The organism is Athalassotoga sp., assembly GCF_049965695.1.
Taxonomy (GTDB): domain Bacteria; phylum Thermotogota; class Thermotogae; order Mesoaciditogales; family Mesoaciditogaceae; genus Athalassotoga.
This window is the reverse complement of record NZ_JBMFWB010000005.1, coordinates 1-57671: the sequence shown is the minus strand read 5'-3', so window position 1 is coordinate 57671 and position 57671 is coordinate 1. Positions and strand designations below refer to the sequence as shown.

General features: G+C 39.3%; 50 protein-coding genes. 1 reads left to right on the top strand and 49 read right to left on the bottom strand.

Going from position 1 to position 57671, the window contains the following annotated elements; translation table 11 throughout:
* Nucleotides 1-45 precede the first annotated feature (45 nt).
* The 15 genes from ACP5NR_RS02595 to ACP5NR_RS02525 form a co-directional block, all read right to left on the bottom strand.
* Nucleotides 46-1218 (bottom strand): iron-containing alcohol dehydrogenase, encoded by a 1173-nt coding sequence (locus tag ACP5NR_RS02595; RefSeq protein WP_428004561.1) that lies wholly within the window; start codon nt 1216-1218, stop codon nt 46-48.
* A 14-nt stretch (nt 1219-1232) separates the two neighbouring features.
* Nucleotides 1233-2327 carry an HD-GYP domain-containing protein gene (locus ACP5NR_RS02590; RefSeq protein WP_428004562.1) on the bottom strand — a complete coding sequence of 365 codons (1095 nt, stop codon included), beginning with the start codon at nt 2325-2327 and terminating at the stop codon, nt 1233-1235.
* On the bottom strand, nt 2317-3627 hold the full coding sequence (locus ACP5NR_RS02585) for a M16 family metallopeptidase (RefSeq protein ID WP_428004563.1): 1311 nt from the start codon (nt 3625-3627) through the stop codon (nt 2317-2319). The genes ACP5NR_RS02590 and ACP5NR_RS02585 overlap by 11 nt, the downstream gene beginning before the upstream one ends.
* Nucleotides 3569-5761, bottom strand: a complete 2193-nt coding sequence (locus ACP5NR_RS02580) for a polyribonucleotide nucleotidyltransferase (protein ID WP_428004564.1) — start codon at nt 5759-5761, stop codon at nt 3569-3571. Before ACP5NR_RS02580 ends, ACP5NR_RS02585 begins: the two co-directional genes overlap by 59 nt.
* Nucleotides 5762-5829: 68 nt before the next feature.
* Complete coding sequence (gene rpsO / locus ACP5NR_RS02575) at nt 5830-6093, bottom strand: 30S ribosomal protein S15 (RefSeq protein ID WP_428004565.1); 264 nt, start codon at nt 6091-6093, stop codon at nt 5830-5832.
* An 82-nt stretch (nt 6094-6175) separates the two neighbouring features.
* Nucleotides 6176-7513, bottom strand: coding sequence for an MATE family efflux transporter (locus tag ACP5NR_RS02570; protein WP_428004566.1), 1338 nt, complete (start codon nt 7511-7513; stop codon nt 6176-6178).
* On the bottom strand, nt 7506-8402 hold the full coding sequence (gene ribF, locus ACP5NR_RS02565) for a riboflavin biosynthesis protein RibF (protein WP_428004567.1): 897 nt from the start codon (nt 8400-8402) through the stop codon (nt 7506-7508). Before ribF ends, ACP5NR_RS02570 begins: the two co-directional genes overlap by 8 nt.
* Entirely contained in the window at nt 8399-9322 is a 924-nt protein-coding gene (truB, locus tag ACP5NR_RS02560; protein WP_428004568.1) for a tRNA pseudouridine(55) synthase TruB, read from the bottom strand. Before truB ends, ribF begins: the two co-directional genes overlap by 4 nt.
* The gene (rbfA, locus tag ACP5NR_RS02555) at nt 9300-9659 is read right to left on the bottom strand and encodes a 30S ribosome-binding factor RbfA (protein ID WP_428004569.1); all 360 of its coding nucleotides are present in this window, start codon (nt 9657-9659) and stop codon (nt 9300-9302) included. The genes truB and rbfA overlap by 23 nt, the downstream gene beginning before the upstream one ends.
* Nucleotides 9660-9725: 66 nt before the next feature.
* A complete protein-coding gene (locus tag ACP5NR_RS02550; protein ID WP_428004570.1) occupies nt 9726-10658 on the bottom strand; it encodes an ABC transporter permease in 933 nt (310 codons plus the stop codon).
* Complete coding sequence (locus ACP5NR_RS02545; protein ID WP_428004571.1) at nt 10655-11722, bottom strand: ABC transporter permease; 1068 nt, start codon at nt 11720-11722, stop codon at nt 10655-10657. Before ACP5NR_RS02545 ends, ACP5NR_RS02550 begins: the two co-directional genes overlap by 4 nt.
* Nucleotides 11719-13230, bottom strand: a complete 1512-nt coding sequence (locus ACP5NR_RS02540) for an ABC transporter ATP-binding protein (protein WP_428004572.1) — start codon at nt 13228-13230, stop codon at nt 11719-11721. Before ACP5NR_RS02540 ends, ACP5NR_RS02545 begins: the two co-directional genes overlap by 4 nt.
* Nucleotides 13231-13234: 4 nt before the next feature.
* Nucleotides 13235-14305, bottom strand: a complete 1071-nt coding sequence (locus ACP5NR_RS02535) for a BMP family ABC transporter substrate-binding protein (protein WP_428004573.1) — start codon at nt 14303-14305, stop codon at nt 13235-13237.
* A gap of 12 nt (nt 14306-14317) precedes the next feature.
* Nucleotides 14318-15373 carry a BMP family ABC transporter substrate-binding protein gene (locus ACP5NR_RS02530; RefSeq protein ID WP_428004574.1) on the bottom strand — a complete coding sequence of 352 codons (1056 nt, stop codon included), beginning with the start codon at nt 15371-15373 and terminating at the stop codon, nt 14318-14320.
* Nucleotides 15374-15504: 131 nt separating this feature from the next.
* On the bottom strand, nt 15505-16956 hold the full coding sequence (locus ACP5NR_RS02525) for a 1-acyl-sn-glycerol-3-phosphate acyltransferase (RefSeq protein WP_428004575.1): 1452 nt from the start codon (nt 16954-16956) through the stop codon (nt 15505-15507).
* A gap of 442 nt (nt 16957-17398) precedes the next feature.
* Here ACP5NR_RS02525 and ACP5NR_RS02520 point away from each other — a divergent pair, with 442 nt between their 5' ends.
* Nucleotides 17399-18586 carry a sodium ion-translocating decarboxylase subunit beta gene (locus tag ACP5NR_RS02520; RefSeq protein WP_428005893.1) on the top strand — a complete coding sequence of 396 codons (1188 nt, stop codon included), beginning with the start codon at nt 17399-17401 and terminating at the stop codon, nt 18584-18586.
* Here ACP5NR_RS02520 and ACP5NR_RS02515 read toward each other — a convergent pair.
* The 34 genes from ACP5NR_RS02515 to ACP5NR_RS02350 form a co-directional block, all read right to left on the bottom strand.
* Nucleotides 18583-18951 carry a ribonuclease III domain-containing protein gene (locus ACP5NR_RS02515; protein ID WP_428004577.1) on the bottom strand — a complete coding sequence of 123 codons (369 nt, stop codon included), beginning with the start codon at nt 18949-18951 and terminating at the stop codon, nt 18583-18585. The genes ACP5NR_RS02520 and ACP5NR_RS02515 overlap by 4 nt on opposite strands.
* A complete protein-coding gene (pth, locus tag ACP5NR_RS02510) occupies nt 18948-19505 on the bottom strand; it encodes an aminoacyl-tRNA hydrolase (protein WP_428004578.1) in 558 nt (185 codons plus the stop codon). Before pth ends, ACP5NR_RS02515 begins: the two co-directional genes overlap by 4 nt.
* The gene (locus ACP5NR_RS02505; RefSeq protein WP_428004579.1) at nt 19506-20159 is read right to left on the bottom strand and encodes a 50S ribosomal protein L25; all 654 of its coding nucleotides are present in this window, start codon (nt 20157-20159) and stop codon (nt 19506-19508) included. It abuts the gene before it with no gap.
* A gap of 12 nt (nt 20160-20171) precedes the next feature.
* A complete protein-coding gene (locus ACP5NR_RS02500; protein ID WP_428004580.1) occupies nt 20172-21113 on the bottom strand; it encodes a ribose-phosphate diphosphokinase in 942 nt (313 codons plus the stop codon).
* Complete coding sequence (gene glmU / locus ACP5NR_RS02495) at nt 21103-22458, bottom strand: bifunctional UDP-N-acetylglucosamine diphosphorylase/glucosamine-1-phosphate N-acetyltransferase GlmU (protein WP_428004581.1); 1356 nt, start codon at nt 22456-22458, stop codon at nt 21103-21105. The genes ACP5NR_RS02500 and glmU overlap by 11 nt, the downstream gene beginning before the upstream one ends.
* Nucleotides 22459-22515: 57 nt before the next feature.
* A complete protein-coding gene (ruvA, locus tag ACP5NR_RS02490; RefSeq protein WP_428004582.1) occupies nt 22516-23082 on the bottom strand; it encodes a Holliday junction branch migration protein RuvA in 567 nt (188 codons plus the stop codon).
* On the bottom strand, nt 23079-24392 hold the full coding sequence (locus ACP5NR_RS02485) for a bifunctional folylpolyglutamate synthase/dihydrofolate synthase (RefSeq protein ID WP_428004583.1): 1314 nt from the start codon (nt 24390-24392) through the stop codon (nt 23079-23081). The genes ruvA and ACP5NR_RS02485 overlap by 4 nt, the downstream gene beginning before the upstream one ends.
* Before the next feature lie 4 nt (nt 24393-24396).
* The gene (locus tag ACP5NR_RS02480; RefSeq protein WP_428004592.1) at nt 24397-26985 is read right to left on the bottom strand and encodes a valine--tRNA ligase; all 2589 of its coding nucleotides are present in this window, start codon (nt 26983-26985) and stop codon (nt 24397-24399) included.
* A 97-nt stretch (nt 26986-27082) separates the two neighbouring features.
* A complete protein-coding gene (locus ACP5NR_RS02475; protein WP_428005892.1) occupies nt 27083-28414 on the bottom strand; it encodes an MFS transporter in 1332 nt (443 codons plus the stop codon).
* A 603-nt stretch (nt 28415-29017) separates the two neighbouring features.
* A complete protein-coding gene (gene ltaE, locus ACP5NR_RS02470; protein ID WP_428004292.1) occupies nt 29018-30046 on the bottom strand; it encodes a low-specificity L-threonine aldolase in 1029 nt (342 codons plus the stop codon).
* Nucleotides 30047-30107: 61 nt separating this feature from the next.
* The gene (locus ACP5NR_RS02465) at nt 30108-30305 is read right to left on the bottom strand and encodes a cold-shock protein (protein ID WP_428004291.1); all 198 of its coding nucleotides are present in this window, start codon (nt 30303-30305) and stop codon (nt 30108-30110) included.
* A 127-nt stretch (nt 30306-30432) separates the two neighbouring features.
* The gene (locus tag ACP5NR_RS02460) at nt 30433-31980 is read right to left on the bottom strand and encodes a bifunctional metallophosphatase/5'-nucleotidase (RefSeq protein ID WP_428005891.1); all 1548 of its coding nucleotides are present in this window, start codon (nt 31978-31980) and stop codon (nt 30433-30435) included.
* 20 nt (nt 31981-32000) lie between these two features.
* Nucleotides 32001-33542 (bottom strand): VTT domain-containing protein, encoded by a 1542-nt coding sequence (locus ACP5NR_RS02455; protein WP_428004289.1) that lies wholly within the window; start codon nt 33540-33542, stop codon nt 32001-32003.
* Entirely contained in the window at nt 33539-34666 is a 1128-nt protein-coding gene (locus ACP5NR_RS02450; RefSeq protein ID WP_428004288.1) for a diphosphate--fructose-6-phosphate 1-phosphotransferase, read from the bottom strand. The genes ACP5NR_RS02455 and ACP5NR_RS02450 overlap by 4 nt, the downstream gene beginning before the upstream one ends.
* A complete protein-coding gene (locus ACP5NR_RS02445) occupies nt 34663-36429 on the bottom strand; it encodes a M3 family oligoendopeptidase (protein ID WP_428004287.1) in 1767 nt (588 codons plus the stop codon). Before ACP5NR_RS02445 ends, ACP5NR_RS02450 begins: the two co-directional genes overlap by 4 nt.
* Before the next feature lie 13 nt (nt 36430-36442).
* On the bottom strand, nt 36443-37858 hold the full coding sequence (gene pyk, locus ACP5NR_RS02440; RefSeq protein WP_428004286.1) for a pyruvate kinase: 1416 nt from the start codon (nt 37856-37858) through the stop codon (nt 36443-36445).
* Between the two features lie 13 nt (nt 37859-37871).
* The gene (pfkA, locus tag ACP5NR_RS02435) at nt 37872-38831 is read right to left on the bottom strand and encodes a 6-phosphofructokinase (protein WP_428004285.1); all 960 of its coding nucleotides are present in this window, start codon (nt 38829-38831) and stop codon (nt 37872-37874) included.
* Nucleotides 38828-41239: a DNA mismatch repair protein MutS gene (mutS, locus tag ACP5NR_RS02430; protein WP_428004284.1), complete on the bottom strand. Its 2412-nt coding sequence runs from the start codon at nt 41237-41239 to the stop codon at nt 38828-38830. The genes pfkA and mutS overlap by 4 nt, the downstream gene beginning before the upstream one ends.
* The gene (miaB, locus tag ACP5NR_RS02425; protein ID WP_428004283.1) at nt 41229-42509 is read right to left on the bottom strand and encodes a tRNA (N6-isopentenyl adenosine(37)-C2)-methylthiotransferase MiaB; all 1281 of its coding nucleotides are present in this window, start codon (nt 42507-42509) and stop codon (nt 41229-41231) included. The genes mutS and miaB overlap by 11 nt, the downstream gene beginning before the upstream one ends.
* Entirely contained in the window at nt 42506-42967 is a 462-nt protein-coding gene (locus ACP5NR_RS02420) for a universal stress protein (RefSeq protein WP_428004282.1), read from the bottom strand. Before ACP5NR_RS02420 ends, miaB begins: the two co-directional genes overlap by 4 nt.
* 4 nt (nt 42968-42971) lie before the next feature.
* Entirely contained in the window at nt 42972-45608 is a 2637-nt protein-coding gene (gene polA, locus ACP5NR_RS02415; protein WP_428004281.1) for a DNA polymerase I, read from the bottom strand.
* 1 nt (nt 45609) lies between these two features.
* Entirely contained in the window at nt 45610-46488 is an 879-nt protein-coding gene (gene lgt, locus ACP5NR_RS02410) for a prolipoprotein diacylglyceryl transferase (protein ID WP_428004280.1), read from the bottom strand.
* Entirely contained in the window at nt 46485-47780 is a 1296-nt protein-coding gene (locus ACP5NR_RS02405) for a replication-associated recombination protein A (RefSeq protein WP_428005890.1), read from the bottom strand. The genes lgt and ACP5NR_RS02405 overlap by 4 nt, the downstream gene beginning before the upstream one ends.
* Nucleotide 47781: 1 nt before the next feature.
* Entirely contained in the window at nt 47782-48714 is a 933-nt protein-coding gene (locus ACP5NR_RS02400; RefSeq protein WP_428004279.1) for an NAD-dependent epimerase/dehydratase family protein, read from the bottom strand.
* A 14-nt stretch (nt 48715-48728) separates the two neighbouring features.
* The gene (locus ACP5NR_RS02395; protein WP_428005889.1) at nt 48729-49790 is read right to left on the bottom strand and encodes a YqeG family HAD IIIA-type phosphatase; all 1062 of its coding nucleotides are present in this window, start codon (nt 49788-49790) and stop codon (nt 48729-48731) included.
* Nucleotides 49765-50007 (bottom strand): DUF4911 domain-containing protein, encoded by a 243-nt coding sequence (locus tag ACP5NR_RS02390; protein WP_428004277.1) that lies wholly within the window; start codon nt 50005-50007, stop codon nt 49765-49767. The genes ACP5NR_RS02395 and ACP5NR_RS02390 overlap by 26 nt, the downstream gene beginning before the upstream one ends.
* The gene (locus tag ACP5NR_RS02385; protein WP_428004276.1) at nt 50004-51062 is read right to left on the bottom strand and encodes a hypothetical protein; all 1059 of its coding nucleotides are present in this window, start codon (nt 51060-51062) and stop codon (nt 50004-50006) included. The genes ACP5NR_RS02390 and ACP5NR_RS02385 overlap by 4 nt, the downstream gene beginning before the upstream one ends.
* 5 nt (nt 51063-51067) lie before the next feature.
* On the bottom strand, nt 51068-53296 hold the full coding sequence (locus ACP5NR_RS02380) for a tetratricopeptide repeat protein (protein ID WP_428005888.1): 2229 nt from the start codon (nt 53294-53296) through the stop codon (nt 51068-51070).
* A gap of 108 nt (nt 53297-53404) precedes the next feature.
* Complete coding sequence (locus ACP5NR_RS02375; RefSeq protein ID WP_428004274.1) at nt 53405-54160, bottom strand: pseudouridine synthase; 756 nt, start codon at nt 54158-54160, stop codon at nt 53405-53407.
* Nucleotides 54105-54641, bottom strand: coding sequence for an SMC-Scp complex subunit ScpB (gene scpB / locus ACP5NR_RS02370; RefSeq protein WP_428004273.1), 537 nt, complete (start codon nt 54639-54641; stop codon nt 54105-54107). The genes ACP5NR_RS02375 and scpB overlap by 56 nt, the downstream gene beginning before the upstream one ends.
* On the bottom strand, nt 54634-55314 hold the full coding sequence (locus tag ACP5NR_RS02365) for a segregation and condensation protein A (RefSeq protein WP_428004272.1): 681 nt from the start codon (nt 55312-55314) through the stop codon (nt 54634-54636). The genes scpB and ACP5NR_RS02365 overlap by 8 nt, the downstream gene beginning before the upstream one ends.
* 8 nt (nt 55315-55322) lie before the next feature.
* A complete protein-coding gene (gene trpS / locus ACP5NR_RS02360) occupies nt 55323-56309 on the bottom strand; it encodes a tryptophan--tRNA ligase (protein ID WP_428004271.1) in 987 nt (328 codons plus the stop codon).
* A gap of 117 nt (nt 56310-56426) precedes the next feature.
* Complete coding sequence (locus tag ACP5NR_RS02355; protein WP_428004270.1) at nt 56427-56849, bottom strand: MaoC family dehydratase; 423 nt, start codon at nt 56847-56849, stop codon at nt 56427-56429.
* A 10-nt stretch (nt 56850-56859) separates the two neighbouring features.
* Nucleotides 56860-57453, bottom strand: a complete 594-nt coding sequence (locus ACP5NR_RS02350; protein ID WP_428004269.1) for an NUDIX domain-containing protein — start codon at nt 57451-57453, stop codon at nt 56860-56862.
* Nucleotides 57454-57671 lie beyond the last annotated feature (218 nt).

Sequence of the window (57671 nt, the reverse complement as noted above, 5' to 3'; positions counted from 1 at the left end):
TTGAAATTTGGAAAGGATAAAATTATATCACATTAATTTTAAATTTCAAAATGATTTTTCATATATCTTTTCAAGGTCTTCAACTTTAAGATTCCCCGGTGTTACCTCAACAAGTCCGCCCATCGTTCTCATCGCATCGGCGGCAAGAGATTTTATCTTCGATCTTTCAACACCTATCTTTGAAAGCGATACATCAAGATCGACAGATTTTTGGAGTCTTCTTAAAAGTTCTATCGACATTTTTGCGAGTGCTTCTGTGTCTGTTATGTCCTGTGGAGCACCCATCGTCAGAGCAACTTTTGCAAGTCTTTCTTTGACGTGCGGCAAAATGTACTCAAAAAGCGTAGGACCGGTCGCACAAAGTCCCACACCATGCGTTATGTTGTAATAACCGCTTATTGGGTGTTCGAGAGAGTGATTTGCTATGCATCCGGAAAGCGTTTCGCATATGCCAGCGGCAGTGCTTGCCCATGCAAGTGCCGTACGTGCTTCTATGTTTTTGCCATCTTTGTATGCCACTGGAAGGTACTGATTTATCAAAGATATAGCCTCAAGTGCCAAAAGATCCGATGCTGGTTGGTGATTAAGGTTTAAATATGATTCTATCGCATGATAGAAAGCATCCATTCCCGTTGATGCGGTTTGATTCGAAGGCAAAGAGACCATCAATTCCGGATCCACTATTGATAAGGTTGGAAAGGTTGCATCGAATCCAACACCGATTTTTTCTTTCGTTTTTGGGTTTGTCACGACTGCAAATGGATCTGCTTCTGTACCGGTTCCGTGCGTCGTTGGTATTGCAACTATGGGTAGGGCTGCTTTTGGAACTTTTCCGCCGCCAACATTTGTGTAGTCCCAGCAATTTCCGCCTGATCTTGCCACAACGGCGATCATCTTCGCAGAGTCTATTGGACTTCCTCCTCCAATGCCCATGACAAAGTTGCAATTTTCATCTTTGGCTATTTTGGCACCTTCATCAACAGTTGTGGCAAGTGGATTGGGGACTATTTTGTCAAAGTGGACATGTTCGATTCCCGCTTTGTCAAGTTGCTTTATCACTCTGTCGATCAAACCTGTTGACTTGGCGCTTTTTCCTCCCGTGACGATCAAAACTTTTTTCCCCATTCCTTTCACGAGATCACCCAGATCGTTTATTTTCCCCGATCCGAATACGATCTTGGTGGGAAGAAAATAGGTGAATTTTTCAACATCTTTCATAAAAATTCCTCCTTTCAATAAATGACAGTTTCTATCCAGATGCTTTTATCTTTTGAAAGATCGATCAAATTATCGTCAACCACGACAACGGGAATAAGTAATCCACTTTTACTTGATCTTAGCACCGTTCCTGATTTTCCGTTACTGAGTTTTACACGGGTGCCGGTTGGATACATACCGGTTACCTTTAAGAAAACATTCATGATCTGAGGATCGTAATCCTGACCTGCCCTTGCCAGTATCCATTTCATTGCCTGATAAGGGTTCATTTTCAACGCCTCAGGCGTCGTAGATACAAGAGAATCGTAAGCGTCGGAAATTTGAATTATCCTGGCGTACAAACTTATTTCATCTTTGGCTTTGCCAAGAGGCACACCGCTCCCGTCATATTTTTCGTGATGATCTAAAATTGCGTTTGTTACTTCTGAATTATCTATAAAATTCCATGAGTAAAGTATTTCACGTTCTACCTTTATATGTTGAATCACTTTTTCCCTTTCGGGTAATTTACCTATGTCAACGTAATTCGGATCATCCATGAATATGTAACCTATATCGTGCAGAATGGCACTTTTTGCAAGCAGAACGAGATTTTGCCTCTGCATCGAAAACGTTACACCTGTCATCAAAGAAAGAATAGCGGTATTTATTCCATGCTTGTAAGCATAACCGCTATGATATTTTCTAAACAAATTTATCACAAATGTTTTCTGATTTGAAATTTCATCAACAAGTATGTTTACGATTCGATCAAAAAGGGCAACCTTTGTCTTTCCAGCAAATCTTAAATTCTTCAGGATGTCTTCAAAAGTATCTATGAAATCGCGATAAATTTCTTCCTGAATCGCAAAATCAAACCAGCCTACCATCGGTTCTTCATTTTCGATCGATTCTTGATCTTTCACGAAATTTCTTCTCAATCTAAATTCATCAAACTTACCAACTTCCATGGGCAACCAGAAAACTGCTTTATCTTTGAGAAAAAGTATCTTCTCTTTAGTCATTACAGTGCCCTTTGAAAACAAAACATTCGAATTTTCATCAACCAGATCTTCGGCCAAAACTTCTCCGTCTTTTAATTTCTCTAATCGTTTCCACTCAACTGCCACCGTGATCCACCAGGAATTCGCAATCCTTAAGAATTTCCTTTAAACCAGATGGTCCAACAAAAGAAAGAATCCATTTTCTTTTCATGTATTTGTCGAAAATTTCGAAAACATCTGACTCTTTAACTTTTTCTATTTCATCGGTTATCTCATCTATTCCCCTTATCTTGCCTATCGTGAAGTAATCGTCTACCATCATGTACATCGTGGCAAGCGTTGATTCGGTGGACATCAAAAGTCTGCCTTGAACTTTCTTTTTACCGTATTCAAGTTGTTTTTCTATTTCTTCCGGCAGTTCATTTAAAACATTTTTCACTTCTTTTATGGCTTTCAACAAATTTTTCACAGATGTCGAAAAATTGATGGTAAATTCTCCACAAAAAGTATGAGACTGATTGGAAGATGAAATAGAATAGACAAGTCCTAATTTTTCTCTTAGACGATCAAATAAAATTGAACTCATGCCACTTCCGAGAATAGTCGATGTTATGCTTAGCGCATAATTAATTTTGTCAGATCTTTTGACCGTCGGAATTCCCATACTGACGTTTATTTGATTCAGATCCTTTTTTTCCACAATGGTTGTAGAGGGGTCAAGAGGTATCGGTTCAAGGTGCAAGGTTTCAACTCTTCCATCTTTTATTTCATTCATCTTTTTTGTGATGTAGTTCAAATCGACCGATGCAAGATTTCCTATGATGACGATCACGATGTTTCTCGCCAAATAATGCTTTTCAAAAAAATCCTTTATTTGTTCGGCATTTATGGCCATCACCGTTTCCGATTTTCCTGCTATTGGCCTTCCATAAGGAGAATCGCCCCATATCATTTTAAGCAAGTTTTCTTCAGATAAAGCAACAGGATCATCTTCATACATCGCTATTTCTTCCAACACGACTCGCTTTTCCGACTCTATCTCTTTTAACGGAAAAAGCGGTTTGGTCACAAGGTCAAAAAGCACGTTAAAAGCATCTTTGGTGGCAAAATCCGGTACTTTGGTTTCAAACAAGGTATATTCTTCAGATGTGAAAGCATTTATAATGCCACCGTAACGCTCCACAGATCTTTTCAAATCTGAGGCTGTGAAATTAACCGTTCCCTTAAAAACAGAATGTTCTATAAGGTGAGATATTCCAAATTCTCCATTTTTTTCGTTGATTGATCCAACTTTTACTCCCATTCCTATGGTTATGGTCCTTAAAGAGGGTATATCTTTAAAGACCATAAGAACGCCATTTTCAAGTTTATCGATCATGATCCTGTCTTTTGTCTTCTCCACCGTTATTCCATCTTCTCTTGTCATGATCTCTCACTTCATCTCCGCCTTCATTTGTTTGATCTTCTCCATCTTCAATTATTTGCCTTAACTGGAGTTTTCCCGAAGGATCAAAACCGGTTATTTCAACGTTGACTTTATCTCCAATGTGAACAACATCTGCAACGTTTTTGACGCGCCTGCCCATCTTTGATATATGAACAAGTCCGGTTCTGCCGGGAACGATTTCTGCAAAGAATCCATATTTTTCAACTCGACTTACGGTTGCCATGAAACGTTCGCCTTGTTTTATTTCTTTGCTCATATTCGCTATGTATAACATGGCCTTGTTGACATCTTCATCATTGTTTCCGACGATTTTGACGCTGCCATTTTCTTCTATTTGAATTTCAACGTTGTATTCTTCGGACAAAGCCTTGACGTTCTTTCCGCCCGGGCCTATCAATTCACCTATTTTATCAACGGGTACCGATGTGAGTTTTATCACAGGCGCATATTTTGAAAGATGTTCTCTCGGCTGTGGAATTGTATCGTACATTATGTCAAGGATTCTGTACCTCGCTTTTTTTGCCTTATCAAGTGCAACTTTGAGTATATCTGCAGAAACATGTCCAACTTTAACATCCATCTGAAATGCCGTTATGCCATCTCTCGTACCTGCAACTTTGAAATCCATGTCTCCAAGATGATCTTCCATTCCCGTTATGTCTGTTAAAACTAACCATCCATCTGGCTCAAATATCAAACCCATCGCAACGCCCGCCACATGTTTTTTAGCCGGAACTCCGGCATCCATCAAAGAAAGGGAACCAGAACATACCGTTGCCATGGAAGACGAACCATTTGATTCAAGAATTTCAGAAACAACACGGACAGTGTATGGAAATTCGCTTTCAGACGGAATCATACGTTTAAGTGCTCTTTCCGCGAGATGACCGTGTCCTATTTCACGTCTGCCCGGACTCCCGAATCTCCCAGTTTCGCCGACGCTGAAAGGTGGAAAGTTGTAATGAAGCATGAATCTTTTTTCTCCTTCTTCGAGCAAAGTGTCGATTATCTGGACATCCATCGATGCACCGAGAGTAACTATGCCGAGACTTTGCGTTTCTCCTCGTGTAAACAAAGCACTGCCATGTGTTCTCGGAAGCAAACCGAGTTCACATGTTATTGGCCTTATGGTATCGGGATCACGACCATCAACCCTAAGATGTTTTTCGAAGATCATCCTTCTCATGCTTTGCTTGACAAGCCCTTCGAATGTTTCTGAAAGGAGGTATTTGGTTTCATCCAGTACTTCCGGAGAGATTTCCGATTCTTCTAAGAGAGGATCGATAATCTCTTTTTTGTAGTCTTCTATTGCTTTATCTCTTTGATGTTTACCGGAGGTAAGCAACCTTTTTTCAATTTCTTCATTTGAAATGCGATTTAAAAACTTTTCTTTCAAATTCTGATCCAATTGATGCTTTTCATATTGAAATTTATCGAATTTGAACTCTGAAAGTATTTCTTCTTCGAAAGCGATAAGTTCTTTTATACCTTCATGGGCTTCCATCAAAGTTTGAACCATAAGTTCTTCGCTTACTTCATTTGCCTCGCCTTCTACCATCGTTATGGCATCTTTTGTACCGGCAACTATCAAATCTATTTCGGCATCCTTGGCTATTTCTTCAGAAGGAAAGAAAACGTATTTACCATCCACATATGCTATTCTGACACCCGCAACAATTCCGTTGAAAGGTATAACGGAAGCATTCAAAGCAAGAGATGCTCCGAGAATTCCCCAGGTGTTCGGCGGTGTTTGCGGATCAACGGAAAGAATAGTTGCAACGATTTGAACCGGCATTTTGAAATCCTCCGGGAAAAGAGGCCTTATAGGTCTGTCTATATCTCTTGCCGAAAGAATTCCGCTTTCAGATGGTTTCCCTTCGCGTTTTACAAATCCACCCGGTATCTTTCCCGCCGCGTAAAATTTTTCTTGAAATTCAACTGTAAGCGGGAAAAAATCCAATCCTTCTTTGGCATTCTTTTCCATGACGGCCGTAACAAGCACGGTTGATTCTCCGTAATTAACGACAAACGATCCGTCAGCCTGTTTAGCAATCTTCCCATTTTCTATGACAAGTTGTTTCCCTTTGAACTCTTTTTTCCAAACTTTGTACATTTCATCACCTCTTAAAAATTTTCAAAGAAGAAGCGGGTTACCCCCGCTTCCGGCCAAACACAAAAATGTCAGCGCCTCAGGTTCAATTTTGATATGAGTTCTTTGTAAACATCCGGTTTACGATTCATCAAGTATCGAAGCAATCTTCTTCTTTTCCCAACCATCTTAAGTAACCCTCTTCTTGAATGAAAATCTTTTGGATTTGAGTTCAAATGCTGAGTAAGATGGTTTATTCTTGATGTCAGCAAGGCAATCTGAACTTCGACAGAACCATTGTCTCTTTCATTGAGCCTAAAACTCTCAATGATGTTTTGCTTTTCTTCCCTTTCCATATGACACCTCCAAAGATATCGAACTAAGGAATGGAATTTTCCGAATCCTGAGTCCGGGCCTGATTATATTTTATCACAAAGTTTAAACTTTTTGTTCTATCCATTTTCCACGCTTTACCTCTCCCATTGCCAATCCTGACATGACGATGCTCTGGATCACAAAAGAAAGTATCATGAATTCCCATGTAAAATGCAATGAAGAAAAAATTAAAACCATTGGAGCCAGGACAGCCCAATCAGATATGATTCCTATCATCATGGTAGTCCTGGTTAGCCCACCGCCAATCAAGACTCCATAACCTATCATGGCAATTATGAAAAATATTTCGTTGATCGCAAAGAATTTCATCATCAATCCACCCATCGCGGCAACGTTACTATTGGGAGTAAAAAAGTAAGTTATCTGCGATCCAAAAAAGAATAAAGCGAAGACGTAACCGGCTATCAAAAGTTCTCCTATCCATATCGACGTTAAAATTATTTTTTTAAGTCTTTCACGTTTTTTGGCACCTATATTTTGTCCGATCATCGTTGAAGTGGACATATTCATAGAAGATCCAAGTGTAAAAGAGATACTTCTTACGTTGTTGACTATGCCAAGTGCCGCTATAAGATCTGCACCGTAAACGGAAGCGATTCTTAAGACGATGGAATAGACTAAATTGGCCGACAGATTGTCAAAAACACTTGGTATGCCAAGAGAAATCATCTTCTTTATGATGTCCTTTCTTGGTTTCATGTACTTAAAAGGATTCATCTTAACGTAACTGTTTTTTGAATTGAGCAGTATGATACCCATTGCTAACAGATATATTTCCGAAATATCAGAGGCTATTGCCGCACCACCGACGCCCATCTTAAGTGCGTATATGAAAACAGGATCGAGGACGATGTTCATCACGGCAGATACGCCCTGGACCCAAAAAAGTTTATATGTGTCTCCAGTTCCTTGAAATGTTGTCATCATCGTGTAGCCAGAAAAGGAAAGCGGTATGACCCATAACCTCCATTTAAGAAAATCAAGGCCGTAAGAGAGGGTTTTATCATTTGCACCTATCAAAACAAGCAATTGCGACATAAAAAAATACGCGAGGATCATGAAAACAGTTCCGACCAAAATTTTTGCAAGCATTGTCTGACCCACAACCCATCTAACTCCATCATGATCTCCTTCGCCGTACCTTCTTGAAATCAATATGACGGAAGGAGTTCCGAAAAGGTTGTTGAAGATTCCGCCGTAAAAGAAAACCATCATGGCAAGCGTAACACCCGCCACCTGATCTGCTCCAAGATGGCCTATCCAGAAAGTATCGATCAAGTTATAAATGGACGAGAAAAAAGACGCTCCCATCGAGGGTAGCGCAAGTCTCATCAAAGATTTTGGAATTGACGAATTGGTATAATCAAACTTTTCAGCCATAAAAATTTTTTTGATATATCATTTCTTTTGCCCTTTTGACATCTTCCGCTATCGCATCTTTGAGATCTTGGAGATTTGCAAACTTAATTTCAGGTCTCAAAAATTCCAACAATTCGACCCTTAAACGTTTTCCAACAAGTTGATATTCTCCATCAAGAAAGTGAACTTCATAAGTTACTTCTCCATCGCTATCAGTGGTTGGACGCACGCCTATTCCCATAACACCGTAAACGGTTGTGTCATCGATTACCGATCTTACGAGATAAACTCCATATTTGGGGATTACAAGGTTGATTCCTTCTCTTGAAATGTTGGCCGTTGGAAAGCCTATTTTGGATCCTATTCCACGTTCTTTGAAAACAATTCCAGATATTGTAAAAGGTCTTCCGATAAAATGGCGCGCCACATCAGGTCTACCTGCTTTAATTTCATGCCTTATCAAAGAACTGCTTATTCTCATATCTCCATCGAGAATTTTTGGAGTTATGTCAACGGTAAAACCTCTCGTTTTGCCCATTTCTTTCAGCAGTTCCACATCTCCTTGCGCATGTTTGCCAAACTTAAAATCGTAACCTACATAAATGCTTTTCATCTCGTACTCTTTTAAAAGTAGATCGACGTAATCTTTTTCTCTCATGTTCACAATTGATCTAAGGTCTTGAATTATGACATCCCTGACGCCTAAATTTTTAAGTAATTCGGATCTTTCATCGGGTGTTGTAAGCAAACCGTCGAAGTTTTGTGGACTGGTTATAGCCTCGTAAGGCATCTCAAAGACAATTGCCGTTGGAATCTGATCATGATCAATCGCATATTGAATCATTTTTCTTACCATATAAGTATGGCCTAAATGTACCCCGTCAAAAACTCCAATAGTTACAGATCTCAATTTTTGAACACCTTCTTCGGTCTTATAACGATATCTTTTCTTTCGGCTTTGTCGATGGTGGAAAAGAAATTTGATTTTCTCTCTGACAAAGATATAGATATCAGTTTTCCATTTTTATCCAAGATTCTTACCAATTCTCCTTTGTTAAAATCTTCGTAAGACATAACATCGTCTATTTCAATTGGCCTGCCATCTTCAATTTTTTTGGATCCAAGATCATTCACAACGACAGTCTTAAACATAAAACGTGTCACTTCTTCCAAAGAAATGACCTTTGACATATCGAAACTATCTGCACGCTGAATGTCAACACAACCAGAAAGATCGAATCGATCTACTTGAATCCTTCTTAGTTCCTGTGCAATCGCGCCACATCCAAGTTTGATGCCGAAATCTCTGCAAAGAGAACGAATGTAAGTTCCACCTGAAACGACAGTTTTGAATTTCACATAAGGTTTTTTTATGCTTTCGATTTCAATTGAATGTATTTTCACGCGTACGGGTGGCATCGTTATGATTTTACCTGATCTTGCAAGTTTGTAAAGCCGTACACCGGCATATTTTTTGGATGAATAAATCGGAGGAACCTGATCGTAATCACCAACGAAAGAAAGCAGCGCTTCACGTATTTCTTCTTCGCTTCTATCACATGGATTTTCCTCCACAAATTTACCGGTTTTATCGTATGTGTCTGTTGTAAGACCGATTCTTGCGATCACATCGTATGTTTTTTCGGCATGCAAAAAATATTCGAGAATTCTCGTCCCGTTCCCAATACCAACGATCAGAAGTCCGGTTGCAAATGGATCGAGTGTACCTGCATGTCCTACCTGTCTGACGGATGATATCTTTCTGACGATATTAACCACATCATGAGAGGTTATGCCTGATGGTTTATCAATTTTGATTATGCCGTTCATTTTCTATCTTTTTGAAGAGTTTATCAATCTCAAAAGATTTTTCTATACCTCTATCCCTTACAAACGTTAAATCGGGAGCCTTGAAGGTATGCAAACTTTGTGCAATTGCCGTTTTGAAATACCCTTTCGCTTTTTCTATAACTTCAAAAACTTCTTCATTTCGTTTATCGTCATTACCGTAAAGGCTTAAATAAACCTTTGCATATCTTTTATCGTTGGAAAGTTCAACTCTTGTTACCGAGATCATCCCTTCAATCCTCGGATCCTTCATGTTAAAGAAAGCCTGAGAAAGAATCTTCATCATCTCCGATTCCATCATTTCTTTTTTGTATCCCATGAGCATCACCACTTTTTAATTTTGTCAAAAAGATTATACCATAACGTGTCATCGTTCACTGAACGCTTAAGTTTTCTCCTCTCTTGAGTACGGAATTCCAAGAGCCGAAGGTGCACCAAAACGTTTCTTTATTTTGTTGCTTGACGCAAAAAGCATTACGAATATCGTGAAAAGGTATGGAAACATGTTCATTATATTCACGGGAATTGGAACTTGAATTATTTGAAAACTGAATTGTAACACGCTTATTCCTCCAAAAGCGTAAGCGCCTATCAACGCTATGACGGGATCCCATATCGCAAATATGACAAGTGCCACCGCAATCCATCCACGACCGGCCGTCATATCCTGGACCCACATCGGTGTGTACGCAAGGGAAATGTAAGCACCGGCAAGGCCGCTAAAAAAACCTCCAATTATCGTGTAAATGTATCTTGTCAGCACGACGTTTATACCTCTTGCATCTGCGGCATCCGGAGATTCTCCAACCGCTCTTAAATTCATACCGGCAGTTGTTTTGTAAAGAAACCACCAGATAACTGGTACGGCAATGTATCCAATGTAAACGAGAATATCTCTGTCGAAAACGATTGTTCCAACGTAAGGAATATCCCCGAGAAAAGGTATTTTGATGTTGTTAAAACTCTCTGCTTGCATTCCAACGAAACCATGACCCCAGAATCCACTCAATCCCTCTCCAAGAAAAACAAGTGCAAGGCCGCTTACGACCTGATTGACACGTAAAGTTATAGACATGAAAGCATGAAGGGAAGCCATAAGGCCTCCAACTAAAATTGCCGCCAAGACGGCGAGCCAGAGGTTGCCGGTTATGTAAGATATGCTAAAACCCGTAAAGGCACCCATAAGCATCATGCCTTCGAGACCAAGATTCAAAACGCCGGACCTTTCTGCCAAAATTTCGCCAAGCGTTGCAAAGAGCAATGGCGTACCGGCCCTTAACGCACCTGAAAGTGTAGACGTTATTATATCCTGATTCATGATCTCACCAACTTTATCTTGTAATGTAAAAGTATCTCCGAGGCCAGCAAAGAAAACAGCAATATGCCATTAAAAGCGTTAACGAGAGATGATGGTATTTGCATGAAAAGTTGAAGTTGCTGGCTTCCGACGAGCAGAACACCGAAGAAAAATGACACTATTATCGTCGCTATCGGATCAAGCCTGGCAAGCCATGCTATTATGACGGCCGTGTAGCCGTATCCGGGTGAAAAATTAGGTTGAAGTCTAAAAAGTACCCCGCTCATTTCTGCCATTCCGCCCAATCCTGAGATCGCACCTCCTATTACCATCACAAGAATTATCATTCTTTTGACATTTATGCCGGCATATTCTCCGACACGAAGGTTATCACCCGCTATATTCAGATGAAAACCGAATTTTGTATATCGAACAAGATAAAGTACAAAAAATGCCATACCAATGGAAATGAAAATTCCCAAATTCAATCCGCCAACACCATACTGGGGAAAAATGGCAGATTGCGGAAATTGAGCCGTAACAGGGAAATTGTAACTATGCGGTCCTTTCCAGGGGCCATAGGTAAGATAGTTAACCCAGTATATCGCGACGTAATTCAACATCAAAGTGCTTAAAATTTCATTGACGCCCAGATATGCGCGCATTACTCCGGGCAAAAAGCCCCAGAAAGCTCCTGCTGCCATACCAAGTATCATGAGTAACGGAATTAAAAGCCACGGATTGGTGAGATGGGGGAAAAGATAAAGCGCACCCCATGTCGCCGCAAAGGCGCCCATTTGAAATTGCCCTTCCGCGCCTATGTTCCAGAGTTTCATTTTAAATGCGATAAGCACACCTAAGGATGTGAAAAGCAAAGGCATCATTGAAACAAGACTTTGAATCAGTCCTGGAACGGTTCCAAGTCCCCATGAAACGAGTTGCCAGTATGCTGTTAAAGGATTATCGCCAAGAGACAGAATTATAAATCCAAGAAAAATAAGGGCGATCGAGATAGATAAAAGTGACGCCAAAAATATCAAAAGTTTTGAAGGCTTTTTCTCTCTCTTTTCAAAACGTATTTTCATTTTTTTACACCTGCCATCATAAGACCTATCTCTTCAAGGTGAGACTCGTCCGGTTGGCTGTATCCTATTATTTGTCCTTCGTAAAGTACCGCAACGCGATCCGAAAGGTTAAAAATCTCAAAAAGATCCCCGGCTATCAGGAGTATGGCTGCACCTCTTGCCTTTTGATCCATCAAAACATTGTAAACGAATTCCTCTGCTCCGACATCCAATCCTCTTGTCGGATGAACTGCTATTATGAGTTTTGGAGAATTATTTCCTATTTCTCGCGCAAGAACAACTTTTTGCATATTTCCACCCGAAAGAAATTTGACCTCAAGATCAACCGAAGATGCGGAGATCGAATAATCTTTTATGAATCTGAGAGACGGCGATCTCAATCTTTCCGGCACAAAAAAGTATGGATTAAAACTCATCGAAGGAGAAGAAAATGCTTTGATGAATAGATTTTGATAAATTGGAAGTCCCCCGCAGAGTGCATCTGCCTTTCTATCTTGCGGAATGTAAGCCACATGGTGCTTTATTCTATCCAAGACATTTCCCGGCTTCACCCTGATGCCCTCAACTGTCACAGTACCTCTGTAATTTCTCATGCCATACAAAGCCTCTGAAAGTTCTTTCTGCCCATTTCCTTCAACTCCTGCTATGCCGAGCACTTCACCGCTTCTTACATCAAAACTTACACCCTTAACGGCTTCCAGACCTTTATCGTTCATAACATGAAGGTCATCGACTTTCAAAATTTCTCCGGACACTTTTGAAGGCTTTTTTTCTATCTTTATGACGACTTCTCTTCCAACCATCATCTTCGCGAGTTCATTTTCATTGGTCTCATTTGTTTTAACGGATCCTATGACCTTCCCATGTCTCAAAACCGTTATTCTATCAGAGATTTCAAGCACCTCTTTGAGTTTGTGGCTTATGAAGATCACGGATGCTCCATTCTTCGTCATTTCACGAATTGTTTCAAACAGTCCGTTGGCTTCTTGTGGCGTCAATATTGCCGTCGGTTCGTCCAAAATCATTATCTGTGATTTGACGTAAAGCAATTTTATTATTTCGACCCTTTGCTGTTCACCGGCAGAAATTTGCCAGATCTTTGCATCCGGATCAACCGATATCTTGTATCTTTTTGATATTTCCATTATTTGCTTTTTTACTTTTGAAAGATCAGGAATTATACCGAGATCCTTCAAACCAAGAGCAACGTTTTGAGTTACATCGAATGAAGGAACAAGACTGAAATGCTGCTGGATCATGCCTATACCGTATTCTATCGCTTTGCGGGGAGAAGAGATTTCAACTTTTTTCCCGTTAATCTTTACATCTCCTGAATCTGCTTTGTATATTCCGTAAACGATGTTCATAAGTGTGGATTTTCCGGCGCCGTTTTCGCCAAGAAGGGCGTGGACCTCGCCCTTCTTAAGATCGAAGTCCACGTTATCGTTTGCGGTTAAACCGGGAAAGCGCTTGACTATTTTTGTGAGTTCGAGTACTGTCTCGTTCATATTTTCACTGATTTGATATTTTTCCAATTACACCTTGAACAAACCATTGAATGGAAAGTAATTGATCGAGTGTTGCAGATTGACCGGCGGGAATCATCAACTTTCCGGATTGATCGTATATAGGGCCTTCAAATGGATTAAATTTACCTAATTTTATCTCATTTTCCATGGCATTCACAAGTTTTTGTACCTGATCAGGAACAAGATTGCTCATAGGTGCAAGTTGTACAAGACCATCTGCCATGTTTCCATAATAAAAACTTGTTTTCCAAGTTCCGTTAAGTACCGATTGCACATTTGGAACGTAGAATGCGGCCCAGTTCCAAATAGGTGCCGTTAAATATGCGTTAGGTCCAAATTGACCCATATTTGGTGAATCATAACCTATCGCGTATATGCCTTTTTGTTGAGCGGCTTGAACTGCGGCAGGTGAATCCTGATGCTGGGCCAAAACGTCGCAACCGGAGTTTATAAGACTTAAAGCCGCTTCCTTTTCGGTAGGAGGATCGTACCACGTGTAAGTCCATACAACCTGAACAGTTGCTTTGGGATTTACCGATCTGACACCAAGCGTGAAAGCATCTATGCCTCTTACGACCTCAGGCGTCGGATAAGCCGCTACAAATCCTATCTTGTTCGTTTTTGTCATTGCACCTGCAACCAATCCGGAAAGATATCTTGCCTGTTCCATTGCACCAAAATATTCGCCGAGATTTGTTGAAGTAGCGTATCCGGAACACATTTCAAAGATCGTGTTCGGGAATTCCTTGGCCGCCTGAATGACCTGATCCATGTACCCGAAACTTGTGGCATATATCAATTTGTATCCTTGCGATGCAAGGGATCTCAAAACGTTAAGAGAAGCAGCACCTTCTGGCACGTTCTCGATGTATTTTATTTGGACCTGATTTCCGAAGGCCTTTTGAATTGCGACAACTCCACCGTCATACTGTGCTTGAGTCCATCCGTTATCATTTATGGGACCAACGAAAATGAAGCCTATCTTCAAAGGAGCAGCAAAAGACAGAATTGCAATGCCGGTTAAAATCATCAAAACCAAAAATTTGCTTTTCACTTTTATACCCCCTTATTTTGGAATATTTCCGATTACACCTTTTACAAACCAGTTCATAGAAAGCAAATCCTGATCAGAAACGCTTTGTCCGGCAGGGACTACGAGTTTTCCAGATTGATCGTAGATGGGTCCTGCGAAAGGATTGAAAGTGTGATCTTTCATTGCTTCTTCCATGGCATTGACCAATTTTTGTACCTGATCAGGGACAAGATTACTCATTGGAGCAAGCCCTACAACACCGGTGTCAAGTCCTCCCCAGAAATTTTGGGATTTCCATGTGTTATCAAGTACGTTTTGAATGTCATTTTTGTAGTAAATGCCCCAATTAAAAACGGAAGCGGTTAAAAAGGTTTTCGGAGCGTAAGAACTTTGATCCGTGTTGTATCCTATGCAATAAACGCCCTTACTTGCAGCGGCCTGAAGCGGAGCCGGAGAATCAGTTTCTGATTTTATCACATCACATCCAGCACCTATCAAAGATAAAGCGGCTTCTTTTTCGGTGGGCGGGTTGTACCAGTCGTTAACCCATACAACCTGAACAGTAGCGTGTGGATTTACCATCTGAACTCCAAGGGCAAAAGCGTTTATTCCCCTTACAACCTCCGGAGTCGGAAAAGCTGCAACGTAGCCAATTTTATTGGTTTTTGTCATCGCACCTGCGACAAGACCACTAAGAAATTCGGGTTCGTAAATTCTGCCAAAATAAGATGACATATTTTGACTGGTAAGATAACCCGAGCAATTTTCGAAGATGACGTCTGGAAAGAGTTTTGCAACTTGTGCGGTTTGCTCCATGTAATCAAAACTTGTCGTGTAGATAACCTTGTAACCGCTTTGAGCGAGTGTTTGCAAAACGTTAACGGCATCTGTCATGGAGACACTTTCAATGTAGGTTGTTTGAATCTTGTCACCGAAGTAATTTTGAACGTAGAGTCGCCCGAGATTTTGAGAATAGGTCCATCCATCATCTCCAACAGGGCCTACGTAAAGGAAGGCAACTTTGAGAGGGCCGGCGAATGCTAAAAAAGCAACCAAAAGCATACTTACCAATAGCAAATACTTTTTCATCCTACTTCCTCCTTTTTGAAAGTTGAAAATACCTGCCGATGGTAATTATTCTTTATATTTGTGAAAGATTAAAAAGATAACATCATTTATTTTCAAAAAGTTACATTTATCGAATAATTTTGAAAATTATATCATACTTTTCTTAGAAAGTCAAAATATTCTTTCCACATAAGAGATGATGTTTTTAAAGGATGAACTATAAAAAGTTCATTTGAAAAGATGTAAATAGATGTATTTGATTCAGTTAAAAAACTTTGAATTTCTGATAACAAAAGTGTCTTATCCCCTATCTCGATTTTAGATTCGTGAAGTGTCATCTTAGATTTTTTCCCGTTAACGATGACGCTATCAGATAAGGGAAGATCTTCAGGAGAGAACTCAATGGAATCATGCAAATTTCTAACCTTTTTAACTGTCGGCGTTAACCATTGGGTACCACATTTAGCACATTCAAAACCATTTTTAAAAGGCTTTACCGATCCAACGGTTTTGCACGAAGGACATTTCCAGATGTACTTTTCTATTCCACGATAATCGGCATATCTTTTATCTTCAAAAGTATCCAAAAAAATGTAATCGATGGCCTTTGAATAATCTTTTGAATCGACTGGTTTTCCTATCTCAACTTTAACTATACCCTTTTGAAGCCCTTTAGCCCACCTTGGCCAAAGCAAATGTGCATCATCTATACGCACAGGTAGAATTGGATTTGGCGACATTTTAAGAAGTCTTACAACACCTTCAGGGATTTCAAGGGGTCGCCCATCCCAATTTCTTTCGCCTTCCGGGAAAATTCCTATTATGCCTCCGCTTTTCATCGTTTTTGTGAATTTCATTATGGCAGGCACATCAACCGTGTATCTCTTTATGGGAAACATGCCAGCCATATCAAAAAACCATGAAAATTTCTCGTAATGAGCGGATGTTATAGGAAAACGTACATAACTGTTAAGTGCATCTATCACAAACAACGGATCCGGATATGATGTGTGATTTGAAATGACAACATAAGGCCCTTCGGGAATATTTTCTTTTCCAATTACTCTAACATCAAAAAAGAAAGGTACTATGAATTTACCCACCAAAAACATAAAAGCATAAAGAAATGGAGGCTCGGTGATGGGATTTACTTTCCATTTTCTCATTGGTAATAAAAAAGGAGTTGAACTTTCGTATGCTTTGGCATCCTGAAATCTATTTACGATATTTTTATCTTCGATTAAAGCATGAACAACGATTAAAATGACGATTGACGCCCATATCCATAATGAAAATAGGTTGAAATACAGAGAAAGACCTAACACGTAAAATATAAAACCTAAATATATCGGATGCCTTGTCATCGAGTAAGGACCGGATCTTACAAGTTTTTTGGGTGGCTTTTCGTTAAAGGGAGTTCCATGCCCGTCCAAAATCAAATATGCCGATGAAATGGCAGACCATAAAAGGCCGATAACGACAAATACCATTGCCCATTTAAAAGTTATCGTGGGAGTCACAAAAAAATCCGTAATTTTGATAAAAAAAATTGGCAAGACGATGATTAAGATGAATTTAAAAATGACCTTCAAATTGCCAATCATTTTGTTCTCCTTAAAATATACCAACAAAAATTCACATTCCGAATCATCGCTCCGACAGGTACCTGCACGGCACGTAGCGCGTGAATTTGACAATTTTCAATTTAGATCTATTCACTCTTCACCATTCACTGATCGAGGCATCCTGCCATCCGCTTCTGTAAATAAGCATTCGGCTTTTAAAGTGAATTCAGCATATAATTTTTTCCAATACTATAACACTTTACCTAATTGTACACCAAAATCGAACAGTGAATGGTATATACCACTTTAGATTTGGAATAATTTTTCATTACCGATTGAAAATGACAAATAAAGGCCAACAAATGAATTGACATTCAACGTTTAAAATGTTAGCATAATTGAGAAATATATTAAACTTTAAGTGTGAAGCATACAAATTAGCGGTAAAAGGCAGCCGGTATATCATAGGGGGATGATTTTAATGTGGGCATTTATGCTTATTCTTGGAATTGCGATTATATTTTTATCAGTGAAATTCAAACTTGAACCCTTGCTTCTCGTTCCAATAGGATTTTTCATCTTCTTTTCCAATATTCCTGGAAATCCTTTAGTCGGTCAAGGAGGACTTCTAACCAATCTTTTTAATCTTTTGATAGGATCTGAATTGCTTCCTTTGTTCATTTTTATATCCATAGGTGCAATGATGGATTTCAATCTGCTTATATCCAATCCGTTTTACACGGTCATAGGAGCCTTCTCGCAGGTAGGAATCTTCTTAACCTTTTTGATGGCAAGTTATTTTGGTTTTGACATAAGATCTGCTGCATCGATAGCTTCAATAGGAACAGCCGATGGGCCAACTTCCATATACGTTACATCTATGCTTAAGCCAGATCTCATAGCACCCGTTTCCCTTGCCGCTTATACTTACGTTTCAATCATACCACTTTTGATTCCGCTAATTTTGAAAATCTTTGTGACAAAAAATGAGATGGAGTCAAACACAAAGGTGAATCAAAATATATCCAAAAAAACTCTCATGATCTTTCCGTTTTTACTTATCTTGTTGGTGGGACTTGTAGCGCCAATGGCACTTCCTTTAATAGGTTTCCTCATGTTTGGCAATTTTTTGAGGATAAATGGACAAACGCAAAAACTCAAAGAAACTGCTGAAAAAGAATTGGCCATGATTTCAACGATTTTAATAGCAATGCTTATAGGTGCAAACATGTCTGCAGATCTTTTTTTCAGATTTGACACTTTGATGATCTTTTCACTTGGCATAGTGGCTTTCATACTTAACCTCGCGTTTGGAGTTTTGGCAGGGAAAATTTTTCATATCTTCGATAAATCTTTCAACCCATCAATAGGGGCATCTGGAAACAGTGCGTTTCCGATGGCATCGAGGGTAGTTCACACTTACGCTCAGCAAAAAAACCGCCATTCTTTTCTGCTACCAGCAGCCTTATCGGCAAATGCAGCAGGACAGATAGCCTCTGCAGTTGCAGGTACATTCTTGCTTCAATCTGTCTTAACCGGAGAACAAAATGTTTATAACGTTGCATTCAGTGCTTTTTGGAAATCTACACTTATAATGATCGCTTTCGGTTTTGCACTTTTCATTTTCGGAAAATTTATGAAAAACAAAACTCAAAAAAGTACGTTTTAATTTTTATCTGTTTTTGGAACAAATGAAAGTATTTTTTCAAGTCGATCCTCTTTGCCAGACAAAAAAAGGTAGCCGACAACACTTTCCAGTGCCGTTGCTTTTCTGTAAAGTGGATCTTTGCTGCGGTATCCTTTGAGATTTCTGCCACGCATCGCTACCGCTTTTTCGTCAATCTCAAGAAATGGTTCCACAAGATCGAACATTGATGCTTGAGATGCTGCGTTGACATGCGCCCGAACATTTTTACTGTCAAATGAAAATCTCAACCTGCAATAAAGTTCGAAAACCGCATCTCCCACGTATGCGAGATCTTTTGTAGAAACTTCTCTGAGATCCTGATTGAATTCAAATCCAAGTTTTTTCATGAAATGACCTTCGAATTGTATTTGTTCATTGCAGACTCAATTCCTTCTTTTAAAATCACAGGTACGGCCTCGACACATATATCGATTACCTGATCGATGATCAAAAATTCTGACGGCGTGAAATGGCCAAGCACATGGTCTACGGCATCTCCTTTTTTGGGACCTATTCCTATTCTAACTCTCGGAAAATTTTGTGTTCCAAGATGCTGAATTATAGATTTGATGCCATTATGTCCTCCGGCAGATCCCGACGGACGTATTCTCAACTTTCCGATTTCAAGATCGAGATCATCGTAAACTACAATCGGAGGATTCACTGGATACAGTGATTTAAAGACAAGTCCACTTTCGTTCATAAAAGTCATGGGCTTTACAACTGAAAGGTTTATTCCATCGATATTTACAGCATAAAGAACATAATCCACCTTTTCCGTAACGCTAAAAGGTGGATATTTCTTTAAGAATCTGTCCACGAAAATGAAACCCACGTTGTGTCTTGTCATGGCATATTTTCTGCCGGGATTTCCGAGACCAAGGACAAAAAAGTCTGACAATTATTTCTCCTCTTTTTCTTCTTCTTCCTCTTTCTTTCCCTTAGTCTTTATGGCTTCCGGTTCAGCAGTTTCTGTAACTTCCGCTGGAGCGGTTACTTCTTCGGCTCGTGGAGCTTTTATAACGGCTATGATGTCTTCGGCATTTTGCAGTATCTTTACGTTGTCAGGCACTTTCAGATCCTTAACTTTCAGGGATTCTCCAATTTTCATCGCAGAGATGTCGATTTTCATCTCTTCGATTATGTTAGACGGTAACGCTTCCCCTTCGATGTCTCTCAGAAGCACATCGAATATCCCGCCGGTTTTGATTCCTTCTGCTTCTCCAACAAACTCAACAGGTATTTTAAACCTCATATGTTTGTTTGGATCGGGTTCGTAAAGATCAACGTGTATTATCTTTCCACTTACCTTGTGAAATTGAACTGATTTTACGAAAACATTTCTTTCTTCAGCAGTTCCATTCAAATCGACGGTAACGTGAACTGGCGTTGTCTCCTTTGCTTTCGAGATCAAAGACTCAATCTCACCTTCCAACAATTGAACATTTAGATTGCCATGATTCGGTCCGTAGATAACGGCGGGTATTTTCCCATCTTTGATGAGATTTTTTGCCTTACCGTTTTCTCTAACTTTGGCTTTAAGTTGAACAGCCATTCAAATTCCTCCTTACTTAAACAATATGCTAATTGACAAACTTTTTCTTATTCTTATCATTGCTTCGCCGAAAAGGGAAGCAACGGAAACCACTTTTATTTTATCGGGTAATTCATCGTGCGCAATCGTGTCTGTGACGTAAATCCTGTCTATTTCAGATTTATCAAGCATCTCAAGTGAATTTTGAGAAAACAATCCGTGTGTTGCGCATGCAATTACCTTTGTTGAACCTTTTTGTTTTAAAAGTTTTGCACCTTCGATCAAAGTTCTTCCCGTATCTATCATATCATCAAACATCACGGAAGTCATTCCTTCCACATCACCGATGACATGAAGCACCTCTGCAACATTCTCCTTCGGTCTTCTTTTGTCAAGAATGGCAATCGGTAAACTCATCTTTTCGGCAAATTTTCTGGCACGCTTAACCGCTCCTATGTCCGGAGATACAACGACTGTTTTATCTTTATCGAGATTTTCATGTTTCTTTAAACTATCGACGAAAACCGGAAATGATTGAAGGTTGTCAACGGGTATATCGAAAAATCCTTGAATTTGTTCACTGTGGAGATCCATCGTGAGAATTCTCGTTGCTCCGGCAGTTGTCAAAAGATTTGCGACAAGTTTGGCGCTTATCGGATCTCTCCCGCGCGCTTTTCTGTCTTGCCTTGCATAGCCATAGTAAGGAATTACCACGGCTATCGTGTTTGCGGATGCACGTTTTAAAGCGTCTATTATTATCAAAAGTTCCATAAGGTTATCGTTAACGGGTGGAGAGGTTGATTGAAGGAGAAAAACATCATGACCTCTAACCGTCTCTTCTATCCTCATGTTTATTTCTCCATCGGCAAAATGTGTGATCTCAACGTGTATCGGATTGACATTGGTGTAAGCGCAAATTCTTTCAAGCAAAGGCTGATTCGAAGAGCCACCAAGAATCTTCATTTCATTTTTCATCGGACGAATCTCTCCTTTTTTTCAAGACCCATTCTTCTTTGTTTAACTGTTTTGCCCTTCCAAGGGCAAGGGCATATGCCGGCACATCATCGGTTATCGTAGATCCAGCACCTATCAAAGCCCCATCACCTACTTTCACAGGCGCAACAAGTGCCGTGTTAGATCCGACGAACACATTTTTGCCAATGAAAGTTTTATTTTTTCTGACACCATCGTAATTGCAGGTTATTGTTCCAGCCCCGATGTTTGTATCTTCCCCGATTGTGGCATCACCCAGATACGTAAGATGCTGAGATTTAACGCCTTTCGAAAGATGTGAATTTTTTACCTCAACGTAATTTCCAATTTTAACGTTATCTTCTATGAATGTTCCGGGTCTCAAACGGGAAAAAGGTCCTATTGAACAATTATTTCCTATGACGGATCCGCTACAATCAGATCTGATCACAAAAGTATTGTTGCCGACCGTACAATCAACTATCGTCGTCTCTGGGCCAATTGAGGCATTCGATGAAATTCTACTTTTGCCATAAATGAAAGTGAAAGGCTTCAAAACAGCACCGGATTCAACGATGACGTCTGGTCCCACAAAAGTTGTTTGCGGATCTTCTATCGTAACACCCGCATCCATTAAGGCATCGTTTATATCGTCCTTAACATTTTTTATAAGCGTCGCAAGTTCTTTCTGTGTATTCACACCCAAAACGCTATTTGAATTCTTAACCTGAACTGTCTCTACAGCATATCCTCCTGCCAAAAGAATTTCAACAGCGTCGGTAAGGTAATATTCTCCTTTTTTGTTGTTGTTTTTTATTCTGTCAAGAGCGTAAACCAAAGATTCAGAATCAAAAGCATATATTCCGCTGTTTATCTCTTTTATCTTTCTAATATCATCCGTGGCGTCATTTTCCTCCACGATCTTGATCACTTTTCCATCTTCTCTGACTATTCTTCCATACCCAAAAGGCGTTTCCAAGATGGCCGTTAAAATCGTCATATTCGCTTTTGATTCGAACAGAGAACTTACCACTTCACCTGAAATTAAAGGTACATCACCGTAAAGTATTACCACCTTGCCGTTTAAAAAATTTTTTGCCGCTTTTACAGCATCGGCCGTACCGAGTTGCGATTCTTGAATAAAAACCTTTACATCGCTTGGAATCAGGGGATAAACCAATTCGGCACCATGTCCCAGAACAACTCCGATTTCGTCAGCCTTAGCCTCTTTTGCCACGTCTATCGTCCAGTTTAAAAGGGGTTTGCCAAGCACCTCATGAACAACTTTTGGCCTTGGTGAATTCATTCGCTTTCCAAGTCCAGCGGCAAGTATCAAAACCTTTTTCAATTCGATCACCCTTCGAGATTATACAACTTTTTTTCAAAAACTTACAAAATTTACAAATCAGACCTTTCTTACAGTTGAAAGTGCGATTTTAACTATATCTTCAAGTTCCCGCGCCCCTGAATCGATTGCCCTTTTAACGGCGACAAAGGCTTCGTTACGGGAAAAGCCTAACGCTATCAAAGTTTCAACCGCTTCCCCAAGTTTTAAATCCGATCTGCCTATTTCTTTTATCTTTCCAGATAATTCCAATATGATCCGCTCGGCCGTTTTTTGTCCTATGCCGGGAAGTGAACTCAAAAATTTAACGTCTTTTGATTCCACAGAAGTTGAAAGTGTTTCAAGATCGATAAAATCCATGATCTTGAGTGCGTTTTTCGATCCTATTCCATTTACGCTTACCAACATATCATAAAGATATCTGCGCTCTTCACTTAAAAAGCCTATGAGTTCAATGGGTTCAGCCTCTTTTGCGTTTTCACGTATGTAAACCAAGATATCCTGACCTTCTTTTAAATTTTCGATCTCTTTCAACGCAAAAAAGACTTCGTAGACGACATTCCCAGTATCAATCGCGATGGAATTGGTGCTTTTTCTTGTTATCGATCCGCGAAGTGCCCAGATCATTTTTCCGACCTCACACCTCTAAGAAAACTCCTTGCAAAACCAACTGTGTAAAAGGATCCTGTCACAACGGCAATTGAATTTTCCTGTTTTGAAACGTTCATGCAAATTTCTGTCGCATCTTCTATATCTCTTATAAAGCCAACGTTATCGTAATTCTTAACAGCCCAGTTGTAAATTGAAAACGGATCGAAGGCCCTTTCGTTCTTGGGAGATGTTATGTAAATACGCTTAAAAATGGGATCCACTATATCGATCATACGTTTGTAATCTTTATCGTTCAAAATGCCAATTACAGCGTTGATTTCACGGTTTGGAAAATAAAGTTTTAAATTTTTCCTAAGCATTTCCATTGCTGGGGCATTATGAGCGACATCCAAAATAACCGTTAAATCTGATGGAAACCACTCAAATCTGCCTTCCCACGGAATCGTGAAGATCGTTTTGTAAATTTTTTCTTCGTTCATTTTTACAAATCCGATTTCGTCAAGATATTCAAAAACTGCCAAAGATATCGCCATGTTGTTGATGGCTGCGAGACCGTTCATCCTCGTTTCAAGTGACAAATTCCATCTTTTGCCAACGAAATCAAAAGCATTTCTTGCAAATTCTATTCTTTTGACGATGTATCTGAAATCTCTCCCGATTCTTCTAACTTCAGCGTTCATTTCTCGGGCTTTTGCTTCTATTATCTTAAGCGGTTCATCCTTGAATTCACCTGTTATAACCGGCGAGTTTTCCTTTATTATGCCGGATTTTTCAAAGGCTATTTGAGACAGGGTATTACCGAGCACGTTCATGTGATCGTAATCCACAATCGTTATAACCGAGCACAGCGGATCATCGACGACGTTTGTAGCATCAAATCGACCACCCATTCCAACTTCGGAAACAACCACATCGACTTTTTGCAATTTGAAATACAAAAAAGCCATAGCAGTTACAATCTCAAAAAAAGTAGGTTTCATGCCAGGCACTTTCGACATTTCCTCTGCTTCCTTTGAAACTATCTCATACATAGAGACGCTATTTTCTTCAGATATGAAAAGGTCATCTATTCTTATCCTTTCTCTGAAAGATTCGAGATGCGGAGAAAAATAAGTACCCACTTTAAGACCATGAACGGTCAACAGTTTACCTATCGTCCTTGTTACGGTCCCCTTCCCGTTCGTGCCTGTAACATGAATGTATTTAAATTCTTTTTGAGGATTCCCAAGTCTTTCCAACAATTTTTCTATTCTGTCAAGGCCCAGTCTTATCTTATTTTCCGGGTGAAAGGAAAATAATTTTTCTACCATTTCTTCGTATTTCATCAAATCATTCCTTTAACTTTCTGAGTGTGTTATCAAGTCTCTTAAGGGTTTTTTCGATCTCAGATTTTTCATTTTTGGCCTTTTCAACAATCTCCGGAGAAGCCTTTTTCAAAAATTCATCATTTGAAAGGCGAGAATCGAGTTTCCTAAATTCTTCAGCGGCTTTGACTATTTTGGAATTCAACCGAACTATTTCGCCGTTGAAATCAAAGTGTTCGTCCATAACCACAAATATTTCCATATCCGAATTCATGGCCGCCGTCATACCTTTTTTTGGCTTTATTCTCGCAGTCTCGACGCTGTAAGCATTCACAAGCCTTGATATGTAAAGTTCAAATGGAGAGTCTTTTGGCCAGTTTGACTTGCCAACCATCACGACATTTATCTTGGAAGCAGGAGGCAAATCAAGATCGGATCTTACATTCCTTATGCCTCTTACTGTTTCCATAAGGAAATCAAAGCCATCGTCTTCAAAATAAAACTCTGGTTTTTCGATCGGCCAACTGGCGTTTATCAAAAAGCCATCAAAGAAATTTGACCAGATTTCTTCTGAAATGAAAGGCATAAAGGGATGAAGCAACTTCAAACTTTGTTGCAAAACGTGGAGCAGTACCTGCTGGGTATTTTCTTTGAGTTTTGGATCTTCAAGTTGTACCTTTGAAAGTTCTATATACCAATCACAGAAATCGCCCCAGAAGAAATCGTAAATTCCATGGGCTGCTATGTTGTAGTCATAGGATTCAAGGGCAGTTGTGACGTCTTTTATGACCATGTTAAGTCTTGATAAAATCCATCTATCAGCCATCGTTAAACCCTGAAAATGCTCAATTTTTACATTTTGTGTGTTCATCTCAACGAAATGACTTGCATTCCATATTTTATTGGCAAAATGCATGTAAGATTCAAAGGCACGTTCGTCAAGATTTATATCTCTGCCCTGAGCCGCAAGCATTGCAAGTGTCATTCTCATCGCATCTGCGCCGTATTTCTGTATAACTTCATTTGGATCTATTCCATTTCCGAGAGATTTTGACATCTTCTTTCCAAATTTGTCACGAACAAGTTGGTGAATGTAAACATCGTGAAATGGAACTTCATCCATGAATTCAATTCCCATGACTATCATTCTTGCAACCCAGAAAAAGATTATGTCAAAACCCGTTACAAGTAAATCGGTGGGATAAAATTTTTTGAGATCCTCTGTTTCTTCGGGCCAGCCAAGAGTCGAAAATGGCCATAGTGCCGAAGAAAACCATGTGTCAAGCACATCGGTATCTTGATGTATATGGGTAGAACCGCAAAATTCGCATTTTTCAGGATCAGTTTCGGATACGGTAAGATGACCGCAATCATCGCAATACCAAACAGGAATTCTGTGTCCCCACCAAAGTTGCCTCGATATGCACCAATCGTGAATATCTTCCATCCAGTTCAAATAGACCTTTTCCCACCGTTCAGGGTGAAATTTAACCTTTTCTTCTTTAACCGCACGTATTGCGGGTTCGGCAAGAGATTTCATGCTGACAAACCACTGATCGGATATTTTAGGTTCAACCGAAGTATGGCATCTGTAACAATGTCCGACGGAATGATCGTATTTTTCAACTTTAACGAGATATCCGCCGTTTTTAAGATCGGAAACAATTGCTTTTCTGGCTTTTTCTCTACTCAATCCTTTGTATGGTCCGTCAAAAGATATTTTTGCCTCGTCATCAAGTATCTCTATTGCTTCAAGTTTATGTTTTTTACCAATTTCGAAATCATTTGGATCATGTGCCGGAGTAACTTTCAAAGCACCTGTACCGAAGGTCATATCCACGTAATCGTCCGATATCACGGGAATAACACGACCGACAAGCGGAAGAACAGCATTTTTTCCGATGATATCTTTATACCTTTCATCTTTTGGATTAACAGCGATTGCCGTGTCACCCAGCATCGTCTCCGGTCTTGTCGTTGCAATAACAACGTTCCCACCAGATTCGAGTGGATAATTTATATAATAAATTTCCGAATGTTCGTTTTCATATTCTATTTCTTCGTTAGACAGAACGGTGCCGCAACTCGGGCACCAATTTATCATGTATTTACCTTTATATATAAGCCCTTTTTTGTAAAGAGAGACGAACACTTTTCTTACGGCCTTGCTCAGTCCTTCGTCAAGCGTAAATCTTTCTCTCGACCAGTCACAGGAAGCACCCATTGATTTAACCTGATTTTTTATCTTATCTTTATATTCTCGGGCCCATTCCCACGTTGTTTCAAGAAATTCATCGTAACCCATTTCTTCTTTTGTTTTTCCCTCCGAGGCAAGTTTTTTTACGATTATATTCTGAGTTGCAATACCCGCATGATCTTCTCCCGGCACCCACAAGGTTTCCTTGCCTTTCATTCTTTGATATCTTGTCACAACGTCTTGGAGTACTATGTTAAGTGCATGACCGACATGAAGTACATTGGTTATGTTCGGTGGCGGGATGACCATGGAAAATTTTCCGTTCCCCGGATGCGGAGCAAAAAATCCATTTTCTTCCCATTTTTTGTACCATTTTTTCTCGCTTTCTTGAGGCAAATAAAACTTATCCAAAAAAATCGTGGCCGTTAGACCACTCCCTCCCTTCAAAACAGAACCATCACAAATGATCTTTCAATGTATACTATACTTACTCATGTAAATTTGATCAAGTATATCATAATTTTTCTTGAGCGGCCAAATTGCTTTGCGATTTATCGCCCTTTCCATCGTTCGACATCTCTTCGATTTTTTCTTTTGAAATAGGCATTGCCGTGTTCAATCTATGTATAAATCTTTCTCCCAAAAATAGAACTATTATTCCAACCACAAAAGAGGTTACATATCCAAATTCAAGCGCTATGTATCCGGAAATGAAAGAAGCCACTATTACAGCAAAATTTATGACAACGTTGAATAGTCCTATTATGCGGCCGCGATCTGTTGGAAGTGCAAGATTTGTAACGTGCACCGTGGTAGGTATGTAAAAGAAAGGCCATGTAAATCCAATTATCAAGAACGCAACGATCGTGATCCAAATTCCGATTGGGATAATGTATCCGGAAATCGCTATTGAAGAAAACAAGACAACCCTTGTCCAAAGTGCAGTCCTTACAAGAATTGAGTCTTTGACTTTGTTTGCAATTTTGTTTGTCAAAAAATATGCCGTATTGGTGAGAATGTTGTTTAAACCGTATATCATGAAAATCGTGCCGCTGCTTATCCTTAAAACCTCATTTAAGTATATCGAGAATATCGAAAAAATCATATTTGCACCGAAAAAGATCATGAATATACTTATCATGTATCTTCCCGTTTCAACCTTAAACCCCCTTAAGTTAAAGGAAAAAAAGACGTTATGGGGTATCGCGGCGAGGTGATCGGCAAGAGAATGCATGTTTGGGAAAAATTTCTTGGTTTTGAAAGTTCTCAAAAACTCTTGCTTTTTTATATATCCCGAAGATAGAATGGTCGATACGATTAACAACAAAGATGATATTATGAATACAAATCTCATCTTTTGGGCACTTTGCGTTATAAACGGAAAGTAAGAAAGCCAAAAACCTCCTATGAACGTACCTATCGTAACGCCAACGCTGTTAAAAAGGTTCATGGTATTTATTCTTTTTCGGTAAAGGTTTTCATCGAATTTTTTGTTCAAATATACCGTTATGGCAGGGCCCATCATAGCGGCAAAGATACCAAGTACCAATGCAAAAACGTAATAAAAATATATATTCGCAACTATTGCCATCAACACCGTCACAACTGCATCCGCAAGTGCACTTACGAAAACGACTTCAAAAAAGCGTTGGTACTTGTCGAGGATAACACCGATCATCATGGAACCGAACAAATTTCCGAGAGCGTAAAATGCAGAAGCGACACTTCCGCTGGCGACATTTCCTCCCAACCCTATCACGACAAAAAGGCTTATAATAACGCCTATTGCTCCGAAAGCTGCTCCTTGAAAGCCAAAAGATACAAAAAGTCTTCTTAACTCATTCAAAATTCTATCCCCTTGAAACTTGATTGAATTTATACTGAGCCAACTTTAAATTCCGAATCATCGCTGCGGCAGGTACCTACAACGGCAGATAGCATGTGGCTCGTAGCACGTAGAAAAGAGATTAGAGTTTAGACATTAGAGATGGTTCGTAACGCGTGACGCGTAATCTGCGATTGAAAGAGTCTTTTACTGTTCACTCTTCACACGTCACTTCTCACCAATTGAGGCATCCTGCCCTCCGCTACGGTAAATAAACATTCGGCTTTTAAAGTGAACTAAATATACAATTGTATTATATCCTAAACTACTTTTAAATTCCGAATCTAAACTCAGGCAGGTGCCTACAACGGCAGATAGCATGTGGCTCGTAGCACGTAGAAAAGAGATTAGAGTTTAGACATTAGAGATGGTTCGTAACGCGTGACGCGTAATCTCCGATTGACAGAGTCTTTTACTGTTCACTCTTCACACATCACTTCTCACCAATTGAGGCATCCTGCCTTCCGCTAAGATGAGTAGAAATTCGATTTTTAAACTGAAGTACCCTTACACCGAAGCAATCAGATTCTGAAAAAGTATGACATTTTATGTTATCGTGTCGGATCAAATTTGGTTGAAATATGTTTTCACCCGTTCGATGACGTACATGACATCTGATCTTGATACATCTTTGTTCGTGACAAATCTGTATTCACCGTTTTCAACTGAATTTATCTTGATACTCTGTTTCAACATGTAAGAAACAAAATCACCGTCGTTTAAATGATTTTTGAATCTGAAAAACACCATGTTTATATCAAGCCTGTTTTTAAAAACTTCTATTTCGTTCAAAGATTCAAGACCTTCAGCGAGCAAACGCGCATTTTCATGATCTTCGCACAACCTGGGTATCATATCTTTAAGCGCAACTATACCTGCAGCGGCGATTATTCCAGCCTGCCTCATGCCGCCACCCATCAATTTTCTTCCCTTCCTTGCTTTTTCAACGAATTCCTTTGTTCCTGCAAGCATAGATCCTATTGGCGCGGCAAGCCCTTTCGAAAGACAAAACATGACGCTATCTGTGTTTTTTGCAATTTCTTTCGCGTCAACACCAAGCGCACACGCCGCGTTGAAAATTCGCGCCCCATCGAGGTGAACCGGTATTCCGTGAGAATTGGCTATTTCATGAATTCGCATCATCGTTTCAACATCTGTTACCGTTCCCATACCATGGGCATTTTCCAAACAAATAAGTCCTGTCCTTGGGAAATGAATGTTCTTTTCTCTTATAAGACTTTCTATCTCGTCAGGATCGGGATGACCGTTTGTAGATCTGAATGTTCTAAGTTGAACTCCGGCTATGACGGCCGATGCGCCTGCTTCATGGATCATTATGTGCGAATAATCGTCGACTATTACCTCGTCTCCGCGCAAGGTGTGAGTAAGAAGGGCAAGTTCATTTCCAAAAGTTCCAGATGGAACGAAAATGGCCGCTTCTTTTCCCACCTTTTCGGCTGCCAATCTTTCAAGTTCAATTACAGTCGGATCATCTCCGTAAACATCATCTCCGACCTCGGCCTTGAACATGGCTTCTCTCATTTTAGGGGTTGGTAATGTAACGGTATCACTTCTTATGTCTATTATTTTCATACCTTCTCCTTTCATCAAAAAAGCCCGATCTTTAATCGGGCTTCAGATAATTTTGTTGGATTCAAGCCGATCTTACATTCGATGCCTGTTTACCTTTTGGCCCTTCTGTGATGTCAAAGACGACTGCTTGATTTTCTTTTAGACTCTTGTAACCATCCATTTTGATAGCCGAGTAGTGCACGAAGATGTCATTTCCATCTTCCATCGTTATGAAACCATAGCCTTTCTTGGCATCGAACCACTTAACAGTACCTTTCATTTACCTTGCCTCCCAAATGAAATTGGTTCTCTCAAACCACGATCATATTTTAACACCAAAGCGATAAAAATCAACGTACCTTTAATCCCTTTTATAATTAACTCATTTACTTTAAGCGGGGTATAAATCAGTATACTACATTCCAACTGCCCTCGATTTTGGGTTCGATTATTCTCATGTTTTGTATATATTCGACGATAAGATCGGCAATCTGAACCTTGATCTCTTTTATAGGCTTTTTGTCAAGAAACATAGTGTATCCCCCGTTTCCTCCGGCCTGATAACTGTTTACGGCTATTGTGTATTCTGCATTTTCATCGAGAGTACTTCCATTTATTTCGAGTTTTACAACTCTTTTGCCTTTTTCCTTTGTCAAATCCATCGTGTAAGAAATTCCTTTAAATATGTTGTATTTGTATCCTGCAAGGTCTCCTGAAGAAACGACTCTTCCGTCTTTAAGATCAAAATAAGAGGCCGAATGTTCGATCATATTTTTTATATCAACACCTTTTAGGCTAAACACTTTAAGGGTATTTGAAAAGATATACACTCCCATAACATCTCTTCTTCTTATCGTTCCTTTTTCCCAGCCGCGAATTTCGGAAGAAAAAATTGCGGTTGCGGATATTTGGGCACCCGAATAATGAAGTTGAACATCGTTTATAAGATTCAAAAGTGCGGTTTCATGGGTTCGTGCGTACATCACATCAGGTATACAAAAATCTCCTGCCGCCTCTCCGATTGGTTCATCAAGCCATTTTTGGACGGTAATTTGATACGGTTTTTCCATTTTAATCATTTCTTTGTCAGATAAAAGATCTGGCTTTAAAAGTTTAACTTCGCTCGATTGCACGGTCCATTTATCATCGAATGATAATTTCAAATCTATCTTTCCCAAAGCCTTTCCCCAAGATGAAGCCATTATGACAGGGATATCTTTTATTTTTGTGGCAAAAGACTTATGTTGATGTCCGAAGATGTAAGCGGAGACTCCTTCCAAAGTATTCGCCATCTCGTATCCTTGGTTTTCACCGGTCGGTTCTGATATGATCTCTCCACTGTCAGGATCTTTTTCAAATCCTCCGTGATATCCCACTATTATCACGTCTATCCCCAAATTTTTCAAATCACGGATGTAAACTTCGGCAGTTTCAATGGGGTCTAAAAAATCTATATCTTCTATGTATTCTGGATCCTCCCAAAATGGTATGTATTTCGTTGTAAGGCACAAATAGGCCACTTTAGGACCTTCATCAAAATCGAAAATCACGTAACCTTTTCCAAATGCCGGTTTTCCGGTTGCCCTGTAAACTATATTTGCAGAGGTGATTGGAAATGCCGCTTCAGAAATGGCTTTTTCAAGTACTTTCCTTCCAAAATTGAATTCGTGATTTCCTATGGTCATGGCATCGCACTTGAGATAATTAAGCGCTTTTATCGTCGGATCTGATTTTGAGTTATCTACATTTCCATGATAGTATTCCAAAGGAGATCCCTGAATAGAATCTCCGTCATCAAGGTAAAGTACGTGATTTTCCGTCATTCTGACATTTCTTATCACGGTGGAAATCCTTGCCAATCCATAATCAATGGGACGTTTTGTCGCATAGTCTATTGGAAATATGTAGCCGTGGATATCAGTCGTGGTAAGAATTGTCAAGTCAAAATTTTTCACAAAAACACCTCGACACTTTTTTATTTTTTCTCAATTTTAACGGTTATTTTGTATTTCTTCCACAAAAACCAGAAAATAAGAATTGCTATGGCTATTATGCCGATGATTGGCCATTCCATAACCAAAAAAGTGTAAATGTAAGCGGACAGATTCTGCATGGCTTGATTGAAATTGGATTTCAAAGATGGCAATTCATCCTGAATTACCGAAATTGAACTGCCATTTACACTTATCATCGCGTATCTTCTGCCACCAATCTCAATATTTGGAATCGGAGAATTGAAATATCCTTTCGTTCTCCCAGTCGATACGACAAGATCGACTTTGTTGTTTTTCAGTATTTGTTCGAAATTTTGCGAGGTCTTCTCGTCTAATCTTGTACCGCTTTTCCCCATCCAAGAAGATGGGAAATGCATGAAAACTATTTTGTGAACGTATGTTGATGCCTTCGATAATCTGTCTGACAACCAATCGAGTTGCGATTGATTTAATTTATCGTCTGCAACATTCAAAGTTACAAAAAATGTGTTTCCAACATGAAATGTGTATTCATAACTTCCGAATATCGAATAAAAATTGGCATAACCGCCATCTGAAAATTCTTTTGGCCCCGGTACGGCCAAAAATGGCATCTTTATTTTTTTAAGATCGTTAAGTAATATTTTATATTTCGAAAGATCTCCGGAGTAAACCATATTTCCAAGGTCAACGATAAAACTTTTTGAGTTTGACGTTGCCATTGCAGATGCAAACGCATCGAAGAATTCAACGTTGTAAAACGTGTTTCCGACAGCGTAAAATGAAAAATCACCTTTTATTTGCTGAACTTTGGTGATATTCGTGTAGTTAAGATCGTGAACTTTCACAGGGAAATAAGCCTCGTAAAGTGCAAAAAAAACGAAAAAGGCTAAAAATGACCATAAAACAAAGTTCACAAATATCGTGAAAAGCCTTACGTGTTTTTTCAAAAACTTGTAACCAAAATAAATCCCAAAGGTAACCCCAACGAGGATAAAGACAACGATCCATATTATATCCATGCTAACGCCAGAGAGTCCAAGTTGAAAACCGAAATAGGTCAGGATGAGTGACCATACAAGGCTTCCCAAAAAAGTGTAAAGGGTGTAACTCCAGATGTTCATTTTTGCAATCCCTGCAGGAATCGCGACAAGACCTCTTACAACCGGAAGCAATCTTGTTGTGAAAACTGTAAAATTACCGTACTTGTTAAACCAATCTCCCATAGCATCAAGATGTTTTTCGGAGATCAAAACATACTTTCCCCACCGTTTTATGAAGTTTCTTCCGAAAATCATCGAAACATAATACAACGCAATCGATCCGATTGTGCCTCCGATTGATCCCATCATCACGACACCGAGCACGTTGAGAGTTCCTTTGGAAGCGATATACCCGCCAAGAGGAAGTATTATTTCACTTGGTATGGGAATGGAAAAGCCTTCCAAGATCATCGTGAACAATATACCGAAATATCCGGCTGAATTTATTGCCCATATTGAAAAATTACTTAAGGAATTTAAAAAGAAGTGTATGATGCTCAAATTTTTCTCCTTGCGTATTTTGGCATCTTTCCAATTAAAGGTCTTACATATGCTTTTAACTTTAGATCGTCAAAATCTGCCGGCATGGTTTTTATCTTATTTCCGATTCCTTCGATCGAAATGATCCTGGTCTTCGAAGAATAAGCATTTCCATCATTTCTTTCGATTGACACGAAAAATGCATTTTTACCCTTCTCAAGAGCATCGACAGCATCCATTCCTACCATTACAGCCTCTTTGACATCAACTTCGGAAACGAGATGAGATGCCGATCTTTGAAGAAAAGATGGATTCACAAATTTGACTTTACCTATTTTTTCGATTATGTTGGCAACTCTTTCGCCTGCCCCGCCCAATTTTGGGTGGCCGAAGGCATCTTTGATTTCGATGCTCGAAAAATATTTTCCGTCCGTGTTTTTTATGCCTTCAGAAACGGCAACAAGCACCATACCTTTTTTTGTTGAAACCTCATCAAGGATTTGTTTTTCGGTCACTGCTTTTTCTGGTATATAAGTTATCACATTCAAACCATCGACGATCTCTTCAGAAAGTTTAACAGATGCAGTAAGCCATCCAGAATCTCTTCCCATTATCTCCATAACGCATATGGATACCTTTGAATACGAATTTGAATCTATAACAAATTCAGATGCAATGACGTTTAAAAATTTCGCCGCACTCGGAAAACCAGGACAGTGATCCGTTTGAACGAGATCGTTATCTATGGTTTTGGGTATGCCGCCTGTAAGAAGCGGCAATTTTCTTCTTTTTGCCTCCATGGATATCTTTGCAACGGAATCCATGGAATCATTGCCACCTATGTAAAGAAAGGCATCTATTTTGTTGGCATTGATGACATCGAAAAAACGATCGTAGATCTGATTTGGTGGTTCTGGAAGATTATATCTGCACGATCCAAGGTACGATCCGGGAGTTTTTCCCAAAAGACGCATCTCTTCATTTCGCATTTTAAGGTCAATCAACCTTGATTCCAAAATTCCTTCTATGCCGTAAAGGCCTCCGATTATCTCATGTTTGTGCATTTTAGCCCTTTTAATCACGCCTGAAAGTGAGGCGTTTATCACGGCCGTCGGCCCGCCGGACTGGGCGACAAGGATTTTCATTTTACTTCACTTTCCAATCTTTTAACAAGATTTTCCTCGATGTAATCGAAGCCGCTTTGCCAGAATTTCGGATCTGAAAGTTTTACTCCGAAAGGTGCTAAAAGTTTTTCCGGACTATCAGAACCTCCTGCCGAAAGCAGGTCGATATATCTTTTTTTAAAATCAGTCATACCCGCCTTGTATCTGGCATACAAAGATATGACAAGCAACTGGGCAAAATCGTAAGCATAGCAATAAAAAGGCGTATGAAAGAAATGAGGAACCGAAGACCATTCCCATCTGAATTCTGGATTGTATTCAACAGCATCCCCAAACATGGTATGAAGTTCTTCATCATAAATATTCGAAAGTTCATCGAAGGTGGATCCGTCTTTAGATATTTTTTCATGCGCGCGTCTTTCAAATCTGGTAAACATGTTTTGTCTGTTCATGGTTGCAAACAGATCCTCAAGTTTGGATGCAACAAATGGTACTGTTTCTTTTTGGGGAAGTGTCTCAAGAAAATAATCCATCAAAAGCATTTCGGCAAAAGTAGAAGATGTTTCTGCCATCGTAAGAGGTGTATGATATTGAAGAATATTTTGTTTTGAAGAAAGCACACCATGAACGCCATGACCGAGTTCGTGACCGAGCGTTATGACATCTTTTATTTGGCCGGTAAAGGTTAAAAGCACGTAAGGATGGACAGATGGTGTCGAATAAGCGCAAAATGCTCCACCTTCTTTGGCAGGCAGAGGAGCAGCATGAATCCAGTTTTTATCGAAAAAATCATCGGCTATCCTTCCGAATTTATCGTCGAAACCGTAAAAAGCCTTTCTTACGATCTCTTTTGCCTCTTTCCATGAAAAAGTTTTTTGAACATTTCCCACCGGTGCATATATATCGCTTAGTTTCATTTTGAATCCCATCAACTTGTTTTTCACTTTGTAGTACCTATTAACGAGAATGTTGTTATCTGTCGTTACATCTACAAGCGTGTCAACGACTGAATCATTAACCTCGTTATCAAGATTTCTCATGCTGTTCGGAGTAGAATATCCTCTTAAAAATGCCTCTGTATCGTAATCTTTTGCCACAGCGTTGTAAGCACTTTCTATTTCAAGCGCATTTTTTTTATATCTTTTAAACAATTTTACGCTTGCCATTTCTCTTACCTTTGAATCAGGATGCATTCGAAGCGATCGAAGTTGACTGCCATTCAAAGTTTGTGCTTTTCCGTCTGTCTTGACTTTGAATTTGTAAGTTGATACGAGTTGAGTGTAAAATTTGATAAACGCATCGCTGCCCGTTACATTTTTATGCACTATGATTTGTTCTTCTTTTTCCGAAAAAACATGATCTTTGAATCTTCGGGAAGATTCGATGAAATGTCTGTATTTTTCAACTGACGGAATGATCCGGTTGAAAACATCATCGGGCATCTTCGATATCGCTATGCCAAAAAAGACGAGGTTAGACTGAAATTCTGTTTCAACGTTCTCGAACCATGACATGAGTTTTTTCACTTCATCGGAAATGGTATTTTCTGCAAATTTAAGTTGAACATATTCGGAAATCTTTCCAAAGCGATCGTAAAGATCAGAAAATGCTTCGATGGAAGCCTTCGCTGAATTTGAATCGTGAAAAATCTGATCTGTATTTGAATACCTTTCGTGAAATTGCCTGCTTTCTTCAAGCAGTTTCTCGGCATCTTTTTTAACTTCTTCCGACGATTTGTAAATATCTCCAAGATTCCATAATATTTTTTCAGCACCAGTTTCCATCGATGACACCTCCTTAAATTTTGTGAATTTGAATAAGGTTTGTCGTCCCGGAAAAACCCCAAGGAATTCCGGCCGTTATGATCACATTTTCACCGGGATTGGCAAGACCCATTCCAAGAAGTTCTTTTATAGAATTTTCTATCATCTCATCCGTGGATTCAACCCTATCTATGACAGTTGGGACAACACCCCACACGAGCGCCATTTGATGGTACGAAGTTTCCTTCGGGGTAGGGGCAAAGATAACTGCTGACGGTCGAAACTTTGACACATGTCTTGCCGTATATCCTGAAAATGTCGATGCTATTATGATAGAAGTACCCACCTCTATGCTCAAATGCCAGGCCGAATAGGCTATCGCATCGCTTACATTTTGACTTTTCTTAATGGCTGATGCCCTTATGTTTTCAGATATATCAAGATATTTTTCGGCCTTTCTCGTTATCTTATCCATGAACTGTACCGCTTGAATCGGATAACTTCCTATCGTTGTTTCCTCTGAAAGCATAACCGCGTCTGTTCCGTCTAAAACGGCATTTGCTATATCCGTGATCTCGGCACGAGTAGGTCTTGGATTTGTGACCATCGATTCGAGCATCTGAGTTGCGGTTATAACCGGTATGGCACGTTCGTTACAAAGTCTTATGATGCTTTTTTGTGCTATCGGTAGGTCTTCCGAGGCTATTTCGGCACCGAGATCGCCTCTGGCAACCATTGCACCATCCGAAACATCTAAAATTGATTCAAGATTATCGAGAGCCTGTTTGGTTTCTATTTTTGAAATTATACGTGCATCTTCGAATCCTTTTTCTTTAAAGATTTGGCGTAAATCCGACACATCCTTTGGCTTTCTGACAAAGGACAAAGCAACGTATTCGGGTTTTAACTGTGATATAAGTTCTATATCGTTTAAATCTTTTTCGGTAAGCGTTGGTACTCCAAGATCGACTCCCGGCACGTTTATTCCCCTGTTGTGGGTTATTTTTCCACCGTTTACAACTTCTGTGACGATTTCTTTGTCTGTTGAAGATAAGACTTTTAGATTTATGAGTCCATCGTTTAAAAAGATCGTATCGCCAGATTTTACATCTTTCGGAAGTCCGAGATAACTTACGGAAATTTTGTTCTCATCGCCGAGCACATCATCGACGGTTAAAACGAGTTTAGAACCTTTTTTGAGATCAACGTATTCTGTCTTTAATTTTCCAGTTCTCAACTTTGGCCCTTCTATATCCATAAGAATTGCAACAGGAAGGCCAAGTCTTTTTCTTATTTCTCTTATGTCTTGAACGGTTTGCGCTTTCTCTTCGTGCGTTCCGTGAGACATATTCAGTCTTGCCACATTCATCCCCGTTCTCACAAGAGATTCCAACATTTCTTTTTTTAAAGTCACAGGTCCTATGGTACAAACTATTTTTGTTTTCCTCATTTTAAAGATCTCCTTAGGATAAAGTGTTCGCAAGATCGTAAAGACTCAAATCAAGTTCTTTTTTCTTTTGGAGCGCCCTGTTGAGATCGACAGAAACGATGTTGTTCCCTTGAATTCCTATCATGACATTTGATTGGCCATCTATGAAGGCTTGAACTGCGGCCGATCCCATGCGGGAGGCCAGTAGTCTGTCTGCAACGGAAGGAGAACCTCCTCTTTGAATATGACCGAGAATGGTCACACGCGTTTCGTATCCGGTTCTGTTTTCGAGATGACGAGCGACGGTGTAAGCACTTGCCGCTCCTTCCGCAACAACGACGATGGAATTTATCTTTCCGCGTTTTCTTCCGGCAAGCAATTTATCCCCAAGCGCTTGATAATCAACCTTAACTTCTGGTATGAGTATTGCCTCGGCTCCGGTTGTCAAACCCGAAATAAGGGCTATGTATCCACAATCTCTTCCCATCGTTTCGACTATGAACGCCCTTTCATGAGAAGAAGCCGTATCTTTGAGTTTTTGAATGTTTTCGACGACCGTGTTCAAACACGTGTCAACCCCTATGCACATGTCAGTCTCGGATATATCGTTGTCTATGCTGCCCGGTAATCCAATGACTTTGATATCACTTTCAGCCGCAACAAGCGCGGCACCATTTAAACTTCCATCGCCACCTATCACGATAAGTCCTTTTATTTCATGATCTTTAAGAATCTTGTAGGCTTCCTGGCGTCCTTTGTCAACCTTGAATTCCTGGCATCTTGCGGTTCTGAGGATGGTGCCTCCTCTTTCCATTATTCCTCCAACATCTGAAAAATTAAGCACTTTCATGTCGTCCTCGAGAAGGCCTGCGTATCCTCTCATTATCCCGTAAACCTCAAGTCCTTTGCTTACACCATACCTAACAACTGCTCTGATGGCTGCATTCATTCCCGGTGCATCTCCACCACTTGTCATAACTGCTATCCTTTTCATTTTAATCCTCCTCTATTTTCGAAAAGACCTATTTGATCTTCATTCACGCTTTTGATCTTTTTTTTGATACTTTCAACTTCTCCCGATGTCAAAAATCTTACACCTTTTTCTATATGGCTCGCCGATGATATTGCCTCTGCAACTTGATACGCCCTTTCGACAATCTCAGCCGGAATTCCGGCAATTTTTGCAACTTCTATTCCGTAACTTTTATCAGCCGTCCCATATATCACTTTGTGCAGGAAAAGCACATTTTTATCTTTTTCTAAGACCTTTATCGTTAAATTGTAAATATTTGAATATATCTTTTCGAGTTCTGAAAGTTCGTTGTAATGAGTTGCGAAAATGGTAAAAGCACCTACTTTCTGAGAAATATATTCTGAAACGGCCCACGCTATGCTTAAACCATCGAAGGTGCTCGTCCCGCGACCTATTTCGTCCAAAATCACCAAAGAATCTTTTGTCGCAAAGTTCAATATGGTAGAAACTTCTGACATTTCAACTAAAAAAGTGCTTTTGTTTGACGTGATATCATCTCTTGCACCTATTCTCGTGAAAATCCTATCAAAAATCTTCAATTGAGCGCTTCGCGCAGGCACAAAAGCACCCATTTGCCCCATGATCGCGATAAGCGCTATCTGACGGATAAAGGTCGATTTTCCAGACATGTTAGGACCTGTTAGGACAACAAAATGTTTTTCTTCATCCATATCAAGATCATTTGAAATGAATTCATTTACCATTTTCTCGACGATTGGATGACGTCCATCTTTTATTTTAACACTTGAACCAAATGAAGGCCTAACGTAATTCTCCTGAACGGCCATCCATGCAAAGGCAGAGATCATATCAATGAATGCTATCTTAGAGGCATTTTCAAGGATTTTATCTTTATCTTTGAGTACCGCGTTACGTATCTTTTCAAAGCATTCTATTTCGAGACTTGTCACATCTTCATTTGCTTGAAGAACATGTTTTTCCATCTCGCTGAGTTCAGGCGTCGTATAACGCTCGGCATTGACAAGTGTTTGTTTTCTGACATATTCCGGAGGAATTTCTCCTTTGTATCCTTTCGAAATTTCTATGTAATAGCCAAAAACAGAACTGTAGCCAATTTTAACCTTATTTCCTATCTTTTTTCTTTCTTTTTCTTCATATTTCTTTATGTATCCGTCGATATCGTAAAGGATAGACCTTGCCTCGTCAAGGGCTTTCGAAAATCCATCGGCTATAACTTTACCACTTCCAACATCGCCTTGAGGATCTTCTGCAATTGCGCTTTTCAAAAGAGAGAAAAGATCATCGACAGGATCGAGAAAATAATCCGAGAAGATCGAATTTCCCTTTATCCATTTATCGATATCATGAAAAGATTCGATGCTTTCTCTTAAGGCTACCGCATCAGATGGAGTGGCAGCAGCGTAAGTCATCCTTGAAATTATCCTTTCAATGTCCCGTATTCTCGATAGAGTCTTTCTCAAAGATTCGAGTTCGGTAAGATGAAGCGTTAGGAATTCAACAAGATCAAGCCTTTTTTCTATCTGCATCTGATCCGCAAGAGGGGAGATGATCTCCCGTCTTAAAATTCTTTGACCCATACTCGTAACGGTTCTATTCATATGAGAGTAAAGCGATAAACCTGTGGATTTTGTTATTTCAAGATTTGAGATGGTAAGAGTATCGAGAAAAATTCTGTCTTTTCTTCTCAACTTAACGGGCCTTTTCACGTTGTCAAGCGATCTTTTTTGAGTTATTTGAAGATACTTGAGAATGGCTGCCGCGACAGTTTTTTCTTCTTTTGTAAGTTCAAGAAAAGAAATATCTTCGACACCGAATTGATCTTTAAGCACGTTATCGGCATTTTTAGAGTCAAAGTACCAATCTTCAACTCTTTCAGTGAAAATACCGTTGATCGTCTTCAGATCTCCTTGATGTATGATATGTTTGGGATTGTACTTTTCTATCGCTTCTTCAGAAGGATCAACGAAGAAATCACCCGTGGATATATCGATAAGCGCAGTTACGCCTTTGTGATAGGAAGCGATGTAGTTGTTTGCCACCGTAAGTACATCGTCTTCTATTATTGTACCAGGCGTTACAACTCTCGTAACGTCTCTTTTGACAATTCCTTTAGCCAGTGCCGGATCCTCTAATTGATCGCAAATTGCAACTTTGTTACCATTTTCTATGAGTTTTTTCAGATATAGATTAAGCGCATGATAAGGAATACCGGCCATTGGATGATCGCTCCGATGCGTCAAAACAAGCCCCAGCACTTTTGACACGTATCGGGCATCATCGTCAAAAGTCTCATAAAAATCGCCGAGCCTGAAAAGTAACACACAGTCCGGATATTGTGCTTTAAGGTTAGTATATTGTACCATCATTGGAGTTAGATCATTTGGCAAAGACCGACACCTTCCCGATCTGGCCGTAAAGTGTACCGGATTTAAAAGCGGTTAACCTAACTTTTAAAATTTCACCTTCGGGTATTTTATCGTCTACAAAGACCATTCTGTTGTCGATCGTTCTTCCGTAAGATCTGTCGGCAGAATTACCTTCTATCATGATTTCAACTTCCTGCCCTATGATCTTTTCGTTAAGTGATTTTTCTATATCATGTTGAAGCGATGTTAACTTTGCAATTCTGATTTTTTTCACCTCATAAGGCACATCGTCAGGATAAAATTTTGAAGCGACGGTTCCAAACCTCGGCGAATACGGAGCCACATTCAATCGAATGTATCTTGCGGCCTTAACAAGAGATAAAGTTTCTTCAAAATCTTCATCTGTTTCTGTCGGAAAGCCGACTATTATGTCACCGCCTATTGTGGAGTTCTCGACTTTTGATCTTATTTCATTTACAAGTTCCAAGTATTCAGATTGGCTGTATCTTCTGTTCATTTTTTTAAGTATTCTATCGCTGCCGGATTGAGCGGGAATGTGGAAATTTTTTGAAAGTTTGGGATATTTTGCCACGGTATCGATCAATTCGGTGGTTATATCTGAAGGATACGAGGTTAAAAACCAAAATCTTTCCATACCTTCTATTCGCTGAGAAATTTCAAGCAATTTGGCAAGAGACATGTTATCCATATCTTTTCCATAAGAATCAACGTTCTGGCCTAAAAATGTCACTTGGTTGTATCCTTGCAACGCAAGTAACTTAACTTCATCAACTATATCTTCGAGAGGCCTTGAAAGTTCTCTCCCTCTTGTGTAAGGAACGATGCAATAAGTGCAAAATTTGTCGCATCCGGCTATTATATTTACCCATGCATGTTTTTTCTGGCTTCTCAAAGCCGGTGTCGCGGCATTTACTTCGCATATATGATCTTCGAGGTCAATTTTTTTTGTTCCCTCAACCGCTTCAGTTATAGATGTTATTGCCCTTGTCCCTATTATAAATTCAACATCGTAATTTTTCAATTTATCGGACATGGCCTGTGCGACACATCCGGTTATTCCAACTTTGTATCCACCTTTTTTAAGCCTTCCTATCAAACTGTAAACTTTGTTTTCGGATTTTTCTCTTACGGCACAGGTGTTAATCACGACAAGATCTGCCGTTTTTAGTTCCGTGACAATCGTATGGCCTGAATTTACAAGCAATCCTTTCATTACTTCGGTATCGTGAACGTTCATCTGACATCCATACGTTTTGAAAAAAATTTTCATTCCTTTTCTCCCTTGCATTTTACGACGAGTACATCTGTTTTTGCAGTCCTTATAAGTTTTTCTGCCGTCGTTCCAAAAAGAAATTCAGAGACCCATCCGCCCTTTCCGTAACTTCCCACAACAAGTAAATCTGCTTTCCATTTTTCGGCGTAAGCGATTATTTCTTTGTTTGGAATTCCCGTCCTTACCTCTTCTTCAAATCCATAATCGCAATATTCTTTTAAACTTGATATGAACTTTCTCATGGCCATTTCCTGATCTCTTAAAACTTGCGCTTGAACGTTCAAAAATGACGGATTCATCTCACTCGCAGCGGCGAAATTGTACATAGTCGTGGTATCCACAACCGCTATGACGGCCGCCTGCGAACCTTCTCTTTTGGATATCTCGATTCCCCTTTCAAAAACAACTTTTGAAATTTCCGATCCGTCAACGGCAATTAAAATCTTCTTGTACATTTTATCACCAACTTTCCCCAACCTCAATTTCCACCTTAAGTGGCACCTTCATGTTAAAAGCATTTTCCATCGATTCTTTGATGATTTGCTCTATCGCATCGATCTCTGCCTGCGGAACCTCAAAAACGAGTTCATCATGCACCTGAAGGATCATCATCGATCTCATTTTCTCTATCTTTTTGTCTATGTTTATCATCGCAAGTTTTATTATGTCCGCGGCACTTCCCTGAATGGGCGCATTTATCGCCATTCTTTTTCCTTCCTCAACGATGTTCCTGTTGGAACTTTTCAATTCCGGAATGTCTCTTTTTCTTCCAAAGATCGTTTCGACATATCCGTTTTTCATGGCAAAATCGATGGTGTTATCAAGGTACGCTTTAACCTGCGGGTAGTTTGCGAAATAATGTTTTATGATTTCATCGGCACTCTGTGTGGGTATTTCAAGTCTTCTGGCAAGTCCATAAGCACTTATCCCGTAAGTTATGGCAAAATTGACCATCTTACCGATTCTGCGCATGTCCGAAGTTATCTGGTTTTGATCCACACCATATATTTTTGAGGCCGTAGTGGCATGAATGTCTTGATCATCTTTAAAAGCCTCTATAAGTGCCGGATCTTCGCTCACGTGCGCGAGCACTCTCAATTCTATTTGAGAATAGTCAGCACTTACTATTTTCCAGCCATTTTCTTGGGCACGTATGGCTTTTCTTATTTCAAGTCCTGCTTCATTTCTCGCCGGAATGTTTTGCAAATTAGGTTCGCTACTTGAAAGTCTACCCGTCGATGTACCTGTTTGATTAAAAGAAGTATGAAGCCGTCCTGTTTTTGAGTTTATCAATTTCGGAAGCGCATCTATATATGTCGATTTCAATTTGAAATATTTTCTATAATCAAGCAGCATCGAAATAATCGGATGTTCATCTTTCATATCTTCAAGCACTTCGGCATCGGTTGAAAAAGCCTTTGTTGAAGTTTTTTTCCGTGGTTTAAGTCCGAGTCTCGAAAAGAGTACCTCCGAAAGTTGTTTTGGTGAGTTTATGTTGAATGGCATGCCTCCTGCAAGATCGTAAATCTTTTCTTCTATCTTTTTCAACTTCGAATCGTACTCTTGAGAAAGAGTTTGAAGGAATTCCCTGTCCACATAAACACCGTTCATTTCCATTTTCGCAAGTACTTTGACAAGTGGCATTTCTATTTTGTAAAAAAGATCTATAAGATCCCGATCGTAAAGTTTTTTATTCAAAACATCGTAAAGCCTGTAAGTCATATCCGCGTCTTCAGCGGAATATCTTGTTGCATCCTCTATCGAGACATTTTCAAAATTTTTCCCCTTTGTGACTTCATCGTAAGAGATGCCCGCATAATTAAGGTATCTCATGCCGAGATCTTCAAGAGAGAATCTTCTTTCGTTTGGATTCAGTAGGTAAGCCGCTATCATCGTGTCAAAGTGCGGGTCAAATTTTATTCCGTGGTTGATCATGACTTCGAGATCGTACTTTAAATTTTGTCCTATTATCTTCAGATTTTGATTTTCAAGTAAAGATTTTAAAATTTCGAGTGATCCTTGACCTACATTTTGCCCGTTCTTGTGGCCAATCGGAACGTAATAACTGTTTGATCCATCCGAGAGAGAAACGCCAACGAGTTTTGCCGAAAAAGGATCCAGCGATGTTGTTTCGGTATCAAAGGCAAAGATGCCTTTTTTCGAAAAAACTTCTGAAATTTTTTTGAATGTCTCGATTGAATTGACGGTGATGTAATTGGAATCTGAACCCTGCCTTTCATAGAGATCGAATTCTGCTTTAAGAGTGTTAAACTGAAGTTCGTCGAAAAGTTCGGAAAGTTTTCTCTTATCCGGTCCGCTGTAAGGCATGAGATCGACAGATATCGGTACATCTGAAGACAAAGTTACAAGTTCTTTTGAGAGTTTCATGTTAGATTCTCCATCTATAAGTAACTTTGAATATCTCTTTGGCAGTTCATCAAGATGGGCGTACAAATTTTCGACGGTGCCATAGGTACTCAGCAATTCCACCGCACTTTTGTCACCTATGCCTTTGACTCCGGGAATGTTATCGGATACATCTCCAACAAGAGAAAGATAATCTCCGATTTGTGATGGTTTAAGTCCATATTTTTTAACCACCATTTGTTCGTCGTACTCAAGAAGGTCTGAGATGCCAAGAGAAGCAAATCTCAACACTCTTACGTTACCTCCGACAAGTTGAAGCAGGTCTTTGTCCCCCGTCACAACGTATATTTGGTCAAGAGTGGGAGAAAATTTTTTAACGATTGTCGCTATAACATCATCAGCCTCATATCCTGTTCCCTTTAAAAGAGGTATTTTAAGGCCTTCTATCAATCTTTCTATGTAAGGCAATTGATCCACCATCATTTCAGGAGTTGGAGCCCTGTTAGCCTTGTAAGCCTCAAAAAGTACGTGCCTAAAAGTGTGAACCTTTGAATCCATCACAAATACAAGGCTATCATTTTGCTTTACACGCTCTCGTATGAATTTCAAAAGCATTTTTGCCACACCAAGCACTGCCCCCGTTGGTTTACCATCAGAGGTTGAAAGCGGTGGAAGCGCGTAATAGGCTCTGTAGACAAGAGCGGTGCCATCAAAAATGTAAAGTGACAAATTAAGCCTCCTTGATCATCAAACCGTTATGTTTAATCCATGCGAATAAAAGTCCGCCAGATATTATGAAGATCACAGGTACAACTTGATCTATTCTAAGAGAGTAAAACCAAAGGCTGTCAAGCCTTAAAGATTCAACGAAAATTCTCAAAGTCGGATAAAGCAAAAGATACAAAGCAAAAGTTTGACCATATTTCATTCTGTATTTTTTCGTGAATTCGTAAAGAATGTAAAAGATCAAGAAATCTCCGATTCCTTCATATATGAAAGTCGGGGTAAAAAAAGCGAAATTCCCGTATCCCGGCATTCTATACATAGGTGGAACAAACATCTTCCACGGAAGATTTGTCGGCACACCGTACGCTTCATGGTTGAAAAAATTTCCCCATCTGCCCATACCTTGCGCGAATGGAAGCACCATGCCAAGCGCATCCATTGCCTGAAGATACTTAAAAGATGCATTCTTATTAAGCCTGAGGTAAAGCCATCCTCCAAAAAACATTCCAATCAAGGCTCCAAAGATTGCCATCCCACCAGTCCATGGTTCCAAAATTTGGTTTATATGATATTTGAAATATTCATTCCATGTAAAAGCAACGTAAAATAACCTTCCTCCTATAACGGCAAATGGAATTGCCACGACCATCGCTATTATAAATTCGTCCTCTTTTACACCTTCCCTAAGCAGTTGATTTCTTACAAGCAAATATGCCACCACAACAGATGAACCTATGATAACACCATACCATTTAACATGTAAAAATGAATTATTTATAAGATAAGGATCAAGTACAAGACTTCCTGAAAAGGTGACTTTTAAAAAGAAGTAAATAGCCACGATAACTGCCGTCACTATGGACCAAAAAAGTATTTTTTTCAATTTTTTGCCTCCCATTTTTTAAAACCTTTCCATAAAGTTTCAAGTTTCTCTTTAATTTTAGACTCAAGACCTCTATTCGATGGCGTGTAAAACACATGTCCTTTCAGTCTTTCGGGAAGATAATTTTCTATCAAGAACGCACCTTCAACATCGTGCGGATACACGTACCCTTGGGCATATCCCATTTCCTTCATGAGGTTGGTAGGCGCATTTCTTATTTTCAAAGGAACCTCTTCAAATGGATTATCACGCGCTTCTTTGGCAGCGCTTAAATAAGCCAGATACGTGGAATTACTTTTAGGAGCCACGGCACAATATATAACCGCCTCTGCAAGAGCGGTCGTACATTCAGGCATCCCTATGAAGTTAGAAGCCTGATAGGCGTCTATTGCCACGTTCAAGGCCCTTGGATCTGCAAGGCCGATGTCTTCGGAAGCAAATCTCACAACCCTTCTTGCTATGTAAAGGGGATCCTCACCGGACTCAAGCATTTTCGCAAGGTAATATACCGCCGCATCTGGATCGCTTCCTCTCATGCTTTTGTGGAGAGCCGAGATAAAATCGTAATGTTCATCAGCATGCTTTCTGTATCTTGGAACCGTCTTTTGCAGGATAGATTCAATTTTATCGGAGGAAACCGAATCTCCGCCGCGCCTTTTTGTGAATTCGATCGCTTCCTGAACCATATTTAAAGCCATTCTTGCGTCTCCGCCACTTAAATTGGAAATGATATCGATCGACAGATCATCAAAAGTTATCTTTTCGAATTTCAACGCTTTCTCTACGATTTTTCTCACATCGTCTTTTGAAAGCGGTTTGAAGACAAAAACATGGCATCTTGAAAGCAAAGCCGGATTTATCTCAAAACTTGGATTTTCAGTGGTCGCACCGATTAGTATCACAGATCCGGACTCCACAGATTGCAAAAGCGTATCCTGCTGAGACTTGTTAAATCTATGTATTTCATCCACAAATATGATCGTCTGCTTACCTGTCCTTTTGAAAAGTTCAGATGCTTCTTCCATTAAAGGTTTAAGTTCTCCCACTCCTTGATTTGCAGCGCTAAAATGTTTGAACTCTTTTTTTGTAAGATGCTTTATCACTTCGGCAAGGGATGTTTTCCCGCATCCGGGAGGACCATAAAGGATCGAACTGTAGAGATTATCGTTTTCTATCGCTTCTCTTAGGGGCATGCCAACCGCCAAGAGATGATCTTGCCCTATAAACTCTTCAAAACTCTTTGGCCTCAATTTAAGGGCTAAAGGTTCGTCATTCCATAAACTTCCTTGCAATTTATTTCCTTCCTTCAAAATATGAAACTGTTTCTGAAATTCCTCTCTCAAAATCGTAAGTGGGTTCCCACCGGAGAATGTTTTTTGCTTTCGAATTTTCCAGAATACTTTTTCTGAGATCGCCAGACCTTGCAGGCCCGTAAACGGGATCGAGAATGTAATTTATCCTCGATTTTAAAGTTCTAAAAACATCATTTACACTTTTTCCCGTGCCGGTGCCAATGTTTATACTTTCTCCATCTCCAAATTCAATGGCTTTTACATTCGCCCCAACCACATCTTTAACGTAAATGTAATCTCTGACGTACTCTCCGTCTCCGTTTATAGTCACCTGTTCTCCTCTGAGCATCTTCTTTGCAAATATGGCGATCACTCCGGCCTCACCATCAGGGTTTTGCCTTGGGCCGTAAACATTTCCGTACCTCAATGCGGTATATCTCAGCCCAAACTCTTTTTGGTAAAATTTAAGGTATTTTTCGCATGACAATTTTGCTATGCCATAAGGAGAAAGAGGATCTGGACATACACTTTCGGGAGTCGGATAAATTTTTGGATCTTCACCATACATAACTCCTCCGGAAGAAGAAAATACAAACTTTTCAATGCCGTACTTTACAGAAAGATCAAGCAAATTTATCATTCCCATGATGTTCACTTCCGCATCGTAAAATGGCTCTCTTACGGATTTTGAGACAGAAATTTGAGCAGCGGTATGAATCAAATATTTTGGTCTTTCCGATTGAAAAACTTTTTCGAGTTGTGCTTTATTTCTTACATCACATTCATAAAATACGACATTTGAAGAAAGATTGGTCTTGTTTCCAGTCGACAGATCGTCCACGACGATCGGAACATTTCCCATTTTAATCAATTCATCAACGATGTTTGAACCTATAAAACCAGCACCACCGGTGACTAAAAATTTTTCTGCCATGACTTTACCTCCGATTATATTTGATTTCCAACACTTTTCCATTCATCGCTTGATCCAATTGAAGGTTTTTTTCTTGTAAAAGGCCTCACAAATCGCTCAAGCATTCTCAAAAATTTGGTAAACCACATTTCATCTTTTGAAATCGGTTTAATTTTTATAGAATAAAGACCCGCAAGATTTGCCATCAATATATCCGTAAAAAGTTGATCTCCTATAACCGCAACTTCCTTTTTTGATACCCCATACCTTTTCATTATCCTCATCATTTTGGTTGTTAAAGGCTTATGTGCGTGCTTAAAAACCGCTATTTCATTTTTGACGATTATGTCAAGAGACGGAGAATTGCCATTTGACAGGATTACAACTTTACTTGATCTGGAAAGACTTTTGAGTAAGTTCAAAGTTTTAGCGTCAACGTGATTTGATCTCCATTTTGTCAAAGTACCGTCCATATCGAAGACAAAAAGTTTTATGCCCTTTGAAATCAAAAGATCGTAATTGACATCGAATACTGTATCGGCCCATTCGTTCGGAGAAATCAATTCTCCAATTCTGAAAAGCCACCCAAATGTATAAAATATGAAGTAATAGGATATCTTTTCGAGCAAGACGATTATGCTTAAAGCAACACCTACTCCCGGATAAGGTTCAACCATTATGGTATACATTCCCATCCTGTTGCCGGCGATTATGTCCGTAAAGAAAAGATCTCCCACGAATACAACTTTGGAAGGCGGCACATTCACAGTTTTAAGGGCCGACTTTAAAACCTTTAATCCTGGCTTCTTTGCCTTTGCAAAAACCTTTATTTCCGGTAATTCACTTCTCAATTTTTTTGTTCTTTCATAGGACGCGTTCGTCACGACCACAATTTTGAAACCCATCTTGATAAGATTTTTCAACAAACTTAGCACTTCATTTTGAATTTGATGCAGAAACGGGGCTAAAGTGTTGTCGTAATCGAATATTATAACTTCAAAACCCCACAATTTAAGTCTGTCGTAAGGTATTTCATCAAGAGATTTGAAATGTTCCCGTGGTATAGGTTTTCTAAAGAACTCCAAGACTCGGCCCATATTTCACCACTTCAAGATGAAGTTCATCTTTCAAATAATTTAACAATTTCAGCATATCCGGAAGATCAGTATCCACTACGACTATTTTCAAAAGATTTGATTTCGAATCGATATTTCTCACGTTCAAAAGGTTGTCTTCGGCCTCAAGCATGTAATTGACCATATGAATGTCAGATTCATCGATTTTAACGTAAAGATCGTATTCCAGTGCACTCAAAAGTTCACATCCATTCCGTAATAATAAACAGGTGCTCCACCTTCACCGCGAAGGCCAAACCAACTTTCGACGTTCGTAGAAAACACATTTAAATTCGCCAAAGTGTAAATGTTAAAAAGATAAATACCGCTACTTTCTAATTTTACATCACCACCTATACCAAATTGCAAGAAACTCAATCCAAAAGGTATGGAACTGAAATTTCCATCAACCCAGTAATTTTGTGATGACTGAATTGAAAAATCTGCTCCAAAAATGCCTAAAGGACTTCTGTAACTCGAACCAATTGAATAAAGTGGCGTTGAAACAAGAGTCATTTTACCGTAAAATGAAAAGGCACTTGAATTCAGACCGGCGGTGATCGTCGGTGTCGATTCCGTATCGTACATGGCGTAAGGTATCAAATCATTACCCATGTAAAAAGCATACAATTTAGGCTTAAATTGCGACGGCACGATGTAACGTCCTCCGATGTCGAAAATAAAACTTCCAAGGTTAATTGGCAGATTTGCGCTTATCGATGTAGTGGATTGATCTGTCAAATTGCCTTCAACGGAAAACCCGTTCAGAAATGTAAGCAAGATGCTTGAACCCTTTGGATTCACAAAGCCGAGCGTTGAAAGTGGTCCTATGTTGAAACCCAGGGACAAATTCGACAATTTTGCTTCATTATAGTTGTAATTCATCAATCCCGAGAGAATAGGCGTTTCAAAATTCAAACCTATTTCACTTGAATTATCTACGGAGAAATTGTATTGACTTTTTTGGAAAGTTTTGGCAGGAAAATTTGTACCATTGAATGTCGAAAATGCAAAGTTATTTCTTATAGGTTGAATTATAAGAAAAGAAACTCCGGTCACAGAAGATGAAGTCGAAATTTGTGATGAAACGAAGTTTTTAGGGATCAGGTTAACGCCAACATTCGTTGCCGCAAAAGTGCCGGTAAACTCAAGCGTGTGGGAGTAATAATTTGCGTTTATCTCAAGATTTATAGGTACGGCCAAAATCAACGTACTCAATCCACAGATCAGAATGAAAAAGTACAGAATTTTCATCAGTTTCACCGCTTTTCAAGCACAGAAAGTCTGGCTTGAGCTTTGGATGAATAAGGTGAGTTTGGAAATTTCGAGACCAAAGAATTGTAAACTTGTATGGCATTACTTGCCTGACCGATATTTTCATAAGAAAGGCCTATGTAATAGAGCGCTTCGGGTACTCTTTGATCTGACGGGAAAAGAGACACAAGCGCAAAAAACGCATCTTTTGCATTTGAATAATCATGCAAAGAATAGAAAAGATTTCCAAGATCGTAGGCTGCATTTGGTGCTGCGCTGCTTGATGGATACAACATGTAAACATCTTTTAAATATTTTTCGGTATTCTTAATATCGTTTATCGATTGGTAGTACTTCGCTTCTATGTAAAGTATGCCGCCTTTTGCATCATTCGAAGTGTTCTGATTTGAAAGAGAGGTCGCTATGGAAAAAGCCTTCGAAAGATCGTTTGTCTTCATGTAAGCATTTGCCTTGTAATAAAGCAAATCATTTTTTGTAGATACGTTTGGATATGCCTGCAATATCGAATCGACGTAAGCGGGTATCTGTGCGTAAAGACCAAGTTTGCCCATTGCGATGGCTTTAAGCACGTAAATGGATGATCTGTAAATATCCTGAAAATCATATTTCGCAATCCAATCGTAGGTTGCTATCGCAGAATTATAATCTTTCAAATTAACGTACAATTGACTGAGATAATAAGCCGCGTTAAGAGCAGTGTTTGGATCGGTGATTCTGTTGTTTATCGCGTAAGAAAATTGATTTATCGCGTCTTTATAGTCAGAATTGTTATAGTACATCAAGCCAAGGTTATATTCGGCTGAAAGTTTTGTCGTTTGATTACCAAAATTTATCGCATTTTTGTATGCATTTATGGCATTAACGTATTGAGAGGCCTTTGCGTAAATGTCACCTTCAAGCATGTAAGCATTTGCTTTTGTATCAGAACTCTGAGTCGTTTGTATAAGACCTGACAAAGTTGAAATGGCAAGAGAATAATTGCTTTCAAGATTGTACGTGTAAGCAAGCCAGTATATCGCAGAATCTTTCAGCGGTTCCGAAAGTTTTGAGAGATTTGTGAATATCGTTGTGGCTTGCTGGTAATTTCCACTTTCAAGGTAAGTCTTTCCTTCTTCAAGATTTATCTGATTTATGTAAGATTGAAATTTAGTCTCCATCTGTTTGTAAAGAGTAACGGCACTGTTGAAATTCTTATTTTCTCTTAACGTGTTGCCTGCATTGATGCCTGCATTGAAGGCCAATTCCAAATTTGTGGAATTGTTAAGCACATTCTCCCAATCGGATATCGCATCCGTGTAATTTCCCATCTTATACTCAGCCCATGCTTTGGCATTTAAAGCGTAATAACTTGAAGTGCCATGTTGAATCTGAGAGGCGTTTTGAAAAGTGGCTATTGCTTCTTTGTACTGGCCATTTTCGTAATAAGATTGGCCGAGGATCATGTAAAGATCAAAAGTCCAAGTCGTAGGAGAATAAGATTTTAGAGCGTTGGAAGCGGTGTCTATGGCATTTTGAATTTTACCCGAATTCAAATAAGAGTAAGATTGATAGTAAACAGACGGCTCAATAACATTTAAATCGCTGGTGTATTGCAGGACCTGTTGAAAATCAGAAATGGCTTGAGAATAATTTCCAAGATTGAAATTGACTCTTCCTTTGTAATAATAAGCCCATGCTTTCCATTGATTCGACTGAACTGTGTTCAAAACAGAGGTAGCCTGTGAATACTGACCAAGATTGAAATATATTCCTCCGACAAGTACCTTTGCTTCATCACCGTAAGTTTGAGACGTGTAAAGCATTGAGAAATATTTTATGGCATTTGAACTGTCTCCGCTTTCCATGTAAGAGTATCCCAAAGAATAAACCGAATATTCGTAATCGGCAGAATTCTCTGGAAGGTACTGGACAGCCATACCGTAAGATTTTATAGCCTGTGGATAATTTTTGAGGAGATAATAGGCATCACCTAAAGTTTCATAAGCCTGGCCGACATATTGAGATGGCTCGGTGTACTGAGAAAGAAAAAGGTTCATTTGCGCTATGGCTTGATTAAGGCCGGACACATCTCCATATTCTCTGTACAATTCGACGCTGTTCTGAGCACCTATAAGCATGTTTATGCCATTTTGATCTACAGGCATTGCAAATGAAACTGATGAATAGACAAAGAGACTTAAAAAGATGAAGAGGATGAAAATATTTTTTTTCATAAATCTATTCTCCTTTCCAAAGCAACTATATTTTCACAACATTTTGTTTATTACATAACCAAAAAGACATAATCGATATGCTATCATCTATCTGACAGTGGATACCCCCTATCCCCCCTCAACAGTTTTACGATGAGACCCGTTTTGGGTCTCATTTTCTGTTTTAACGTATTCGATCAATTGCTTTATCTCAAAATCATTCAACATCCTGTATTCACCTGCTTTAAGATGGGAGTCTATTTTTATAGGACCAAAAGAAATTCTTTTGAGTGAAACGATTGGATGACCCAGAAATTTGAATGCCCTTCGAATTTCTCTCTTTTTCCCTTCTTTTATCTCTATTCTGATTTTAGTACTTTTATCATCGACAGACAAAATTTTCACCTTCATTTTCGCCGTGTAACCATATGGGAGGGAAATTCCACCTTTTAAATCTTCTATCTGACCGTTATCGATTTGAGAATTAATTACAGCCTCATAGATCCTTGGCACTTCGTATCTCGGATGTAGCAATTTCTGGGCAAGATCTCCATCATTAGTCAAAAGCAAAAGGCCTTCAGTATCAGTGTCAAGCCTTCCGATTGGGAAAACGTCGCATTCTATATTTAAAAGATCGAAGATCGTCTTTCGACCTTGAGGATCGTTTTTGGTGGTTATATATCCTCTTGGTTTGTTAAACATGTAATATACTTTACTTTTAAAAGAGACCTTTTTTCCTTCAACTCGAACGTCATCTTCACTTGAAACGTCGATGTAATCGTACGTGACAAATCCATTTACGCTGACTTTTCCTGACTTAACAAGCATTTCAGATTTCCGGCGTGATGTTATTCCGCACATCCTCAGATATTTCTGTATTCTCAACAAGATCCTCCTTAAGATCGGACAAACTCGATATTCCAAGCGCTTTTAAAAAATTCTCAGTCGTCACGTAAAAGTACGGATTTCCCTTTTTTGTTTTATCTCTCTTTCTCTTGATCAAACCCATGGATATGAGTTCTTTGATCTGATTTGTACATGCGCTTCCCCTGAATTTCTCCATTTCTTTTAGTGTCAACGGTTGATTGTAAGCAACTATCGCAAGCACTTGCATCTGAGAATTGGTGATCTCGCTTACAGATTTTTTTCTTATCTTGGAAACCAGATCAAAATACTCGTTTTTTGTAAAAAAAGAGTATTTACCCGCCACGTTTTTGAGTTCTATTCCATGATCATCATGTGAATACGCTTCCTGTAATTGATCGATGGTTTCAAGAATTTCATTTCTGTTCCTTCCAGATAATCTAATGATATCCTGAATTGCAAGGCCATGACCGCTCATGATCAAAGCCTCAACCTCAGCCATGATATGCTTCATTTATAACCACTGTCTCTTCCGAATCGATGAATATGAAATTCAACCTTAGAAGTTCAAGAATCGTCACAAAAGTAACAACTGCTTCAAGTTTGTCCTCTGACATTCCGATTATATCGCGTATTCTCATTCTTCTACTTTTGATGATAAGCGATTTAACCATTTCAATTTTCTTCGATAAAGAGTAAAAGTCTTTAGTTATCCTGTAAACCCTTTTTCTCAAATTCATCTCTTGCCTAACAGAGTTGAGTATTTTGATGAAAGTTGAAGGCAGTGAATCATTCATTTCACGGGAAAAAGACGGCAAAATTGATATATCAAATTCCTTCACATGGAGATCGTAAAAACTTTCAACCTTTTCTGTCGTTTTCTTAAGCAGAGAGTATTCGTAAAGTTGTTTTGCGATTTCCTCTTGCTTTTCGATAACCTCACGCGAAGGGCTTAAAAGCATCCTGGATTTTATCTCCATCAAGGTAGATGCCATCAATATGAAATCCGAAGTTGTTTCTATATCCACCTTGTCCATTCCTTCAACGTACGCGACAAACTCATCAGTTATCTCTGATATTTTAAGATCAAGCGGATTCATTTTGTGCTTTCTGACGAGAAAAAGTAACAAATCAAAAGATCCTTCAAAGTTGCCGGAATGAAAATTTATATCCATTTATCACCTCAGAATAAAAGGTTCAAAGCATTTCTTACCCTTTCCATCGTCATTTCAGCGCTTTTTTTGGCCTTTTCGTTTCCGTCTGCAATTATATCGTCTATTTCTCCTTCATGTGCTTTGTAATATGCTATTTTTTCCCAAATAGGTCCTAACTTTTTCGTCATGCTATCCATAAGGATTTTTTTGCATTCGATGCAGCCTATCGTTGCATGTGTGCATCCGTAATGAACGTAATCGAGTTGTTCCTTTGACGTTTCAAAGGCAAGATGATAATACCAAACGTTACACTTTTCTGGAGTCCCGGGATCATACTTATGTACCCTTGCCGGATCGGTGGGCATAGGCATTATCTTATTCTTCAATTCTTGAGTATCCGAATCTATGTTTATAACGTTACCATAACTTTTAGACATCTTCCGCCCATCTGTACCAGATAATTTTGGTATTTTTGAAAATAAAGCCTTCGGTACTTTAAGAGTTGAGCCGTAAATGGAATTGAATTTTTCGGCGATTTCACGTGTAAATTCAAGATGATAAGTCTGATCTTCCCCAACGGGTACTCCGTCGGCATCGTATATGAGAATATCAGAAGCCATAAGAACTGGATATCCCAGAAAACCAAAAGTTGTTATTTCCCTGTCACTTAATTCTCTCAATTGTTCTTTGTAAGTTGGTACTCTTTCCAGTCTACCCAATGGAGTTATCATCGACAAAATGAGAAAAAGTTCCGCGTGCGCTTTTATCGCCGATTGCACAAAGATCACGCTTTTTTGTGGATCTAATCCAGATGAAACATATTCGCGCACCAACGTTCTCGTCATCTCTGAGAGTTTGGAAATATCTTCATAGCCCGTGGTTAACATGTGCCAATCCGCAACGAAGAAGAAACATTCATTTCCATCGTTTTGAAGTTTAACCCAATTATCAAGCGCTCCCAAGAGATTTCCTATGTGTAAATGTCCAGTTGGTCGCATACCGCTAAGTATTTTCACTTTAAAACTCCCTTCGACATTTGCCAATATTATACCAAACAAAATTCAAATTTCGAATCGTAGCGATGGCAGGTACCTGCACAGCACGTGACTCGTAGCACGTGGAATTGACAATTTTCAATTGACAATTGTCAATTTAGGCGGAATGTAGACTTCCGCTTCTCCGTTTATGACTTCTTTATCGTTGTCGATAACGTTCGTCAAAAGGAAGAGTCGCCTTTTGTCTGAATTCTTATCTTTAACTTCAACGTGAATTTTAACCGTATCTCCTACGTAAACTGGTTTTCTGAATTTTACGATTTGCGAGACGTAAACAGTACCCGGTCCTGGGAAATCTCTTCCTAAGACTTTTGATATCAAAGAAACGATGAGCATTCCATGCGCTATTCTCTTTCCGAATTGCGTTTTTCTGGCGAATTCTTCATCGATATGCAACGGATTGTCGTCTCCAGTTATTCTCGCAAATTCAATGACCATTTTATCATCTACGATCATTTCACTCTCGAAAACCATACCTGTTTTTATATCTTCAAATTCCATGTGATCTCCTTTACAAACGGCTATCTAACATGTCTATCACGTATTTAGACCAACTTTCCATCATATCGTACTTTGAAAGCAAGTCAGCCAAATTCGCAAATTCCCATGAAAATTTGTCTTTTTCTCTTATGCCTTCGATATCAGCCTTTATTTGAAAGACTATCCCAAGGTGGACTCTGTTGACCGGTGTACTTACTTCTTTTATAACGCCGATGTATTTTGGCCATTCAAAAGATTTCTTTATCACAACCTCTTCATTCATCTCTCTTTCCATTCCAGAAAGAAATTTCATCCATGGCGTGTTGCCTTCATCTTGATCGTTAACGTGACCGCCTATTCCTATGCTGTACATGCCATGAAGTCTTTTTTCAGTTTGGGTTGATAACCTTTTGACCATAAGGTAGAGATCGTCTGAATTTTGCATCACGATGTACGGTATAAGTTGCCTTATAGATTCATCGGATTCGGCTCTATCTCTTTTGACAAAAAAGCCCTTTTCTTCCGTCAAAGTTTTTATCTCTTCTATGGGTACATTCACAAACCCTTCCTCTTTGACCACTTCGTTGATGTCTTTTGCAGCAACGACAAGTATCATTTCATCCATCTCTTATCCAGCCCCTTTTTTAAAATTGGAGGTACATCAACCGTGATATTATAGCATTTAAGTCGTCTAAAATTCCTCATTTCAAGGCGGAGATACAAATGTGCTTTTTGTCTTGCATTTATCTCATTGTATACTTAAATAAATTTAAAAGTCGAATGTTCATTTAATTTAAGCGGAGGGCATGATGCCTCGATCAGTGAATGGTGATGAGTGAAGAG

Bases quoted from the DNA above. Each gene is read 5' to 3' on its own strand.
- ACP5NR_RS02595 (WP_428004561.1), bottom strand. From the start codon at position 1,218: ATGAAAGATGTTGAAAAATTCACCTATTTTCTTCCCACCAAGATCGTA.
- ACP5NR_RS02585 (WP_428004563.1), bottom strand. From the start codon at position 3,627: ATGACAAGAGAAGATGGAATAACGGTGGAGAAGACAAAAGACAGGATC.
- ACP5NR_RS02580 (WP_428004564.1), bottom strand. From the start codon at position 5,761: ATGTACAAAGTTTGGAAAAAAGAGTTCAAAGGGAAACAACTTGTCATA.
- rpsO (WP_428004565.1), bottom strand. From the start codon at position 6,093: ATGGAAAGGGAAGAAAAGCAAAACATCATTGAGAGTTTTAGGCTCAAT.
- ACP5NR_RS02570 (WP_428004566.1), bottom strand. From the start codon at position 7,513: ATGGCTGAAAAGTTTGATTATACCAATTCGTCAATTCCAAAATCTTTG.
- truB (WP_428004568.1), bottom strand. From the start codon at position 9,322: ATGAACGGCATAATCAAAATTGATAAACCATCAGGCATAACCTCTCAT.
- rbfA (WP_428004569.1), bottom strand. From the start codon at position 9,659: ATGGGATACAAAAAAGAAATGATGGAATCGGAGATGATGAAGATTCTT.
- ACP5NR_RS02550 (WP_428004570.1), bottom strand. From the start codon at position 10,658: ATGAATCAGGATATAATAACGTCTACACTTTCAGGTGCGTTAAGGGCC.
- ACP5NR_RS02545 (WP_428004571.1), bottom strand. From the start codon at position 11,722: ATGAAAATACGTTTTGAAAAGAGAGAGAAAAAGCCTTCAAAACTTTTG.
- ACP5NR_RS02540 (WP_428004572.1), bottom strand. From the start codon at position 13,230: ATGAACGAGACAGTACTCGAACTCACAAAAATAGTCAAGCGCTTTCCC.
- ACP5NR_RS02530 (WP_428004574.1), bottom strand. From the start codon at position 15,373: ATGAAAAAGTATTTGCTATTGGTAAGTATGCTTTTGGTTGCTTTTTTA.
- ACP5NR_RS02525 (WP_428004575.1), bottom strand. From the start codon at position 16,956: ATGATTGGCAATTTGAAGGTCATTTTTAAATTCATCTTAATCATCGTC.
- ACP5NR_RS02520 (WP_428005893.1), top strand. From the start codon at position 17,399: ATGTGGGCATTTATGCTTATTCTTGGAATTGCGATTATATTTTTATCA.
- ACP5NR_RS02515 (WP_428004577.1), bottom strand. From the start codon at position 18,951: ATGAAAAAACTTGGATTTGAATTCAATCAGGATCTCAGAGAAGTTTCT.
- ACP5NR_RS02505 (WP_428004579.1), bottom strand. From the start codon at position 20,159: ATGGCTGTTCAACTTAAAGCCAAAGTTAGAGAAAACGGTAAGGCAAAA.
- ACP5NR_RS02500 (WP_428004580.1), bottom strand. From the start codon at position 21,113: ATGAAAAATGAAATGAAGATTCTTGGTGGCTCTTCGAATCAGCCTTTG.
- ruvA (WP_428004582.1), bottom strand. From the start codon at position 23,082: ATGATCTGGGCACTTCGCGGATCGATAACAAGAAAAAGCACCAATTCC.
- ACP5NR_RS02485 (WP_428004583.1), bottom strand. From the start codon at position 24,392: ATGAAATACGAAGAAATGGTAGAAAAATTATTTTCCTTTCACCCGGAA.
- ltaE (WP_428004292.1), bottom strand. From the start codon at position 30,046: ATGAAAATAATAGACATAAGAAGTGATACCGTTACATTACCAACCCCT.
- ACP5NR_RS02465 (WP_428004291.1), bottom strand. From the start codon at position 30,305: ATGAAAGGTACTGTTAAGTGGTTCGATGCCAAGAAAGGCTATGGTTTC.
- ACP5NR_RS02450 (WP_428004288.1), bottom strand. From the start codon at position 34,666: ATGAAAATCCTTGTCGCCCAGTCCGGCGGGCCGACGGCCGTGATAAAC.
- ACP5NR_RS02445 (WP_428004287.1), bottom strand. From the start codon at position 36,429: ATGGAAACTGGTGCTGAAAAAATATTATGGAATCTTGGAGATATTTAC.
- pyk (WP_428004286.1), bottom strand. From the start codon at position 37,858: ATGAGGAAAACAAAAATAGTTTGTACCATAGGACCTGTGACTTTAAAA.
- pfkA (WP_428004285.1), bottom strand. From the start codon at position 38,831: ATGAAAAGGATAGCAGTTATGACAAGTGGTGGAGATGCACCGGGAATG.
- miaB (WP_428004283.1), bottom strand. From the start codon at position 42,509: ATGAAAATTTTTTTCAAAACGTATGGATGTCAGATGAACGTTCACGAT.
- ACP5NR_RS02420 (WP_428004282.1), bottom strand. From the start codon at position 42,967: ATGTACAAGAAGATTTTAATTGCCGTTGACGGATCGGAAATTTCAAAA.
- ACP5NR_RS02400 (WP_428004279.1), bottom strand. From the start codon at position 48,714: ATGGCAGAAAAATTTTTAGTCACCGGTGGTGCTGGTTTTATAGGTTCA.
- ACP5NR_RS02395 (WP_428005889.1), bottom strand. From the start codon at position 49,790: ATGGGCCGAGTCTTGGAGTTCTTTAGAAAACCTATACCACGGGAACAT.
- ACP5NR_RS02385 (WP_428004276.1), bottom strand. From the start codon at position 51,062: ATGAAAATTCTGTACTTTTTCATTCTGATCTGTGGATTGAGTACGTTG.
- ACP5NR_RS02380 (WP_428005888.1), bottom strand. From the start codon at position 53,296: ATGAAAAAAAATATTTTCATCCTCTTCATCTTTTTAAGTCTCTTTGTC.
- scpB (WP_428004273.1), bottom strand. From the start codon at position 54,641: ATGGCTGAGGTTGAGGCTTTGATCATGAGCGGTCATGGCCTTGCAATT.
- ACP5NR_RS02365 (WP_428004272.1), bottom strand. From the start codon at position 55,314: ATGGATATAAATTTTCATTCCGGCAACTTTGAAGGATCTTTTGATTTG.
- ACP5NR_RS02355 (WP_428004270.1), bottom strand. From the start codon at position 56,849: ATGGAATTTGAAGATATAAAAACAGGTATGGTTTTCGAGAGTGAAATG.
- ACP5NR_RS02350 (WP_428004269.1), bottom strand. From the start codon at position 57,453: ATGGATGAAATGATACTTGTCGTTGCTGCAAAAGACATCAACGAAGTG.